This is a genomic window from Microbacterium sp. (assembly GCF_017305435.1).
Taxonomy (GTDB): Bacteria; Actinomycetota; Actinomycetes; order Actinomycetales; family Microbacteriaceae; genus Microbacterium.
In genome coordinates this window covers 287,174-343,947 of sequence record NZ_JAFKIP010000003.1, presented here as the reverse complement: position 1 = coordinate 343,947, position 56,774 = coordinate 287,174, and the positions used below count along the sequence as shown (strand labels likewise).

At 71.2% G+C, this 56,774-nt stretch carries 52 protein-coding genes and 3 tRNA genes (2 of these 55 running past the window's edge); 33 read left to right on the top strand and 22 right to left on the bottom strand.

Annotated features, from left to right (window positions below):
* Positions 1-614: the 5' portion of a zinc-binding alcohol dehydrogenase family protein gene (locus tag J0I43_RS04975; RefSeq protein WP_292859965.1), read on the bottom strand. The gene continues 325 nt to the left of window position 1, outside the view; only the first 614 of its 939 coding nucleotides appear in the window; it begins with the start codon at positions 612-614; the stop codon falls past the left edge of the window.
* A gap of 66 nt (positions 615-680) precedes the next feature.
* Between J0I43_RS04975 and J0I43_RS04970 the strand changes: the two genes are divergently transcribed.
* Complete coding sequence (locus J0I43_RS04970; protein ID WP_292859962.1) at positions 681-1,373, top strand: TetR/AcrR family transcriptional regulator C-terminal domain-containing protein; 693 nt, start codon at positions 681-683, stop codon at positions 1,371-1,373.
* 19 nt (positions 1,374-1,392) lie between these two features.
* Positions 1,393-3,774, top strand: coding sequence for an excinuclease ABC subunit UvrA (locus J0I43_RS04965; protein ID WP_292859959.1), 2,382 nt, complete (start codon positions 1,393-1,395; stop codon positions 3,772-3,774).
* A 21-nt stretch (positions 3,775-3,795) separates the two neighbouring features.
* Here J0I43_RS04965 and J0I43_RS04960 read toward each other — a convergent pair whose 3' ends face one another.
* Genes J0I43_RS04960 through J0I43_RS04950 form a run of 3 tightly spaced genes read right to left on the bottom strand, consistent with a single transcriptional unit; the run spans position 3,796 to position 7,211 of the window.
* A complete protein-coding gene (locus tag J0I43_RS04960; RefSeq protein WP_292859956.1) occupies positions 3,796-4,260 on the bottom strand; it encodes a dehydrogenase in 465 nt (154 codons plus the stop codon).
* A gap of 34 nt (positions 4,261-4,294) precedes the next feature.
* On the bottom strand, positions 4,295-6,193 hold the full coding sequence (locus J0I43_RS04955; RefSeq protein ID WP_292859953.1) for a sodium:proton antiporter: 1,899 nt from the start codon (positions 6,191-6,193) through the stop codon (positions 4,295-4,297).
* 7 nt (positions 6,194-6,200) lie between these two features.
* On the bottom strand, positions 6,201-7,211 hold the full coding sequence (locus J0I43_RS04950; protein ID WP_292859950.1) for a malate dehydrogenase: 1,011 nt from the start codon (positions 7,209-7,211) through the stop codon (positions 6,201-6,203).
* Between the two features lie 60 nt (positions 7,212-7,271).
* On the opposite strand from J0I43_RS04950, the gene J0I43_RS04945 reads away from it, so the two are divergent.
* The 3 genes from J0I43_RS04945 (at position 7,272) to J0I43_RS04935 (ending at position 11,083) form a co-directional block, all read left to right on the top strand.
* A complete protein-coding gene (locus tag J0I43_RS04945; RefSeq protein ID WP_292859946.1) occupies positions 7,272-8,147 on the top strand; it encodes a neutral zinc metallopeptidase in 876 nt (291 codons plus the stop codon).
* A complete protein-coding gene (pip, locus tag J0I43_RS04940) occupies positions 8,144-9,127 on the top strand; it encodes a prolyl aminopeptidase (RefSeq protein ID WP_292859943.1) in 984 nt (327 codons plus the stop codon). Before J0I43_RS04945 ends, pip begins: the two co-directional genes overlap by 4 nt.
* Before the next feature lie 378 nt (positions 9,128-9,505).
* Entirely contained in the window at positions 9,506-11,083 is a 1,578-nt protein-coding gene (locus J0I43_RS04935) for a DEAD/DEAH box helicase (protein WP_292859940.1), read from the top strand.
* 117 nt (positions 11,084-11,200) lie between these two features.
* On the opposite strand, the gene J0I43_RS04930 is transcribed toward J0I43_RS04935, so the two are convergent.
* The 6 genes from J0I43_RS04930 to J0I43_RS04905 all read right to left on the bottom strand — a co-directional run bounded on the left by J0I43_RS04930 (position 11,201) and on the right by J0I43_RS04905 (position 18,911).
* Entirely contained in the window at positions 11,201-12,898 is a 1,698-nt protein-coding gene (locus tag J0I43_RS04930) for a GMC family oxidoreductase (protein ID WP_292859937.1), read from the bottom strand.
* Entirely contained in the window at positions 12,895-14,565 is a 1,671-nt protein-coding gene (locus tag J0I43_RS04925; protein WP_292859934.1) for an aldehyde dehydrogenase family protein, read from the bottom strand. Before J0I43_RS04925 ends, J0I43_RS04930 begins: the two co-directional genes overlap by 4 nt.
* Before the next feature lie 111 nt (positions 14,566-14,676).
* Positions 14,677-16,164 (bottom strand): MFS transporter, encoded by a 1,488-nt coding sequence (locus tag J0I43_RS04920; RefSeq protein WP_292859931.1) that lies wholly within the window; start codon positions 16,162-16,164, stop codon positions 14,677-14,679.
* 46 nt (positions 16,165-16,210) lie between these two features.
* Positions 16,211-16,477, bottom strand: a complete 267-nt coding sequence (locus J0I43_RS04915) for a glutaredoxin domain-containing protein (RefSeq protein WP_292859928.1) — start codon at positions 16,475-16,477, stop codon at positions 16,211-16,213.
* Positions 16,474-17,607, bottom strand: a complete 1,134-nt coding sequence (locus J0I43_RS04910; protein WP_292859925.1) for a glycosyltransferase family 2 protein — start codon at positions 17,605-17,607, stop codon at positions 16,474-16,476. The genes J0I43_RS04915 and J0I43_RS04910 overlap by 4 nt, the downstream gene beginning before the upstream one ends.
* A 140-nt stretch (positions 17,608-17,747) precedes the next feature.
* Positions 17,748-18,911 carry a polysaccharide deacetylase family protein gene (locus J0I43_RS04905; protein WP_292859922.1) on the bottom strand — a complete coding sequence of 388 codons (1,164 nt, stop codon included), beginning with the start codon at positions 18,909-18,911 and terminating at the stop codon, positions 17,748-17,750.
* A 166-nt stretch (positions 18,912-19,077) separates the two neighbouring features.
* On the opposite strand from J0I43_RS04905, the gene J0I43_RS04900 reads away from it, so the two are divergent.
* Positions 19,078-19,572 (top strand): GNAT family N-acetyltransferase, encoded by a 495-nt coding sequence (locus J0I43_RS04900; RefSeq protein WP_292859919.1) that lies wholly within the window; start codon positions 19,078-19,080, stop codon positions 19,570-19,572.
* Between the two features lie 19 nt (positions 19,573-19,591).
* On the opposite strand, the gene J0I43_RS04895 is transcribed toward J0I43_RS04900, so the two are convergent.
* Together J0I43_RS04895 and J0I43_RS04890 are read right to left on the bottom strand one after the other, a co-directional pair.
* Positions 19,592-20,182 (bottom strand): class I SAM-dependent methyltransferase, encoded by a 591-nt coding sequence (locus tag J0I43_RS04895; RefSeq protein ID WP_292859917.1) that lies wholly within the window; start codon positions 20,180-20,182, stop codon positions 19,592-19,594.
* A gap of 56 nt (positions 20,183-20,238) precedes the next feature.
* Positions 20,239-20,502, bottom strand: a complete 264-nt coding sequence (locus J0I43_RS04890) for a PLD nuclease N-terminal domain-containing protein (protein WP_292859914.1) — start codon at positions 20,500-20,502, stop codon at positions 20,239-20,241.
* Here J0I43_RS04890 and J0I43_RS04885 point away from each other — a divergent pair.
* On the top strand, positions 20,476-21,123 hold the full coding sequence (locus J0I43_RS04885) for a histidine phosphatase family protein (RefSeq protein WP_292859911.1): 648 nt from the start codon (positions 20,476-20,478) through the stop codon (positions 21,121-21,123). The genes J0I43_RS04890 and J0I43_RS04885 overlap by 27 nt on opposite strands.
* Before the next feature lie 206 nt (positions 21,124-21,329).
* Here J0I43_RS04885 and J0I43_RS04880 read toward each other — a convergent pair.
* The 3 genes from J0I43_RS04880 to J0I43_RS04870 all read right to left on the bottom strand — a co-directional run bounded on the left by J0I43_RS04880 (position 21,330) and on the right by J0I43_RS04870 (position 21,644).
* A tRNA-Phe gene (locus J0I43_RS04880) sits at positions 21,330-21,402 on the bottom strand.
* 68 nt (positions 21,403-21,470) lie between these two features.
* Positions 21,471-21,544 (bottom strand) — tRNA-Asp (locus J0I43_RS04875).
* Between the two features lie 27 nt (positions 21,545-21,571).
* A tRNA-Glu gene (locus J0I43_RS04870) sits at positions 21,572-21,644 on the bottom strand.
* Positions 21,645-21,919: 275 nt separating this feature from the next.
* Here J0I43_RS04870 and J0I43_RS04865 point away from each other — a divergent pair.
* Positions 21,920-23,296: a peptidoglycan DD-metalloendopeptidase family protein gene (locus tag J0I43_RS04865; RefSeq protein ID WP_292860600.1), complete on the top strand. Its 1,377-nt coding sequence runs from the start codon at positions 21,920-21,922 to the stop codon at positions 23,294-23,296.
* Between the two features lie 64 nt (positions 23,297-23,360).
* On the opposite strand, the gene J0I43_RS04860 is transcribed toward J0I43_RS04865, so the two are convergent.
* The gene (locus tag J0I43_RS04860; RefSeq protein ID WP_292859908.1) at positions 23,361-23,894 is read right to left on the bottom strand and encodes an inorganic diphosphatase; all 534 of its coding nucleotides are present in this window, start codon (positions 23,892-23,894) and stop codon (positions 23,361-23,363) included.
* A gap of 182 nt (positions 23,895-24,076) precedes the next feature.
* On the opposite strand from J0I43_RS04860, the gene tilS reads away from it, so the two are divergent.
* Entirely contained in the window at positions 24,077-25,081 is a 1,005-nt protein-coding gene (tilS, locus tag J0I43_RS04855) for a tRNA lysidine(34) synthetase TilS (RefSeq protein ID WP_292859905.1), read from the top strand.
* A gap of 20 nt (positions 25,082-25,101) precedes the next feature.
* On the opposite strand, the gene J0I43_RS04850 is transcribed toward tilS, so the two are convergent.
* On the bottom strand, positions 25,102-25,647 hold the full coding sequence (locus J0I43_RS04850; protein WP_292859902.1) for a DUF937 domain-containing protein: 546 nt from the start codon (positions 25,645-25,647) through the stop codon (positions 25,102-25,104).
* 101 nt (positions 25,648-25,748) lie between these two features.
* Between J0I43_RS04850 and hpt the strand changes: the two genes are divergently transcribed.
* The 12 genes from hpt to J0I43_RS04790 all read left to right on the top strand — a co-directional run bounded on the left by hpt (position 25,749) and on the right by J0I43_RS04790 (position 36,483).
* A complete protein-coding gene (gene hpt, locus J0I43_RS04845; RefSeq protein ID WP_292859899.1) occupies positions 25,749-26,300 on the top strand; it encodes a hypoxanthine phosphoribosyltransferase in 552 nt (183 codons plus the stop codon).
* A 64-nt stretch (positions 26,301-26,364) separates the two neighbouring features.
* Positions 26,365-28,380, top strand: coding sequence for an ATP-dependent zinc metalloprotease FtsH (ftsH, locus tag J0I43_RS04840; RefSeq protein WP_292859896.1), 2,016 nt, complete (start codon positions 26,365-26,367; stop codon positions 28,378-28,380).
* Between the two features lie 26 nt (positions 28,381-28,406).
* A complete protein-coding gene (gene folE / locus J0I43_RS04835) occupies positions 28,407-29,006 on the top strand; it encodes a GTP cyclohydrolase I (RefSeq protein ID WP_292859893.1) in 600 nt (199 codons plus the stop codon).
* Position 29,007: 1 nt separating this feature from the next.
* Positions 29,008-29,820 carry a dihydropteroate synthase gene (gene folP, locus J0I43_RS04830; protein WP_292859890.1) on the top strand — a complete coding sequence of 271 codons (813 nt, stop codon included), beginning with the start codon at positions 29,008-29,010 and terminating at the stop codon, positions 29,818-29,820.
* 1 nt (position 29,821) lies between these two features.
* Positions 29,822-30,226, top strand: a complete 405-nt coding sequence (gene folB, locus J0I43_RS04825; protein ID WP_292859886.1) for a dihydroneopterin aldolase — start codon at positions 29,822-29,824, stop codon at positions 30,224-30,226.
* Entirely contained in the window at positions 30,223-30,795 is a 573-nt protein-coding gene (gene folK / locus J0I43_RS04820; protein WP_292859883.1) for a 2-amino-4-hydroxy-6-hydroxymethyldihydropteridine diphosphokinase, read from the top strand. The genes folB and folK overlap by 4 nt, the downstream gene beginning before the upstream one ends.
* Entirely contained in the window at positions 30,792-31,283 is a 492-nt protein-coding gene (locus J0I43_RS04815; protein WP_292859880.1) for a DUF3180 domain-containing protein, read from the top strand. Before folK ends, J0I43_RS04815 begins: the two co-directional genes overlap by 4 nt.
* Positions 31,228-31,836: a PH domain-containing protein gene (locus J0I43_RS04810; RefSeq protein WP_292859877.1), complete on the top strand. Its 609-nt coding sequence runs from the start codon at positions 31,228-31,230 to the stop codon at positions 31,834-31,836. Before J0I43_RS04815 ends, J0I43_RS04810 begins: the two co-directional genes overlap by 56 nt.
* Entirely contained in the window at positions 31,833-33,545 is a 1,713-nt protein-coding gene (locus J0I43_RS04805) for a PH domain-containing protein (protein ID WP_367267541.1), read from the top strand. Before J0I43_RS04810 ends, J0I43_RS04805 begins: the two co-directional genes overlap by 4 nt.
* Positions 33,542-34,249, top strand: coding sequence for a Rossmann-like and DUF2520 domain-containing protein (locus J0I43_RS04800; RefSeq protein WP_292859874.1), 708 nt, complete (start codon positions 33,542-33,544; stop codon positions 34,247-34,249). The genes J0I43_RS04805 and J0I43_RS04800 overlap by 4 nt, the downstream gene beginning before the upstream one ends.
* A gap of 10 nt (positions 34,250-34,259) precedes the next feature.
* Positions 34,260-35,813: a lysine--tRNA ligase gene (lysS, locus tag J0I43_RS04795; protein ID WP_292859871.1), complete on the top strand. Its 1,554-nt coding sequence runs from the start codon at positions 34,260-34,262 to the stop codon at positions 35,811-35,813.
* Between the two features lie 7 nt (positions 35,814-35,820).
* Complete coding sequence (locus J0I43_RS04790; RefSeq protein WP_292859868.1) at positions 35,821-36,483, top strand: LysE family transporter; 663 nt, start codon at positions 35,821-35,823, stop codon at positions 36,481-36,483.
* 14 nt (positions 36,484-36,497) lie between these two features.
* Here the strand turns inward: J0I43_RS04790 and J0I43_RS04785 are convergent, their stop codons facing one another.
* Positions 36,498-37,640, bottom strand: a complete 1,143-nt coding sequence (locus J0I43_RS04785) for a DUF4192 family protein (protein WP_292859865.1) — start codon at positions 37,638-37,640, stop codon at positions 36,498-36,500.
* A 106-nt stretch (positions 37,641-37,746) separates the two neighbouring features.
* Here J0I43_RS04785 and J0I43_RS04780 point away from each other — a divergent pair, with 106 nt between their 5' ends.
* From J0I43_RS04780 to J0I43_RS04740, 9 genes are all read left to right on the top strand, one after another.
* On the top strand, positions 37,747-37,938 hold the full coding sequence (locus J0I43_RS04780; RefSeq protein WP_292859862.1) for a hypothetical protein: 192 nt from the start codon (positions 37,747-37,749) through the stop codon (positions 37,936-37,938).
* Positions 37,939-38,045: 107 nt separating this feature from the next.
* Entirely contained in the window at positions 38,046-39,506 is a 1,461-nt protein-coding gene (gene cls, locus J0I43_RS04775) for a cardiolipin synthase (protein WP_292859859.1), read from the top strand.
* A gap of 83 nt (positions 39,507-39,589) precedes the next feature.
* Positions 39,590-40,324, top strand: a complete 735-nt coding sequence (locus J0I43_RS04770; protein WP_292859856.1) for a hypothetical protein — start codon at positions 39,590-39,592, stop codon at positions 40,322-40,324.
* A 255-nt stretch (positions 40,325-40,579) separates the two neighbouring features.
* Positions 40,580-41,995 (top strand): amidase, encoded by a 1,416-nt coding sequence (locus tag J0I43_RS04765; RefSeq protein ID WP_292860594.1) that lies wholly within the window; start codon positions 40,580-40,582, stop codon positions 41,993-41,995.
* Between the two features lie 77 nt (positions 41,996-42,072).
* Positions 42,073-43,260: a substrate-binding domain-containing protein gene (locus J0I43_RS04760; protein WP_292859853.1), complete on the top strand. Its 1,188-nt coding sequence runs from the start codon at positions 42,073-42,075 to the stop codon at positions 43,258-43,260.
* Positions 43,257-44,870: a sugar ABC transporter ATP-binding protein gene (locus tag J0I43_RS04755; protein ID WP_292859850.1), complete on the top strand. Its 1,614-nt coding sequence runs from the start codon at positions 43,257-43,259 to the stop codon at positions 44,868-44,870. The genes J0I43_RS04760 and J0I43_RS04755 overlap by 4 nt, the downstream gene beginning before the upstream one ends.
* The gene (locus J0I43_RS04750) at positions 44,870-45,868 is read left to right on the top strand and encodes an ABC transporter permease (protein WP_292859847.1); all 999 of its coding nucleotides are present in this window, start codon (positions 44,870-44,872) and stop codon (positions 45,866-45,868) included. The genes J0I43_RS04755 and J0I43_RS04750 overlap by 1 nt, the downstream gene beginning before the upstream one ends.
* An 11-nt stretch (positions 45,869-45,879) precedes the next feature.
* Complete coding sequence (locus J0I43_RS04745) at positions 45,880-46,854, top strand: AraC family transcriptional regulator (protein WP_292859844.1); 975 nt, start codon at positions 45,880-45,882, stop codon at positions 46,852-46,854.
* Positions 46,855-46,953: 99 nt separating this feature from the next.
* Complete coding sequence (locus tag J0I43_RS04740; RefSeq protein ID WP_292859841.1) at positions 46,954-49,479, top strand: ATP-dependent Clp protease ATP-binding subunit; 2,526 nt, start codon at positions 46,954-46,956, stop codon at positions 49,477-49,479.
* A 110-nt stretch (positions 49,480-49,589) separates the two neighbouring features.
* Here J0I43_RS04740 and J0I43_RS04735 read toward each other — a convergent pair whose 3' ends face one another.
* The 3 genes from J0I43_RS04735 to J0I43_RS04725 are packed head-to-tail and all read right to left on the bottom strand — an operon-like array spanning position 49,590 to position 53,496.
* On the bottom strand, positions 49,590-50,033 hold the full coding sequence (locus tag J0I43_RS04735) for a GNAT family N-acetyltransferase (protein ID WP_292859838.1): 444 nt from the start codon (positions 50,031-50,033) through the stop codon (positions 49,590-49,592).
* Complete coding sequence (locus J0I43_RS04730) at positions 50,030-50,965, bottom strand: transglutaminase family protein (protein ID WP_292859835.1); 936 nt, start codon at positions 50,963-50,965, stop codon at positions 50,030-50,032. The genes J0I43_RS04735 and J0I43_RS04730 overlap by 4 nt, the downstream gene beginning before the upstream one ends.
* Positions 50,962-53,496, bottom strand: coding sequence for a circularly permuted type 2 ATP-grasp protein (locus J0I43_RS04725; RefSeq protein ID WP_292859832.1), 2,535 nt, complete (start codon positions 53,494-53,496; stop codon positions 50,962-50,964). Before J0I43_RS04725 ends, J0I43_RS04730 begins: the two co-directional genes overlap by 4 nt.
* A 120-nt stretch (positions 53,497-53,616) precedes the next feature.
* Between J0I43_RS04725 and J0I43_RS04720 the strand changes: the two genes are divergently transcribed.
* The 3 genes from J0I43_RS04720 (at position 53,617) to J0I43_RS04710 (ending at position 55,502) form a co-directional block, all read left to right on the top strand.
* Entirely contained in the window at positions 53,617-54,117 is a 501-nt protein-coding gene (locus J0I43_RS04720) for an amino-acid N-acetyltransferase (RefSeq protein WP_292859829.1), read from the top strand.
* A gap of 26 nt (positions 54,118-54,143) precedes the next feature.
* Positions 54,144-54,836: a hypothetical protein gene (locus J0I43_RS04715; protein WP_292859826.1), complete on the top strand. Its 693-nt coding sequence runs from the start codon at positions 54,144-54,146 to the stop codon at positions 54,834-54,836.
* 264 nt (positions 54,837-55,100) lie between these two features.
* Entirely contained in the window at positions 55,101-55,502 is a 402-nt protein-coding gene (locus J0I43_RS04710; RefSeq protein ID WP_292859823.1) for a dehydrogenase, read from the top strand.
* A 19-nt stretch (positions 55,503-55,521) separates the two neighbouring features.
* On the opposite strand, the gene radA is transcribed toward J0I43_RS04710, so the two are convergent.
* On the bottom strand, positions 55,522-56,774 hold the 3' portion of the coding sequence (gene radA / locus J0I43_RS04705) for a DNA repair protein RadA (protein WP_292859819.1). 109 nt of this gene lie beyond the right edge of the window; only the last 1,253 of its 1,362 coding nucleotides appear in the window; its start codon lies beyond the right edge, outside the window — the gene reads right to left on this strand; the stop codon is at positions 55,522-55,524.

Below are 56,774 nucleotides of genomic sequence, written 5' to 3'. Positions count from 1 at the left end.
CACAGATAGTCGAGGACGACGTCGACGTCCCGACCGATCGCCGCGAGGTCCGCGTCGACGGTCGCGCTGCCGAGATCGATCAGCGTGTCGGCGCCGAGAGCGGGGAGGGTCGCAAGGCGCACGGCGTCGCGTCCGGCGGCGGCGACGTGCGAGGCGCCGAGGCGGCGGGCGATCTGAACGGCCAGACGCCCGGCGCTTCCCGTCGCACCCATGATCATGACGCGTGCGCCCGGGGTGAACTCGATGCGGCGGCGGAGCGCGATCCAGGACGACATCGCGGGATTCATCGCTGCGGCGATGCGCACCGGATCGATATCGGGAGGAAGGACGACGCTGCGGTGGGGATCGATGGCGACCTGCTCCGCCATCGCGCCGCTCTCCGTGACGAAGTAGCGGAGAGCGCCGTCGCCGTCGCGGGCGACGCCGTCGATGCCGGGGATCAACGGCAGATCCTCGGTGCTCGTGTAGTGCGATCCGTCGGCCTGCGACCGCACGCGAGGGTGCAGCGCGGAGGCGAGAACGCGAGCGATGTGCTCGCCCGGGCCGGGGGTGGGCACCGGCACCTCGGCGAGGTGAGGGGCTGTGTCGAAGGATGTGACGACGGCGGCGCGCATGACAATCTCCTTAACTAAGTTAAATGGCGTTCCCGATCATTCCTTAACGCCGTTAAGCTGTCAAGCATGGCGAAAGGCATCACCCGCGAACGGATCGTGGAGGCCGCCCTCGATGTGCTGGACGAGGGCGGCATCGAGGCGGTGACGCTGCGGGCCGTCGCAGCCCGCCTCGACGTGCGTGCGCCTGCGCTCTACTGGCACGTGCCCGGCAAGCAGCAGCTGCTCGACGAGATGGGCACAGAGATCCAGCGCCGCGTGCAGCGCTCGCTTGCGGCGCTCGACCCCGACACGACCTGGGTCGACGGGCTCCGCGCCTACGCCGGCATCCTGCGCCGCGAGTACCTCGCGCACCGCGACGGCGCGCGCACCTTCAGCGGCACACGCCTGACCGACCCCGAGGTGCTGCGCGCGCAGGAGCCGTGGCTCGAGCGGTGGTCGTCGGAGGGGCTCCCCGTAGCGGAGGCGATGGATGCCGCGGAGATCGTCACCTCGTACGTGGTCGGCTTCGTGATCGAGGAGCAGGAGCGTGCCCAGTCGGAGGCCGCCGATCCCGAGCGCTACTCTCTCGCCGTGCGGGATGCCGCGCTCGGCGGCGACGCCCCGCTCGTGGCCAGCGTCGCACACGATCGGGGCGAGGCCGGATCGCGCTTCGCGCGGCAGCTCGAGATCGTGCTCGACGGGCTCGCCGCCTCCTCCCGTCGAAACCCGCCGCCGCCGTCACCGCCGCCATCGCCGCCGCCATCCCCCGGCGGCGCATGACTCGCGGCAGACTGTGCGCATGGCATCCACACCCGAGACGCACAGCACCGCCCGCATCGCCGACGCGCACGAGGTGATCCGGGTCGTGGGCGCGCGGGAGAACAACCTGCAGGGGATCGACGTCGAGATCCCCAAACGCCGCCTCACCGTGTTCACCGGCGTGAGCGGTTCGGGCAAGTCGAGCCTCGTCTTCGGCACGATCGCGAACGAGTCGCAGCGCCTCATCAACGAGACCTATCCGACCTTCATCCAGCAGTTCATGGGCCAGCTGAGCCGCCCCGACGTCGATCGCCTCGAGAACATCAGCCCCGCGATCGTCGTCGATCAGGAGCGGATGGGCGCCAATGCCCGATCGACCGTCGGCACGGCGACCGACGTGCACGCCATGCTGCGACTGCTCTTCAGCCGCATCGGTCATCCGCACGTCGGCTCTCCGCAGGCCTTCTCGTTCAACGTCCCGTCCGTGTCCGGGGCGGGCGCCATCACGATCGCGACGGGCAAGGACAAGGGCAAGAAGGAGCGTCGGTCGTTCGAGATCACGGGCGGCATGTGCCCCGAGTGCGAGGGCCTCGGCCAGGTCAGCGACATCGACATCGACGAGCTGCTCGACCGCTCGCTGTCGCTCCGGGAGGGCGCCATCACGGTCCCCGGCTACACCCCGGACGGCTGGATGGTGAAGGGCTACTCCGAGTCCGGCTTCGTCGACGGCGACAAGCCGATCGCCGACTTCACCGAGCAGGAGCTGCACGACCTCCTCTACAAGCAGGCGACGAAAGTCAAGATCGCCGGCATCAACATGACCTACGAGGGCCTCGTCCCGAAGGTCACCAAGTCGATGCTGCAGAAGGATCGCGACAGCCTGCAGCCGCACGTGCGGGCCTTCGTCGACCGCGCCGTGAAGTTCATGCCGTGCTCGGCATGCGGCGGCACACGCCTCAACGAGGGCGCGCGCTCGTCGAAGATCGCCGGGGCCAGCATCGCGGATGCCGCGTCGATGCAGATCACGGATCTCGCCGCCTGGGTGCGCACCATCGACGATCCCAGCGTCGGGCCGCTCCTGCAGACCCTGCAGCAGACCCTCGACTCGTTCGTCGACATCGGGCTCGGGTATCTGTCGCTCGACCGCGCGAGCGGCACGCTCTCCGGCGGCGAGGCGCAGCGCACGAAGATGATCCGCCACCTCGGCTCCGCGCTCACCGACATGACGTACGTCTTCGACGAGCCGACGACGGGTCTGCATCCGCACGACATCCAGCGCATGAACGAGCTGCTCCTGCTCCTGCGCGACAAGGGCAACACCGTGCTCGTCGTCGAGCACAAGCCCGAGGTCATCGAGATCGCCGACCACGTGATCGATCTCGGGCCCGGCGCGGGGCGCCATGGCGGACTCATCACCTACGAGGGGGATGTCGCGGGCCTGCGCGCCTCCGGCACCGTGACCGGGCGCCACGTCGACCACCGGGCCGCGCTCAAGCCCGACACCCGCACGCGCCGCGGCGCGCTCGAGATCCGCGGCGCCAGCCTGCACAACCTCCGCAGTGTCGACGTCGACGTGCCCCTCGGCATCCTGACGGTCGTCACGGGAGTCGCGGGGTCGGGGAAGTCCTCGCTCATCCACGGCAGTCTCGCCGGTCGCGACGAGGTCGTCGTGGTCGATCAGGCGCCGATCAAGGGCTCGCGGCGGTCGAGCCCCGCGACGTATACAGGCGTCCTCGACGAGATCCGCAAGCTGTTCGCGAAGCAGAACGGCGTCAAGCCCGCCCTCTTCAGCGCGAACTCCGAGGGCGCTTGCCCCGCGTGCAAGGGGCTCGGCGTCATCATCACGAACCTCGGATTCACGCAGAGCGTCGAGACCCGGTGCGAGCTGTGCGAGGGCTCGGGTTTCAGCGACGCCGTCCTCGAGTACACGGTCGAGGGCCGCACGATCGCCGACGTGCTCGCGATGTCGGTGGAAGACGCGATCGCGTTCTGCGCGGATGCCGGGCTGAAGGGCACGGCCGCGGCGACCCTCGCCCGCATGAACGACGTGGGCATCGGCTACATCACGCTCGGCCAGGCGCTGAACACCCTCTCCGGTGGCGAGCGGCAGCGCCTCAAGCTGGCCATCTCGATGGCGAAGAAGGGCGCGATCTACATCCTCGACGAGCCGACGACAGGCCTCCATCTCGCCGACGTGGCCGGCCTGCTCGCACTGCTCGACGCACTGGTGGATGCCGGCAACTCGGTCATCGCGATCGAGCACCACCAGGCGGTCATGGCGCACGCCGACTGGATCATCGACGTGGGGCCGGGAGCGGGCCGCGAGGGCGGATCGGTCGTGTTCGAGGGGACACCGGCCGAGCTCGTCGCGCGCGGCGACACCCTCACGGCTCAGCACCTCGCCCGCTACGTCGGAGCGTAGGTCGCCGGGCGACCGACGGCGTCAGGCCCGCGAGTGCCCCAGGACCTTCACGATGATGCCGCGACGGCGCAGCTCACCGATCGCGTGGCTCTCCTCGTCGACGGTTCGGCCCAGGGCGTGCTTGTCGGCGACGACGACGACATCGCCCTCGACGAGGCGTCCGAACAGCCGCGTGAGGCGTTCCGACCACGTCTCGCCCGTCTCGGGGGCGGGGTGGCGGAAGCCCTCGATCGGCACGCCGAAATCGGCCAGCGCATCGCGCTGCGCGATCACGGAGGGCAGGTCGTCGCGGGCGACGACGAGCCCGACGAGGCGTGAGCCTGCCGGGCGGGCCGCCCACCAGTCCGTTCCCGAGACGATGACCGGCACGGCGGAGGTCACGGCGGGGAGGGCGACGGACTCGGCGTAGTCCGCGGGCGCGCGGCCGTCACGAGGCGCTGCGTCCGCGGTCGCGTCCGGGGTGGCGTCGGGGTGGGGGGTGCTCACGGCATCCATTCTGGCTCACCGCGCCGCGTCGTCGTCACTCTTCCTCCTCCTCGCGGCGCAGCTGGATGCTCAGCTGATCGGCGTCGAGCTGTGCGAGCGCGTGGCGCAGCGTCGCCGATGAGTACGACCCTTCGCGCGAGACCGTCACGAGGCGGTCGCGCATCGCCTCGATCATCGCAACCCGCAGATCGATGAAGCCGGCGGCGCTGATGTCGGGGTCCTCCGGGGGCGGCGCGGCCATCCGGTCGGCGAGCTTCTCGAGAACGTCGGGCGGATACGGCTCGCCCGTGGCGTCGGCGAGGCCGGGCGTGCGCAGGGCGTCGAGCGCCGCGGCGCGCAGCTCGGCCTCGAGCCGCTCACGCTCCTCGGCGGCGGCGGGCCCGTCGGCGACGGATGCCGGCATCTTCAGCATGCGGATGACGGCGGGCAGCGTGAGCCCCTGCAGCATGAGGCTGACGAGGGCGACGAGGAATGCGACGAGGATGAGGAGCTCGCGAGCGGGCGTGCCCTCCTCGAGGGTCTGCGCCGCGGCGAGGGTCACGACGCCGCGCATGCCCGCCCAGACGATGACCGTGCCGTCCTTCCAGCCCAGCGGGGATGCCTGGTAGTAGTCGAGGTCGTTCATCGCGCGGCTCACCCGCGTGCGCATCGACTCCACGCGCTGCTCGACCGCGCCGGGGTTGCGCGACCCCGGCCCGGCCACGGTGAGGACGGCCTTGCGCACTCCGCGTCGCCACCGCCACTGCCACGGCCGTCGGGTCGCGCCGAGCCGCGGACCGCCGCCGTGGACGTCGTCCGCGATCGCGGCACGTGCCTCGCCCTGCGCGGCGGACGTCCGCGCGGCCGGATCGAAGGCAGCGGGATCCAACGCAGCGGAACCGAACGCGGCCGGATCGAACGCATCGAGGCGATCGCTGAGGGATTGCAGCCGGTCGCGCTGCACGGCGCGGGCGCGTCGGCCGAGGAGGGCGACGAGACCCGACACGTAGAGCGCGCGCACCGCGAGCACGATGGCGAGCGCGGCGAGGGCGAGTGTGATCGCGACGCCGAGCCCGTTGTGCTTCTGGAAGTTGGCGCCGACGATGTCGCGCAGCTCGAGCCCCATGATGAGGAAGACCGCGCCCTCGAGCAGCAGCTCGACGGTGTGCCAGTTCAGCTCATCCGACACGCGCTGCTCGGGCGTCGACCAGCGCGCCGCGCCCTGCCCTGTCGTGATGCCCGCCGCGACCGCCGCCACGAGCCCCGATCCGCCCAGATGCTCCGTGGGCAGGTAGGCGATGAACGGCACGATGAAGCCGATCGCGGTGTTCGCGACGGTGTCGCCGATCCACCGCCGCAGGCGCAGGTGGAGGAGCCCGACGGCGACGCCGATCACGACGGCGATGAGGACGCCCCACGCGAAGGCGCCGATCGTGCCCCACAGCGAGAACCCGGCGGCGGACGCCGCGACGGCGCTGCGCAGCAGCACGAGGGCGGTCGCATCGTTGAGCAGGCTCTCGCCCTCGAGCATCGTGATGACGCGCGGCGCGATGCCGAGCTTCTTCGCGATCGAGGTGGCCACGGCATCCGTCGGGCTGAGGATCGCGCCGAGCGCGACCGCCAGCGGGAAGTCGAGCTCGGGGATCGCGAGCCAGAACAGGAGTCCCAGCGCGAGCGACGAGATGACGACGAGGAGGACCGCGAGCCCGGCGATCGGGACGGCGTCGCGGCGGAACTCGACCGCCGGCAGCCGCACCGCCGCGGCGTACAGGAGAGGCGGGAGGATGCCCGCGAGGATGAGCTCGGGCGGCACCGAGAAGGACGGCAGCAGGAGCGAGGCGACGAGGCCGATCGCGACGAGGATCAGCGGGCCGGCGACCCCGAGCCGGCGCGCGAGCACCGTCGAGACCGCGATGACGGCGACGCCCGCGATGAGCCAGGTGAGGTCCTGCACCGCCGGCTCAGATCAACCCGAGTGCCCGGACGGCGTCGCGTTCGGCGATGAGCTCCGCGACCGACGCGTCGATGCGCGCGCGGGCGCGGCCGTCGATGTCGAGGCCCGGGACGATGCGGTATCCCGACCCGTCGCTCGTGACGGGGAATGACGAGTACAGTCCCTCGGCGACCCCGTACTCTCCGCGGGAGAGCACGGCCGCCGACGTCCATGCGCCATCCGCTCCCGTGCCGAGCACGCTGTCGCGGATGTGGGCGATGGCCGCGTTCGCGGCGGATGCCGCCGACGACGATCCGCGCACCGAGATGATCTCCGCCCCGCGCTTGGCGACGCGCGGCACGAACTCGTCGTCGAGCCACGCGGTCGCCGCGTCCGCCCCGCCGAAGCGCTCGGCGAGCACGGCACGCGCCGGACGCTCGTCGATCGTCGCGTGGTCGACGTCGGGGAACTGCGTCGCGGAGTGGTTGCCCCAGATCGTGACCCCGCGGATGTCGGCGACCGGTGCGCCCGTCGCCGCCGCCAATTGCGCGAGCGCGCGGTCGTGGTCGAGGCGGGTGAGGGCGCTGAAGCGATCGCCCGGGATGTCGGGGGCGGATGCCGCGGCGATGAGCGCGTTCGTGTTCGCGGGGTTGCCCACCACGACGACGCGGACGTCAGCGGCCGCGACCTCGTTCAGCGCCGCACCCTGCGGGCCGAAGATGCCCGCGTTGGCGGCCAGGAGGTCGGCGCGCTCCATCCCCGCCGACCGCGGCCGCGCACCGACGAGCATCGCGATGTTCGCGCCGTCGAACCCGACGCGCGGGTCGTCGGTGATCTCGACGTCCTGCAGCAGCGGGAACGCGCAGTCCTGCAGTTCGAGCGCTGCGCCCTCCGCGGACTTCAAGCCCTGCGGGATCTCCAGCAGCCGCAGCCGCACCGGTCGGTCAGTGCCGAGCATGGCGCCGGACGCGATGCGGAAGAGGAGGGCGTAGCCGATCTGGCCGCCTGCGCCGGTGACGGTGACTGTCGTGGCATCCATGCCCTGAGCTTACGGGCGTCGAGCCCACGGCTGCGCGATGCCAGGCGGTACGGTGAGGCCATGACGTTCAACAGCAACGCCGATGTGAGCGGGAGCGGCGCGAAGCGGCGCGGTCCCGGCGGCGGCGTGATCGCGGGAGGTGTCGGCGGTCTCGGCGCGATCGCGGTGATCCTGCTCCAGATCTTCACGGGCGGCGACTTCTCGAGCCTCCTCGGCGGGGGTGGCGGGCTGCAGGCGGGCCCGGGAACCGAGTCGGAGATCCAGAACTGCGAGACGGGCGCCGACGCCAATGCGAGCGTCGACTGCCGCCTCGCGGCCGGGTCGAAGGTCATCAACGAGTACTGGGCGACGCAGGTCCAGGGGTACCGCCCGCCGCAGCTCATCATCGTGGACGGATCGACGCCGACCTCGTGCGGCACGGCATCCAACGCCACCGGCCCCTTCTACTGCCCGCCCGAGGAGACCGTCTACATCGACCCGACCTTCTTCGACGTGCTCGAGCAGCAGTTCGGCGACCAGGCCGGGGAGCTCGCCCAGCTGTACGTCCTCGCGCACGAGTACGGCCACCACATCCAGCAGATCACGGGGATCTTCGATCGGTACCCGAACAACGGGACGGGTCCCGAGAGCAACGGGGTGCGGACGGAGCTGCAGGCCGACTGCTACGCGGGAGCCTGGGTCGCGGATGCCTCGGGGCCGACCGACGCGCACGGCGTCGCCTACCTCCAACGGCCGACCGAGGCGCAGATCCGTGACGCGCTGGATGCCGCGGCCGCCGTCGGCGACGACCACATCCAGCAGCAGTCGTCCGGCGTCGTGAACCCGGAGAGCTGGACGCACGGCTCGAGCGCGCAGCGTCAGCGGTGGTTCGCGACGGGCTACCAGGGCGGACCGCTGTCGTGCAACACGTTCGACGTCTCGGGGCGCGACCTGTGACGCCCGCCGGCGACCACCTCGACGACATCCTGTACCCGCCGATCGAGCCGTACGAGACCGGGTTCCTGCTCGTCGGCGACGGGCAGCGCGTGTACTGGGAGCAGTCCGGCAACCCCGACGGCAAGCCGGTCGTGTTCCTGCACGGCGGGCCCGGCGGCGGCACGTCGCCCTGGCAGCGGCGCTTCTTCGACCCCGACCGCTACCGGATCGTGCTGTTCGACCAGCGCGGCTGCGGCAGGTCCACGCCGCACATGAGTGCACCGGATGCCGACGCCCGCTACAACACGACGTGGCACCTCGTCGCCGACATCGAACTGCTCAGGCGGAACCTCGGCATCGAACGCTGGCAGGTCTTCGGCGGCTCCTGGGGATCGGCGCTCGCCCTCGCCTACGCCGAGTGCCACCCGGGGTCCGTCACCGAGATCGTGCTGCGCGGCGTCTTCACCCTCCGCCGCCACGAGCTCGAATGGTTCTACGAGGGCGGCGCATCGGCGCTCTACCCCGACCTCTGGGAGTCTTACCTCGCGCCCATCCCCGTCCTCGAGCGCTCGCGCATGATCGAGGCGTACCACCGGCGGCTGACCGACCCGGACCCCGCTGTGCACCAGCCCGCCGCGCACGCGTGGACGGCATGGGAGGCATCCACCCTCACGCTCGAGCCCGACGAGGGTCTCGTCGACTCGATGACCGAACCCGCGCACGCGCTCGCGTTCGCGCGCATCGAGAACCACTACTTCCTGAACGGCGGATGGTTCCGCGAGGGGCAGCTGATCGAGGACGTCGGAGCGATCCGCGGCATCCCGGCGGTCATCGTCCAGGGGCGCTACGACGTGTGCACGCCGATCATGACCGCGTGGGACCTGCACCGTGCGTGGCCCGAAGCGGACCTCGTCGTCGTGCCGGATGCCGGGCACTCGGCCACCGAGCCGGGCATTGCCCGCGCCCTCCGCGCCGCGACCGACCGCTTCGCCTCGGAGTAACCCCGCCCGTGTCCCACTCCGGGCGGGGGTGTCCCACTCCGGGCGGGGGTGTCCCACTCCGGGCGGGGGTGTCCCACTCCGGGCAGGGGTTGTCCCACTTGCGGCAGAGCATGTCCCACAAACGGCTGGTCTGGCCCTCCAAAAGCAACCGCTTTTGGGACATGGGATGCCGCTCTCGCGGGCGACGCCGGCCGCCTCACCCCTCGACTGCTAGAGTGGAAGCACTTGCAGCGCCGATCCTGGCGCTCTCGCGTCGTAGAACGCTTCCCTCGCCGCCCGGCCCCGACCGGATGATCGGCTGACATTCTTCGTACGGCGACCCTGTGCGCATATCCCGCAGAGGCCACCGATCCGGGCAGCACGCCCAGAAACATCCCTATGTCTGACATCACTTTCCGCACGCTCGGCGTGCCCGCCCCCCTGGTCGACGTCCTCGCGAAGGACGGCAAGACCTCCGCCTTCCCGATCCAGGTCGACACCCTGCCCGACACCCTCGCCGGCCGCGACGTGCTCGGCCGCGGCAAGACCGGCTCGGGCAAGACCCTCGCCTTCTCGATCCCGCTCGCCGCACGCCTCGGCGGAGCGCTCGCCGGCGGCTCCCGTCGCGCCGGTCGCATCCTCGGTCTCGTCCTCGCGCCGACGCGCGAGCTTGCGACGCAGATCAACGCGACGCTCGAGCCGCTCGCAGCCGCCTACGGCATGAAGACCACGACGATCTTCGGCGGCGTCAACCAGAACCGCCAGGTCGCGGCCCTGAAGGACGGCGTCGACATCGTCGTCGCCTGCCCCGGCCGCCTCGAGGATCTCATGAAGCAGGGCTTCGTGAAGTTGGATGCCGTGGAGATCACCGTCATCGACGAGGCCGACCACATGGCCGACCTCGGCTTCCTGCCGTCCGTCACGCGCATCCTCGCGGCGACGCCGACGAGTGGGCAGCGCATGCTGTTCTCCGCGACGCTCGACAACGGCGTGGACAAGCTCGTGAACCGGTTCCTCGAGAACGAGGTGCTGCACTCGGTCGACGAGGCGCACTCGCCCGTCGCCGCGATGACGCACCACGTGTTCCACGTCGCCGGCGCCGACGAGAAGAAGGAGCTCGTGCGCACGCTGGCGTCGGGCACGGGCCGCCGCATCCTCTTCATGCGCACGAAGCACCACGCCAAGAAGCTCGCGCAGGCGCTGACCGCGCAGGGGATCCCCTCGGTCGACCTGCACGGGAACCTGTCGCAGCCGGCGCGTGACCGCAACCTCGCGGCCTTCGCCTCGGGCGCCGCGAAGGTGCTCGTCGCGACGGATGTCGCCGCGCGCGGCGTGCACGTCGACGACGTCGAGCTCGTCATCCACGTCGACCCGCCCATGGAGCACAAGGCGTACCTGCACCGTTCCGGCCGCACGGCCCGCGCGGGTGCCGAGGGCTCGGTCGTGACCGTCGTCATGCCCGGCCAGGAGAAGGACGTCAAGGACCTGCTGCGGAAGGCCGCGATCACGGCGACCCCGGTGCGGGTCAGCGCGACGTCGCCCGAGGTGACCGAGCTCGTCGGCGAGGTCGCCCCGTACGTCAAGCCCGAGCCCAAGGTCGAGCAGCCGCGACGCGGCGAGGGCGGCGGCCGCAGCCAGGGTGCCAACGCGCAGCGCAAGCGCGCCGCGCGCGAGGCCGGCCAGGGCGGCTCCGGCCGCGGCCAGGCGGCGGGCGGTCAGCCCCGCAAGGACCGGTCGGGTCGCCCCGCCGCCGAGCGGACGGGTCGCGCGTCCCAGACCGCGGCCGCGCGGACCGAGGCGCCGCGGGCGCAGCGCCCCGCCCGTGACCACGGCGCAGCGTCGCAGGCGGCCCCGACGACGGGCAACCCCCGCACCTCGGGTCGCCGCGCCTCCCACACGGGCGGTGCGGCCGGCGGCAAGCTCATGGTCGGCTCGGTCGTGCGACAGAACGGCGCTCAGCGCCGCTCGGGTCGCTGACCCGTCGCAGCGCACTCACGAGAACTCCTCCGAACCGGCCGTGCCGGCGACCCGCCCCGCTGAATAACGCGGGACGGGGCGCCCGTCCCGCGCGGATCGGAGGAGTTTTCGCGCAGCTCAGGCCTGCCGTGCCCCGCGGATGAGGTCGGCCGCGCGCTCGCCGATCACGATCGCGGGTGCGTTGGTGTGGCCGCGGATGACCGTCGGCATGATCGAGGCATCCGCGACGCGAAGCCCCTGCACGCCGCGCACCCGCAGCTCCGGGTCGACGACCGATGTCTCGTCATCGCCCATCCGGGCCGTTCCGACGGGGTGGTAGAGGGTGTGCGAATAGCGGCGCAGGGATGCCTCGGCCCGCTCGGTGGGCGTCATCGTCTCGCCGCCTTCCGGCTGGACCCATCCGCCGGTCGTGACCGCCCCGAGCGCGTCGGTCGCGATGAGCCGTTCGCATTCGGCGAGGCCCGCGAGCATCGTCGCGGCGTCGACGCCCTCCGGGTCGCTGAGGTACGCGGGGTCGATGACCGCGGCATCCGTCGGATCTGCCGACGCCAGCCGGATCGTGCCGCGGCTGCGCGGTTGCAGCAGGATCGCGCCGACCGTCACGCCCTCGGCCGGCAAGGGGACGAGCCCCTCGCCGACGTAGGGGGCGGCCGCGAAGATTATCTCGATGTCGGGCAGGCCCTCGGCCGCCCCGGTCTCGTCGGCGACCGACGTGCGCACGAACCCGTACGCCTCGGCGACGTTCGACGTGAGCATGCCGCGCCGCCGGGTGAGGTAGCGGGCGAGCTCGGCGGGCTTCTCGGCGCCGTAGAGCGTGCCGTCGGATGCCGCGGGCGCGAGCCCGGCGACGAGGTGGTCCTGGAGGTTCTCGCCGACGTCGGGGGCGTCGACGAGCACCTCGATGCCGTGGGATGCCAGGTGGCCGGCCGGTCCGATGCCGCTCAGCATGAGCAGCTGCGGCGTGTTGATCGCGCCGCCCGCGAGGATGACTTCGCGCCGCGCGCGGGCGTGGCGGGTGATCCCGGCGATATCGACGTAGACGCCGGTCGCTCGGGGCAGCTCACCGGGGTCGGTGGAGAAGGTCACGCGCCGTACGAGGGCGTCGGTCACCACGCGGAGGCTCCCCCTGCCGCGCCTGCCGCGCCGGCGGAGCTCAGGGCGCCCGAGTGCGGGGCGCAGGTACGCGTCGGCGGTCGACGCCCGCGCACCGCGGTGCTGCGAGACCATCGTCTCGGAGAAGCCCTGTCCGTGCGGCAGGTTCGCCTCCGTCACGGGGTGGCCGAGTTCGCGGGCGGCGTTCAGGAACGCTGCGGTGTGCGGGCGGGGGTCGCGCTGGCGCGACACCGCCTGCGGGCCGCCGCGGCCGAGCGAGGGGTCTGCGGCATCCTCGGTGTCCTCCACGCGGAGGAAGTACGGCGCGAGCGCCGTCCACGACCAGCTCTCGCCCGCGACGGCGGCCCAGGCGTCGTAGTCGGCGGCGAATCCGCGCACCCACATCATCGCGTTGAGCGAGGACGAGCCGCCGAGCGTCTTGCCGCGCGGCCAGTAGATCGTGCGCCCCTCGAGGGCGGGCTGGGGGACGGTGTCGTAGTTCCAGTCGTACCGCCCGCGGAAGAGCTTCGAGAACGCGGCGGGCACATGCAGCTCGAGCGCCCGGTCGGCGGGTCCCGCCTCGAGCAGCAGCACCGACACGTCGGGGTCTTCGCTCAGCCGTGCCGCGAGGGCGCTCCCCGCCGACCCCGCTCCGACGATGACGTAGTCGGCCGTCCAGTCGCGCAGGTCCCGGCGCCGGCCGCCCAGCCCGCGACGGCTCACGCGCCGAAGGCCTTCACCAGCACGACCGACATCGCAGCCCAGTTCCCGTCGATGCGGAACCGCGTGAAACCCTCGCACACGGCCGCGCCGGTGCGTGACGTCACGAACCAGGGCGGCTTCGGCAGCACCGACAGCCCGTACCCGCGCACCGCCGAGGTCGCCGACCGCGGGAACGGGCGGAAGGGTCCGCGCACGACGGTGCGTTCGACGCGGTCGAGGAGGAACGCGTTGTGCACGATGCCGATGCCGCTCGGGGCGTCGTCGAGCGTGCCGCCCGGGTAGGCACCCCACGTCGCGGTCGGCGTGAGGAAGCCGAATGCCGTCCAGGCGTTGATCGCGACCGTGCCGTAGTGCAGGTCGGCGATCGCCCGCTCGAAGCCGGCGCCGAGCACGGACTGCGACGCGGGGTCGATCAGCACGTTCGCACCGAGCGTGCCGGTGAGTCGGTCGTTCGCGTGGGCGATCGCGCCGTCGAGGAACTCCTGCCCCGTCCCCGGGAGCGCGACGACGCCGAGCACGGGCGAGAAGTACTCCGTCGTCTCGACGGCGTTCGCGTCGGCGGGGGAGGCCTCGACCAGTGCGCGCGTGCCGTCGCCGCACCACGTGGCGTCGGGGTAGGCCGCGCGCGCGGCATCCAGCTTGTCGGAGCTGTGCGGGTACCAGACCGGGCGCGCGGGTGCGCGGTCGTACGCGGCGCGCAGCTCGGCGAGGAACTCCTCGCGCTGCGGCCAGTCGCGGCTGAGGAGGACGACCTGCCCCGCGATGCAGTTGTGGCCGCTGTTGTGCAGGCGCATCGTCACGACGTGCTCGGCCTGGTAGCGGAGGTCCGCGCGCGACCACTCGCCGGGGACGACGATGATCGGGGAGACTCCACCGAGTTCTGCGGTGATCGGCACGGACAGACCGGGAACGATCGCACGGAACGTCGCCTCGGACCCGGTGATGTGCACGTGCGAGATGTCGGGATGCCGCGTGAGGTACGCGCCCACGTCGCCGCCGCCCGAGACGATCCGCAGGAATCCGGGTTCGATGAGCGGCGCGAGCGCGCGCTGGAAGACCGGTACGAGCGCGTCCTGCGTGGGGTTCACCTTGAGGATCGCGACGCGGTTGAACGCCATCAGCTCGTACAGCACGTCGAGGTACGGGATCGAGGTGATGTTGCCCGCGCCGAGGACGAGCCCGACGCCTCCCGATGCCGTGGGATGCCGCTGCCCGAGCCCCGCCGCGCTCCGCGCCTCGGCGGGCGTCACGCCCGGCTCCAGCCACACCTCGGTCTCGTAGCCCGACAGCAGGAGGCGATCGGTCGCGGTGAGGGGCGAGGTGTGCACGACCGTCCGCCCGCCCGGGGCGGTGCCGGTCTTCACTCCGGCGAGGGGCGACCGTCCGTCCGCGAGCGCGCCGAGCGTGTCGGCGTAGGCGTCGACCGCGACGAGCGCCGCGTACGGCCCCGACAGCCATTCCTCTCCGCGCAGCGGATGGCCGGGGGCAAGGCCCTTCGTTGTGGATGCCGCGTCCGCCCACTCCTCCGCGACGGCGGCGGTCGTGGCGCGCACGCGACGCAGCAGTGCGCGGCGCTGCGACAGCGTGAGCAGACTCCAGGTGCGTGCGCCGGTCTGCAGCTGCGTGATCGCCTCGTCGAGCGGCGCGTGCTCCGTCGTCGTGGTCACTTCCCTCTCCTTCGAATGGATGCCAGCCGGAACGGGTGCCAGGTGGAATGAATGCCAGGGCGGGTGCCGGGCGGACTTTCGGGAGACCGCCCGACACCCGCTGTGCACAGCCTACGGCTGAAGTGGCACTCGGTTCCCGTGAGATTGCTCCTCGATGTCATCGCGGCGCAGTCGATAGCGGGCGAGGGGCACGAGGCTCGCCACGACGAGCGCCGCGGGCAGGACGCTGAAACTCAGGACGATGCCCGCGATCGCGGCATCCGGCTGGGTCACGCTCGCCCCCGCCACGCGCTCGACGTAGCCGGTCGCGGCGAGAACGATCGCGAGCACCGTCGCGCCGAGCGCGAAGCCGGTCGTCTCGCCGGCGGTCCAGACACCGCCGAACGCTCCGGCCCGGCCGGGGCCGTGGGTGCGCGCGTCGTGGCTGATGACGTCGGGAAGCATCGCCATCGGCAGCGACTGCATGCCCGCGTACGCAACGCCCGCCGCGGCGACCGACACGTAGATCCAGCCGCCGGGGGCCCATAGCGCGGCGACCGTCGAGAGGGCCGCGGCGGCGAACAGGATGCCGGCGGCGGCGAACGAGCGCTCCTTGCCCGCTCGCCGGGCGAGGGCGCCCCACGCGGGGGCCGCGACCAGAGCGGGAGCGATCAGGGCGACGAAGAGCAGCGTCACGGCATCCTCCGAACGCAGCACCCACGTCGCGAGGTATTGCGCTCCGGCGAGCATGAGGCCCGTCGCGAGCGCCTGCAGCACGAACGTCAGCAGCAGCGCGCGGAACGGCTGACTGCGCCGGAGCGTGTCGAACGCGGAGCGGAAGTTGTCGCGGATGCCGCCGGCCGGCGACGAGGCGTCGGGGCCGACCCGGTGCGCGGGGGCGACGCCCGCGGCATCCGCGATGAGTTCCGCCTCCTCCGCCGTGCTCGTGCCGCCGGCGGCCATCGCCGAACGGGTGCGCAGGCCCCGGCGGGCGACGGAGGCGGCGATCAGCATGCCGATGCCGATCGCGACGCCCGAGACGACGCCCATGACGAGGTACCCGGTCGTCGGATCGCCCGTCGCCTTGCGCAGCAGCGGTCCGCCCGCGCCGAACAGGAGGATCGCGAAGGTGAGGACGACGACGCGCCACGTCAGCAGACGCGTGCGCTCGTCGTACCGGTCGGTGAGCTCTGCGGGGAGGGCGATGTACGGCACCTGGAAGAGGCTGAACGCCGTCGCGGTGAGGAGGAACGCGACGAGCACCCAGGCGGCGCCGATCGCGGGCGCGAGGCCGGGCGGCACCGCGAAGGTGAGGGCGAAGAGCACCGGCAGGCTCACCCCGCCGATCACCATGAGACGTCGCCGTGACCCGTGCCGGCGCAGGTCCTCGTCGGTGAGCGCACCGACGACGGGGTCGATGACGACGTCCCACACCTTTGCCGCGGTGACGATGATGCCGGCCATCAGAGCTGCGACGCCGAGACTGTCGGTCAGGTAGTACGTCAGGACGAGGCCCGGAAGCGTCGCGAAGCCGCCCGTGCCGATCGAACCGGCGGCATACGTCGCGATCGTACCGCGGCGCAGGCGCGCGTCACCGCGCCGGGGTGCGTCATTGCCCATGCCGCTCACCCTAATGGGCGCGACGGGCGGTCCCAGGGGAGTGGGGTCAGATCAGCGCGAGCTCGCGCAGCTTGGCCGCCACGTCGTCGTTCGACGGCTCGACGTGATGCGTCGCATCGGGGTAGACGACGACAGGGATGTTCGTGCGGCCCGAGATCTCACGCGCCACCTCGGCGGCGGAGGGGTCGGCTTCGAGGTCGACGTAGGTGTACGCGACACCGAGGTCGTCGAGCTGCGCCTTGGTGCGGCGGCAGTCGCGGCACCACTCGGCGCCGAACATCGTGATCGTCGAGGCGGGGGAGTCGGAGGTCATGATTCCAGCGTACGGCCGCTCGCCTGGGGGATGGCCGGTTTCGCGACGGTCTGTGCCACGCGCTTCTTCGGCGCGTAGACGAACAGGGCGTGGTAGACGAACCGCACCACGAACGCGGCGGCGAGAGTGATCGCCGCAGCGAGCACGCTCGGGATGTGCGCGCTCTGGACGAGCAGCGCGAGCACCGGGATCCGCACGATCGCCTCGGCGCCGTTGAACGTGAACGACTTGATGAACCGCAGCCACATCTGGCCGGACTCGGCGCGCATGTCCGCGAAGACGAGGTACTCCAGCAGCAGGAAGTTGCCGATGATCGTCACGACGCTCGCGATGATCGCGGCGGGCAGGTAGTCCATGCCGAGACGGATGAGGCCCCACATGATGACGAGGTTCGCGATCGCTCCGACACCGCCGACGAGGGCGAACGCCGACATGCGGCCGAAGCGGAGCATCGCGAGCTGCGTGAGGAACCGCATACCCTGCGCGAAGCTCGCCTTCGACTCGCCCGCGTAGCGCGAGGCGAACGCGAACGGCACTTCGCCGATGCGGAGCTGGCGGCGCGCGAGGATCTCGAGCAGGATCTTGAATCCGCGCGGGCGGAGGTCGCCGATCTCGACGGCGTCGCGGTCGACGAGGAAGAAGCCCGTCATCGGGTCGGTCGTCCCGTGGAGCTTCCGGGGGAACATCGACTTGGTGAGGAGCGTCGACGCGCGCGAGACGGCGGTGCGGGTGGCGTTCGCGAGGCCCCCGGCTGTGCCGCCGGCGACGTAGCGGGATGCCACGACGATGTCGACGTCGCCGACGGCGGCGCGGTCGAGCATGCGGGGGATGTCCTCCGGCGGGTGCTGCAGGTCGCCGTCCATGACGAGGCACCAGCGGGAGTCCGCGGCGTGGAAGCCGTCGACGACGGCGCCGCCGAGGCCGGCGGTCGGCTGGTCGCGGTGGATGAGGCGCACGGGGAAGTCCGCGGCATCCGCCGCCTGCCGGATGAGGTCGGGGGTGTCGTCGGTCGAGTCGTCGACGAAGAGGATCTCGAATGACCGGCCGCGCAGCGACGCGCCGACGCGGCGGACGAGCTCTGCCACATTGGGACCTTCGTTGAAGGTCGGAACGATGACGGTGAGATCCATGGGGGCTGCTCGCGTTTCGCCGGCGGAGGGGGACTCCTCAGCGTAGCGAGGGCCACCTGCGGCTGTCCCGAGTGTGGTCTGTCAGTTCCCTATGTGCTAGCGATGCGTCATCACCCGGTCATCGCTCGTCCACCTGGCCGTCAGCCGATGAGCTTCTTCACGTCGGGCACGCCCATTCCGTAGTTGATGCGGATGCACGGCAGCGTCATCTTGTCGGCGCCGACTGTCACGTACCCCTGCTCGATCGTGCGCGCCATGTCGAAGCCCGCCATCCGCAGGCCTTCGTGCGAGCGTTCGTCGTTGTGACCGAACGGGTAGGCCATGATCTCGTGCGAGGCGGCGACGCTCACCCCGATCCCCTGCAGCGCGGCGGCGGAGGCCTCCATGTCGGCCGCGATCTCCTCGGGCGAGAGGTTCACCATCTGGCCTTTGCCGTTGGCGCCCGCGGTATGCATGTTGTTGGTGTGCGAGCGGGACAGGACGAAGCGGTTCTGCTGCGCGGCCCCGTCGCCCGTGATGTCGAACGACGTCACCATGAGCTGCAGCTGCTCGTTGATGGGCGAGGCCATCGTGAGCCACGTGGGGTCGGCGTCGTCGTCGGTGATGATGACGGAGTGGTCGGGCAGGTACAGGGCGCCGTCGATGAAGGCGCTCAGCTCGTCCCACGTCGGGAGGTAGAACGCCGAGTCCTTGATGTACTGCATCGTGGCCCGGTAGTCCTCGATGTAGGAGTAGTTGCCGCGCAGCCAGCCGTCCTCGCCGCCGGGCTTGTCGGTGAACTGGTGGTACATCATGATCGGGATGCGCGCGCCCACCGCGGCCGCGGCGGCCGCGGTCGTCCAGGCGCCGTAGAGCGTCTTCTGCTGGTCGGTGCAGCTCACGAGGTCCGAACCGTTGACCCTGACCGCCGGGTTCGACGCGCCGGTGGCCGGATCGGCGGATGCCGCGGCAGCGGACGCCGCGTCGGCGTACCACCCGGCGAAGGCGCGCCCGTCGGCGCGGGGGATCGGCAGCCGATCGTACAGGCGGTCCTGGATCTGCAGCTGCGGGTCGATCGTCGTCCCGTCGAGCTGGAAGGAGACGGCGCAGGCGCCGGGCTTGTCGGCGTTGTCCTTCAGGAGCTGTTCGGCTGCCGTCAGCGGGGTGGGCGTCGGGGTCGGGGTCTCGACCTGTGCGGGGGTCTGCGTCGCGGCATCCGTCGTCGTCCCCGTGCCGCAGGCCGACATCGTCGCGGCGGAGAGGACGAGTGCCCCCACCATGACTGTGCGCATCCACGGCTCGAGCTGCCCGCGACGTGTGCCCATGTTCTGTCCCCCGGTCCGCGGCGCACGCGCGCCGCGGCTCATCATAGGGGCCGGATGCGGCGAAATGCCGTCAGGCCGGGTGATCCTCGCGATTCGTTGATGCAGGATGTCTGGTCGGGTGCCGTGGACCGGGTTCGGCGGGGTCGGTGCGTGGCACCATCGGTCCATGGTCTTCACGATCCGAGAGCCGCAACGGGCCGATGCGCCGACGATCGCCGACCTCCACGTCGCGACGTGGAAAGAGGCATACGCGCACCTGCTTCCCGCCGAGTACTTCTCTGACGACTACGTCGAGAAGCGGCACCGTATGTGGCATCACGTGCTGTCCGAACCGCGGGACGACATGACGATCCGTCTGGCCGAGGTCGATGGGGAAGCCGTCGGGTTCGCGTGGACCGGCCCCGGGGAGGGGCGGGAGGGTGAGGAGCCGCCGCGTGATCGGCTGCTGTACGCCCTCTACGTGCGGGCATCCGAATATGGGACGGGCGTGGGGCAGGCTCTGCTCGACGAGGTGCTCGGGTCGGAGTCGGCGATGCTGTGGGTCGCGAAGGAGAACCCGCGCGCGACGGCGTTCTACCGGCGCAACGGCTTCCGCTTCGACGGGGTCGAGCAGACCGATCCGCACGCGCCTCTCATCACCGACGCGCGGATGGTGAGGTAGCCGGGCTGCGTTCGGACGGTCACTGCGTGCGGCGCTCGGCGAGGATGGCGCCGACGTCGCGGTGGCCGCGTTCCGTGCGCCGGTGCGTCTCGATGATATCGAAGCCGGCGGCATCCAGGACGGCGCTCAGAGCGGTCGCCGGCCAGCGATAGGCGCGGATGACGGCGTGGTCGAAAGGCTCGATCTCCGTGCCGTGGAAGAAGCCGAGGAGCAGTGTGCCGCCGGGGCGCAGAACGCGCGCGAACTCGGCCAGCGGAACGGGGATCCGTGACGGCTCGTGATGGATGGTCGAGAACCAGGCCAGGATGCCGCCGAGGGAACCATCGCGCTCATCGATCGCGTCGATGTCTCCGATGTCGATGGTGGTGTCGGGATAGGTGGCACGGGCGTGTGCGACGAACTCCGGGGCGATGTCGATGCCGCGCACATCGAGTCCGAGCCCGCGGAGGTAGTCGGTCCAGTGGCCCGGCCCACAGCCGGCATCGAGCACGCGACCAGCGGCCGTGCGCGCCCACGTGTCAACGAGTTGCCGGTCGCTCGGATGCACGGCATCCATCGACCCGAGGGCATCGGCGTACTCGGCGGCGCGGGTGGAGTACGCGGACGCCACGCCCGGTGTCGAAGGAGGCTGCACAGGGACAGTCTCGTCGATGCAGCAGCCCCGACTCAGATCCGCTCGATGCCGGCGTGCCCCTGCGCCCGTCGACCGAACACGAACCACGCGATCGAACCGACGAACGGGAACAACAGGGCGACCAGAATCCAGATCGCCTTCTCGGCGCCCGACGCCTTCGAGGCACCGATGCTGACCAGCGCGCCGACCCACAACGCGAGCGAACCGATCACCAGAATCAAGATGAGCACGTGCGGCAGCGCCAGACGGCGCCCAGTACGGTCGGAATCATGAGCACCTTCTTCCTTGCCCGCCACGGCGAGACTGTCTGGCACGCCGACCACCGCTACGCGGGGGTGTCGGATGTCGCGCTCACCCGGCATGGTCTCGGGCAGGCGGCGGCGCTCGGCGCCTGGGCTGCGGATGCCGCGCTCGACACGATCGTCGCCTCGCCGCTGTCGCGTGCGTCGCGATCGGCCGCGCCCGCCGCCGAGACGACGGGTATCGATGTCCGCGTGGATGCGCGGCTGGTCGAGATCGACTTCGGGGTGGGTGAGGGGCTCACTCCCGAGGAGCTCGCTGAGCGCCACCCGGCCGAGTGGGACGCCTTCCGGCGGGCCCCGGCATCCGTGCCCCTGCCGGAGGGGGAGAGTGGGCGCGACGGCATCCGCCGTGCGCTCCCCGTCTTCGACGAGCTGACCCGCGAGAAACCCGACGGACGAGTGCTGATCGTGGCGCACGCGACTCTGCTGCGGCTGCTGATTTGCGAGTTCGCCGGCATCGACCCCGACGGCTATCGCGACCTGTTCCCTGTGCTTGGCAACTGCACCGTCACGACGCTCGTGTACCCCTGGACGCCCGAGGGACCGGTCGGTCCCGGGCGCCCCAAGGCGCGCCTGCTCGGCTTTGACGTGCCGCCCTCGCGCGCCGGGGCCTGACTGTCAGCGGGGGCGGGGTAAAGGTGGCGCGTATAGCCGCTTCCGCGCTCTGGAAGTGGCAATATGCGCCACCTTTCGTCGCCGGCACGGCATCGGCGACCTGATCGGTGCCGCCCTCGGAGAAGCCCCTCACCTGGGCAAAGCAAAACCCCCGCCATGTAGAAGCTAGGCGAGGGTTTCTGGGACCGTTGTAACGACGGTCCGTGTGGCTCCGACGGGCGTCGATCCCGTGACCTCACGATTTTCAGTCGTGCGCTCTACCAACTGAGCTACAGAGCCGCATGGCATCCGAAGAGCCATGTCGTAGACGAAAGGCCCTCTGCTAACAAAGGGCCCGTCGCTATGAGCGACCCTGACGGGACTTGAACCCGCGACCTCCGCCGTGACAGGGCGGCACGCTAACCAACTGCGCTACAGGGCCATGCGTATTCAATTGTGTGTCGGAGAGTGACCCCAACGGGATTCGAACCCGTGCTACCGCCGTGAAAGGGCGGCGTCCTAGGCCGCTAAACGATGGGGCCGAGCGAACCCTGCGGCTCACGCTTACCGAGGGTCAAGCATACGAGATCCTCGGTCAAATCGGAAATCGAGGGCGTGGGCTCCGCCGCCCGGGCGCGTCGAGAGCGAGGATGGCGGAGAGTGTGGATGCCGCGACGAAGCGTGAGAACCCTGGGCAGACGCCGCGAATGTTGTTAGTGTGACTGGTGTTGTGCGTGTGATTTCTACACCCGAACGCGCGCACGCGGCATCCGCGCAGCACGAACGCGACAAGCAGACCGAGAGGGCGGGCACGGTGATGAACGAGGCCGGATCGGCGGAGGACTGCGGCTGCGCGCCGAGCCCCCGCGAACTGCGTACCCTCAAGAACCCGGTCTCGCGTCGCATGGCCATCGGCTTCGGTGGGCTCGGCGTCCTCGGGATCGGTGCTCTCGCACTCGGCCTCGGCCCGGCGGCCTTCGCGGCCGACTACCCGTCGTGGGACGACGTCCAGAACGCGAAGAACAACGAGGCCGCCAAGGCGTCTGAGATCACCCGGATCGAAGGCCTCATCGCCGCGCTCCAGGCGGATGTCGCCGCCAAGCAGGCCGAGGCGCAGCGGCTGGCCGACGAATACGTCGCCGCCCAGATCGCTTACGAGACCGCCGTCGACAAGGCGAACGCGCTGCAGTCCCAGGCGGACGCCGAGTCCGCGCGTGCGACGGCGACCGCGCAGAAGCTCGGACGCCTCGCCGCCCAGCAGTACCGCAACGGCGGCGACGACGCCGCACTCGAGCTCTTCTTCTCCGGCTCGGCAGCGAGCGCCGACGACCTCCTCGCCAAGCTCGGCACGATGGACCGCGTCGTCGCGGCGAACAAAGGCGTCTACGCGGATGCCGTCAGCGCCCGCAACAACGCGCAGAACCTCAGCAACCTCGCGCAGGCCGCCCGCGACGAGCGCGATCGCCTGCAGCAGGAAGCCCAGCAGAAGATGGTCGCCGCCCAGGACGCAGCGCAGGCCGCACAGGCCGCCCTCGACGCGCAGACGCAGAACCTCGGCACCCTCCAGGCGCAGCTCGCCGCCCTCAAGGACGAGACGGCCAAGACCGTCGCCGACTACGAGGCCGGTGTCGAAGCCGCCCGCCAGGCCGAGATCGCCCGTCAGGCCGCTCTCGCCGAAGAGCGCCGCAGAGCCGCCGAAGAAGCCGCGAACAACGCCAACAACGGTGGCGGAGGAGGCGGTGGCGGTGGTGGCGGCGGAGGTCAAGCCGGCACGGGCGGATGGGTCCGCCCGGCATCCGGCTACATCTCCTCCTGGTTCGGCGCCCGAGGCTCCGTCTGCGGAGCGAACGGCTGCACGAGCAGCGGCCACCGCGGCATCGACTTCGCCACGGGCTGCTGGTCGCCGATCTACGCCGCGGCATCCGGCACGGTCATCTTCGCCGCCTACACCAGCGACTGGGGCAACTACATCAAGATCGACAACGGCGGCGGCATCGTCACCGGGTACGCCCACATCGTGAACGGCGGATTCAACGTCGGCTACGGCCAGTGGGTCAACGCCGGTGACGTCATCGCGTACGTCGGGGCGACCGGACTCGCCGACGGCTGCCACCTCCACTTCGAGGTGTACCAGTGGGGCACGCGCATCGACCCGGCGCCCGTCCTCCTCGACCACGGCATCAACGTCTACTGACGTCCGACGCCCCCGAACGCAGAAGAGCGGATGCCGAGGCATCCGCTCTTCCCGGCTGAACCGGTCAGATGGTCTTCGGCGCGTGCCCCTCGCCCTGCGTGGCGGTCTGCGCGCCCTCGTCCTGGAAGCGCTGGAAGGCCTCGGCGACGAGGCGCTCGGCCTCGGCGGCATCCGCCCACTGGTCGACCTTGACCCACTTGTTCGGCTCGAGGTCCTTGTAGTGCTCGAAGAAGTGGCCGATCTCGCCCTTGGTCCACTCGTCGAGGTCGTCGACGTCCTGGACGTGGTCCCAGCGCGGGTCCTTCGCAAGCACGGCCACGACCTTGTCGTCACCGCCGGCTTCGTCGAGCATCTTCAGCACGGCGACGGGGCGCACCTTGGCCATGACGCCCGGGTAGAGATCGCGGTCGAGCAGCAGCAGCACGTCGAGCGGGTCGCCGTCCTCGCCGAGCGTGTCCTCGAAGAAGCCGTAGTTGGCGGGGTAGCCCATCGGGGTGAACAGGACGCGATCGAGGAACACCCGGCCGGTGCCGTGGTCGACCTCGTACTTGACGCGGCTACCGCGCGGGATCTCGATGACGGCGTCGTATGCGCCCATGCTGGTGCTCCTTCGGAAGGTCTGGGATGGCCGGGTCCAGCCTAGTCGCGCGGGCCCGGCGTACCGTATTCAGTCTGCCCGCGCTCGGGGCGTCGCTCGACGCCCGTCATTCCGGGGTTCAGCCGCTCGCGCGCACGCGGGGAGACTGAATTGCGAACGGGGCAGGGGGATAGCGTGGGGGTGTGGATGCACCTGACCCGCGCCCGAGCCTCGACCCCGCCACCGCCGAGATCCGCCGTGCCGTGCGCGGAGCGCTCGCTACGGTCGACGGGCCGATCCTCGTGGGCCTTTCCGGCGGGGCCGACTCCCTCGCGCTCGCCGCGGCGGTCGCGTTCGAGGCCCCGAAGGCGGGTCTCGCCGCACGCGCCGTCGTCATCGACCACGGCCTGCAGCCCGGGTCGGACACCGTCGCCGCCCGCGCCGTCGCCGCGGCGCACCAGCTGGGGCTGGACGCGCACGCCGTGCGCGTCCAGGTCGCGCCGCCCACGGAGGGCGGCGGGCCGGAGGCCGCCGCCCGCGATGCCCGCCGCGCCGCGCTCCTGGACGCCGCCCGCGACGCGGGCGCCGTCGCGCTCCTTCTCGCTCACACGCTCGACGATCAGGCCGAGACCGTGCTGATCGGCCTCGCCCGCGGGTCGGGCGCGGCGAGCCTCGGCGGCATGGAACCCGACCGCATCGAGGAAGGCACCCGCATCCTCCGCCCCCTGCTCGGGGTGCACCGCGCGATCACCCGCGCCGCATGCGCCGCGCAGGGGCTCCCCGTCTGGGAGGATCCGCACAACCTCGACCGCCGCTTCCTGCGCGTCCGCATCCGTCAGGACGTCATGCCGGTCCTCGAGGCGGAACTCGGCCCCGGCATCGCCGACGCCCTCGCCCGGACGAGCGACCAGCTGCGCGAGGATGCCGCGGCCTTCGCCGACATGATCGACGAGACCATCGAGGACATCGTCGAGCACGTCGAAGCGGGCATCGCGATCTCGGTGCCGGCACTCGCCGCCAACCCTCCGGCCCTCCGCCACCGCATCATCCGGCACGTCGTGGCCAGCGAGTTCGGAGTCTCGTTGACGCGCAGTCAGACCCTCGAGGTGGCGCGTCTGGTCACCGACTGGCGCGGACAGGGCCCCATCGACCTGCCCGGATGCCGCGCGCAGCGCATCGGCGCGCGCCTCGCCTTCACCGCGTCCTGACGACTGTGGGCGTGCGGCCCCTACTTGTTGTTGCCGCCGAGGAGGCCCCCGAGCAGTCCGCCGATGTCGAAGCCGCCCCCGGCCTTGGGCGATGCCCCGCCGCCCAGCAGCCCGCCGATGAGGTCGCCGATCCCGCCGCCGGACCCCTGAGCGTCCTGCGCCGCGCCCGACTGCTGGGACTTCTGTCCGGAAGCCAGCATGCCCATCACGACCGGCGCGAGCATCGGCAGGAGCTTTCCGAAGTCGATCCCGGCGGTCTGGGTGTCCTGCGTGAGCGTCTGCGCGACCTCCTGCTCCTTGCCGCCGAAGACGTGCTGCAGGATCTTCTGACCGTCGGCGGTGTCGACATCGTCGACGGATGCCGGGACCGTCGCATCGGCGTGCTTGCCGAGGGCGGCTTCGATCGCCGCCGAGCCGCCGGCCGTCGCCGCGTTCTGCTGCAGACCGCTCAGGATCGCGCCGCCGCCCTGCGTCACCGCTTCCTTCGCGGTCGCCGGGTCGACGCCGAGCTTCGACGCGATCTCGTCGATCGGCAGTGCAGCGAGAATGTCATCGAGTCCAGCCATGGCCGGCTCCCTCCGCTCGTGCCGGGCACCATCGCCCGAACAGCGCCAGCCTATTGCCGCCCGCTCCGTCGGCGGCAGTGCCGAATGCCTAGAATCGATGCATGCGCGCCGCCGAGATCTCGGATCAGCTGACCACCGTCCTCGTCACGGAGGAGCAGATCCACGCGAAGCTCGATGAGCTGGCCCGCGAGGTCGAGCGCGACTACGCCGGCAAGGACCTCCTCCTCGTCGGCGTGCTCAAGGGCGCGGTCATGGTCATGGCCGACTTCGCACGTCGCCTCGCACGCGACGTCACGATGGACTGGATGGCGGTCTCCTCCTACGGCGCCGGCACCAAGTCGAGCGGTGTCGTCCAGATCCGCAAGGACCTCGACACCGACCTCACCGGCAGGCACGTGCTCATCGTCGAGGACATCATCGACTCCGGTCTGACCTTGAGCTGGCTGCTCGAGAACTTCGCGGCCCGCGGCGCGGCATCCATCGAGATCCTCGCGCTCCTGCGCAAGCCGGAGGCGGCCAAGGTCGAGATCGATTCCCGCTACGTCGGCTTCGACATCCCGACCGAGTTCGTCGTCGGGTACGGCCTCGACTACGACGAGCGCTACCGCAACCTCCGGGACGTCGCGGTGCTCGCCCCGCACGTCTACGCCTGACCCATTCCGCCGTGGGCGAATGCACAGTCACGCCATAGTGAGCGCGGGGTAGCCTGAGCGGACCATGGATTTCAAGAAGCTCACGCGCAACCCGTTCGTGTACGTGCTGCTCATCGGCGCCCTGCTCGTCCTCGGCGTCTCGCTCATCACGTCGCTGACCGGCGCCAAGCAGGTGACGACCCAGGAGGGCCTGACGCTCCTCAAGGGAGGCTCCGTCACCGAGGTGACGACCACCGACGGCGACCAGCGCGTGGACCTGACGCTCTCCAAGCCCTTCGAGGGCGCGACGCAGGTGCAGTTCTACTACGTGGGCGCGCGTGCCGGTGAGGTCGTCTCGGCGATCGAGGCCGCGAACCCCTCCGACGGCTTCAACGACGTCGTGCCGCGCACGACCTTCTTCGAGAGCATGATCTCGCTCCTGCTGCCGCTGCTGCTGCTGGGCCTGCTGTTCTGGTTCTTCTTCTCCGCCGCGCAGGGCGGCAACAGCAAGGTCATGCAGTTCGGCAAATCGCGCGCGAAGCTCGTGACGAAGGAGACACCGACGGTCACCTTCGACGACGTCGCCGGCGCCGACGAGGCGATCGAAGAGATGCAGGAGATCAAGGACTTCCTGAAGGACCCGGCGAAGTTCCAGGCCGTGGGCGCCCGCATCCCGAAGGGCGTGCTGCTGTACGGCCCTCCCGGAACGGGCAAGACCCTGCTCGCGCGCGCCGTCGCCGGCGAGGCGGGCGTGCCGTTCTACTCGATCTCGGGCTCCGACTTCGTGGAGATGTTCGTCGGCGTCGGCGCGAGCCGCGTGCGCGACCTCTTCACGCAGGCCAAGGAGAACGCCCCCGCGATCATCTTCATCGACGAGATCGACGCCGTCGGGCGCCACCGCGGCGCGGGCATGGGCGGCGGTCACGACGAGCGCGAGCAGACGCTCAACCAGATGCTCGTCGAGATGGACGGGTTCGACCCGAAGGTCTCGGTGCTCGTCATCGCCGCGACGAACCGCCCCGACATCCTCGACCCCGCGCTCCTGCGCCCGGGCCGCTTCGACCGCCAGATCGGTGTCGACGCCCCTGACCTCAAGGGCCGCCAGAAGATCCTCGAGGTGCACGGCCGCGGCAAGCCGCTGTCGCCCTCCGTCGACCTCTCCGTCGTCGCGCGCAAGACGCCCGGCTTCACGGGCGCCGACCTCGCGAACGTCCTCAACGAGGCGGCCCTCCTGACGGCGCGCTCGAATGCGCAGCTCATCGACATGCGCGCCCTCGACGAGGCGATCGACCGTGTCATCGCGGGCCCGCAGCGTCGCACGCGCGTCATGAGGGACAAGGAGAAGCTCATCACGGCCTACCACGAGGGCGGCCACGCCCTCGCCGCCGCGGCGATGAACAACACCGACCCTGTGACGAAGGTCACGATCCTCCCGCGCGGCAAGGCGCTCGGCTACACGATGGTGCTGCCCCTCGAGGACAAGTACTCCGTCACCCGCAACGAACTGCAGGATCAGCTCACGTACGCGATGGGCGGCCGCGTCGCGGAGGAGATCGTCTTCCACGACCCGACGACCGGGGCCTCCAACGACATCGAGAAGGCGACCTCGATCGCCCGCAAGATGGTGACCGAGTACGGCATGACGACCGAGGTCGGCCCCGTCAAGCTCGGCCAGTCGTCCGGTGAGGTGTTCATGGGCCGCGACATGGGCCACGGCCGCGACTTCTCGGAGCGCATCGCCGAGCGCGTCGATCAGCAGGTACGCCTGCTCATCGAGCAGGCCCACAACGAGGCCTACCAGGTGATCAACGACAACCGCGACGTGCTCGACCGCCTCGCGCTGGCGCTCCTCGAGAAGGAGACGCTCGACCACCTCGAGCTCGCCGAGATCTTCACCGATGTCAAGAAGCTGCCGCCGCGCCCGCAGTGGCTCTCCAGCCAGGAGCGCCCCGTGTCGTCGCTGCCGCCCGTCGAGGTGCCGCGTCGGCAGGATGCCGGGCTCGCGGCATCCACGTCGGCCGAAGCCGCCTCGGCTCGGGCCGCGACGGACGCGGCTCCGGCCCACCGCCCGGCCGGTCAGGCCCGCCCGGCGACCGCCTGAGGGCCCGACCGCCTAGGCTCGGAAAAGTGCCTGTCGATCGAGAACGCGTCGCCGCCGCGGTGCGCGAGATCCTCGCGGCGATCGGAGAGGATCCCCATCGCCCGGGGCTGAAGGCGACCCCGCAGCGCGTCGCCGACGCGTACGCGGAGTTCTTCGCCGGCGTCGGCGAGGATGCCGCGGCCCCCCTCGCGCACACGATCTCGGTCTCGCGCGGGCCCGCCCCCGACACGCTCCCGTCGGGTGCCGTCCTGCTGCGCGACATCCGGTTCCGCTCGGTCTGCGAGCACCATCTGCTGCCGTTCGCCGGGCGCGCGCACATCGCGTATCTGCCGGGCGAGCAGGTCGTCGGGCTCGGGGCGCTGCCGAAGGTCGTCGAGATCCTCGCCGCGCGCCCCCAGGTGCAGGAGCGGCTCGGCGAGCAGATCGCCGACACGATCGCCGGCGCTCTCGATGCGCGCGGGGTCGTGGTCGTCCTCGACGCACGCCACGAATGCGTCACGATGCGCGGCGGCCGCCAGCCGGATGCTGCGACGGTCACGATCGCGGCCCGCGGCGATCTCGCGGAGCCCGCCGCCCGCGCCGAGATCATGATGCTGGTGGCCGGCGTGAGTGAAGCGGGGCGCTGAGATGACCCTCGTGATGGGCATCGTCAACGTCACTCCGGACTCCTTCAGCGACGGGGGACGCTACCTCGACGCGGAGGCCGCGATCGCCCACGGGCGGGCGCTCCGCGCGGCCGGAGCGGACCTCCTCGACGTCGGCGGCGAGTCGACCCGGCCGGGCGCGCAGCGCATCGATCCCCTTCGCGAAAGCGAACGGGTCCTGCCCGTCATCGCGGCGCTCGCCGGCGACGGCGCGATCGTGAGCGTCGACACGATGAACGCCTCGACGGCGATCGCCGCGGTGGATGCCGGGGCGCGCATCGTCAACGACGTGTCGGGCGGGCTCGCAGACCCCGGGATGCTCGCCGCTGTCGCGGCATCCGGCGCCGATGTCGTGCTGCAGCACTGGCGGGGCCCTTCGGACGACATGTACGCCCAGGCGGAGTACGGCGATGTCGAGGCCGAGCTCGCCGCCGAGCTCGAGGAGCGCATGGCTGCCGCCGGTCGGGCGGGGATCTCGCCCGACCGGGTGATCCTCGATCCGGGCATCGGGTTCGGCAAGCGCGGCGACCAGAACTGGCAGACGCTCCGCGGCCTCGAGAGGATCGTCGCGATCGGGCCGCGCGTGCTCGTCGGCACGAGCCGCAAGAGGTTCCTCGCCGAGCTGCTCGCGACCGGCGTGCCGGCAGAGGTCACCGAGGCCCGTCGCGACCTCGCGACCGCGGTGACGAGTGTGCTCGCGGCCCGCGCCGGAGCATGGGCGGTGCGCGTGCACGACGTCGCTGCGACGCGCGACGCGCTCGCCGTCGCGCGGGCGTGGGAACGGGGAGGAGCCTGAGATGGACGTTCTGGACGAGATCACACTCACCGGCGTGCGCGCCTTCGGCTACCACGGCGTCTACCCCGACGAGCGCCGGGAGGGTCAGGAGTTCGTCGTCGACGCGACGATGTACCTGAGTACGGCGCGCGCGGCGGCATCCGACGACGTCGCCGACACGATCCACTACGGCGAGGTCGCCGAACGCATCGTCGCGCTCGTCGCGGGGGAGCCCGTCAACCTCCTCGAGACGCTCGCGGCACGCCTCGCCGATGACCTGCTCGCCCGCGACGCGGTGCGCAGGGTGACGATCACGGTGCACAAGCCGCAGGCGCCCATCGCGGTGCCCTTCGGCGACGTCGCGGTGACGATCCGCCGCGCGCGCACCGACGCCGCTCCGAGCGTCCGGACGGGAGAGGGCCGATGAACCGCCGACTCGCGCAGGGCTACCAGGGCGATGCGCACGCGTCGACGCGCCCCGAGACCGTCGCCGTCGTCGCCCTGGGGGCGAACCTCGGCGATCGCGCCGCGACGATCGACGAGGCGCTCCGCGATCTCGGACGGATGCCGCTGACGACCGAGGTGCGCGCTGCGGCGCCCGTCGAGTCCGTCGCGGTGAAGCCCGACGGCCCGGATGCCGAGGCCCCCGCCTACCTCAACACGGTCGCCCTCGTGACGACGCGCCTCGCGCCGAGCGTGCTGCTCTCCTACCTGCATGCGATCGAGGCGCGGCACGGCCGTGAGCGGCGCGAGCGCTGGGGTGATCGCACGCTCGATCTCGACCTCATCGCGTACGGCGACGTGCGCAGCGCCGACCCCGCGCTCCTGCTGCCGCATCCGCGCGCCGCCGAGCGCGACTTCGTGCTGGGCCCGTGGCTCGTCGTCGACCCGGATGCCGTGCTGCCGGGCGCTGGCCGCGTGGACGAGCTGCTGGCGGCGCTGCGAGGCCGCGGGGCAGCCGGCGACGCGAACGAGCAGACGGGAGGGCGAGCGTGAAGCGCACCGGCACGGGCGTGCTCGTCGTCGCGGCTGTCGTCGGCGCCGTCGTCGGCTTCCTCGTCGATCAGCTGCTCACGGGCGCCGGACGGGCGACCTTCACGCCGTCGCTCCTCCTCCCCGTGCTCCTCATCCTCCTCGGGGCCGCCGACATCGCCCTCGCCCTGCCGATCCGCCGCTCGGTCACGGGCGCCGATCCGCGACCGGTCGACCCGTTCCGCGCCGTGCGTGTCGCGATGCTCGCGAAGGCCTCGAGCATCGTGGGCGCCGTCATCGGGGGCATCGCGGTGGGCCTTCTCGTATTCCTGCTCACGCGGCCGGTGACCCCCGTAGGCTCGGTGGTGACGGTCGCGGCGACCCTCGTCGCCGCCGCGGTGCTGCTCGTGGCGGCCCTCGTCGCCGAGCATCTGTGCACCATCCGGAAGGACGACGATGACGAACAGCCCGGCCCCCCAGAGCCCGGACTCGGACTCTCCCATCACGACTGATCCGGTCGGATCCGCTCTCGACATCGACACCTACGACGCGCTCCTCGAGCCGCGCGGCGCCGCGCGACTGCCGCTGCGGCTCGCGGTCGGCGACGGGGTGTGGCACCAGATCTCGCGCCGGTATGTCACGGTGCAGCTGATCTCGACGGGTGCCTTCCTCGCGCTCGTCGTCGCCGTCGCACTCGTCCTCGCGCTCGTCCTGCACCAGACGTGGGTGTGGATCCCCGCCGGCGTCGTGATCCTCATCACCGTGTGGACCCTCGTCATCCTGCCGCGCCAGGCGCGCGCGTACGGCTACCAGCTGCGGGCCGACGATCTCGTGTTCCGCCGCGGCATCCTGTGGCAGCGGATGGTCGCCGTCCCCTACGGGCGGATGCAGCTCGTCGACATCACGCACGGGCCGCTCGACCGCGGCTTCGGCATCGCGCAGCTCAAGCTCGTCACGGCGGCCGCCGCGACCGGCGTCACGATCCCGGGGCTCAGCCAGGAGGCCGCGGAGAGCCTCCGGGACACCCTCATCGCCGTCGCCGAGACCCGTCGGACGGGGCTGTGAGCGACCCGGCGACGCCCGTCGGCGCGGGGGAGGCAGCCGCGCCTGCCGAGCCGGCTGCTCCGCTTTCGCCCCGCGCCGTCGCCGACGTCCGCTCGCCGCTGAGCGACGGCGAGTGGCATCGACTGCATCCGCTGACGCCCGTCCTGCGCGGCGGGCTCTTCCTCATCGTCGTCACCGGGTTCGTCATCGCGAACCTCCGCGATCGCATCGTCGCGTGGCTCCTTCCCGGATTCGACGACTGGGAGAGCTACCAGCAGGACCCGGTCGACTACGTCGTCACGAACAACCTGCTCCTCGTCGCGGGGCTCGTCGTCCTCGGCATCCTGCTCCTCCTCTTCGGCATCTTCTGGCTGTCGTGGCGCTTCCACACCTTCCGCATCACGGGCGACGACGTCGAGGTGCGCTCGGGGGTGTTCTTCCGCACGCACCGCCGTGCGCCGCTCGACCGCGTGCAGGGCGTCAACCTGACGCGCCCGATGGTCGCTCGTCTGCTGGGAGCCGCCAAGCTCGAGGTCGTCGGCGCGGGGGCGGATGCCGGGGTCAAGCTCGAGTACCTCTCCACCGCCAACGCGGAGGCAGTCCGCGCAGACATCCTGCGCCTCGCGTCGGGCCGTCGGCTGGCCGAGGCCCGCGCCGCCGAAGCGCGTGCGGGCGGCGCCACCGGCCGCACCCGGGCCGCCGCCGGTGTCGTGACGGCGGGGCTGTCGGGCCTCATCGACGGCGTGGATGCCGCGGACGACCTCGAACCGGCATCCGTCGTGCACATCCCGCCGGGGCGGCTCATCGCCGCGCATCTGCTCTCCGGCTCGACGCTGTGGCTCCTCGCGCTGATCATCGCGCTGATCGTCGGAGCGATCGTGGGGACGCCGTGGGTGCTGTTCGCGATCGTGCCTTCGCTGCTCGGTTTCGGGGCGTACTGGTTCCGGCGGATCACCCGGTCGCTGCGCTACTCGATCGCACCGACGCACGCGGGCGTGCGCGTCACGTTCGGCCTCTTCACGACGGTCACCGAGACGCTGCCACCCGGGCGCGTGCACGCCGTCGAGGTCTACCAGCCGGTGCTGTGGCGGCGGTTCGGCTGGTGGGCGATCCGCGTCAACCGGCTGTCCGGTCGGTCGGCGAACGACGCGCAGTCCCTGCAGCTCGCCGAGGTGCTGCCGGTCGGCACCCCCGCCGACGTCGAGCGCGTGCTGCGCCTCCTCCTGCCCGGGCTCTCGGACGAGGAGGTGGCGGGGCTGTTCGCACACGGGCTCCTCGGGTCTTCGCGGCGGAGCGATGACCCGTTCGCGACGACGCCGCGCCGCGCGCGCTGGCTGCGTCCGCTGTCGTGGCGGCGCAACGGCGCCCTGCTCGCTCCGCAGGCGCTCCTCCTCCGGCACGGTGTGCTGCGGCGGGCGCTCGTGATCCTGCCGCTCGCGCGCCTGCAGTCGGTGCGGATCAGTCAGGGCCCGGTCGATCGCCCGTTGCGGCTCGCCAATCTCACGGGGCATACGGTCCTCGGCCCCGTGTCGGGCACGCTCGGCGTGATCGATCGCGACGCCGCGCTGGCCGTCTGGGAGCGCACGGCGGATGCCGTCGTCGCGGCCTCCGCGGCCGACCGCTCGCACCGGTGGAGCGCGGTGGATGCCGAGGTGCCGTCCGGCCCCGCCGACTCCGGCCCGGCCGGCTCTGGTTCGGCCGACGAGCACGCACGGGAGGAGCTCTCGTGAGTCAGGCGAGCCGTCTCGGCGTCGGGCTCGTCGGTGCGGGCCGTGTGGGCCCCGTGATCGGCGCGGCGCTCGCGGGTGCGGGGCACGCCCTCACCGGGATCACCGCCGGCTCCGACCCCGATCGCGTCGAGGCCGTCCTTCCCGGAGTGCCCGTCCTCGCCGCCGACGAGATCGTCCGCCGCAGCGAGCTCGTGATCCTCGCCGTCCCGACGGCCGAGCTCGCGGGACTCGTGGCGGGTCTCGCCGAGCTCGGTGCATGGCAGCCGGGCCAGCTCGTGCTGCACACGTCCGCGGCGCACGGCACCGGGGTGCTCGCGCCGGCGGCATCCCGCGGCGCCATCCCGCTCGCCGTGCACCCGGCGATCACCTTCACGGGGACCTCGATCGATCTGCGGCAGCTGCGTGACGCCTTCGCCGCCGTCACCGCACCTCCCGCCGTGCTGCCGATCGCGCAGGCGCTCGCCGTCGAGCTCGGCTGCGAGCCGGTCGTCGTCGCCGAAGGCGATCGTGCCGTGTACGGCGAGGCGATCGCGACGGCGACCGAGTTCTCGGCATCCATCGTCGGCCAGGCGGCGCGGCTCTTGCGGGATGCGGGGGTGAGCGCGCCGGGGCGGTTCCTGACGCCGCTCGTGCACTCGACGGTCGACCGCGCGCTCGTCGAGGCGGGCGACGGGGCGCCGGAGGACGGCCTGGCACCTCGGTAGAATCGGGGCTATGACCGACGCCCCCGCCGTAGCGGACCCGACCGCCGACCTGCTCGCCGACGACGTCAGTGAGCAGAAGGCCGTGCGTCTCGTCAAGCGCGAGCGGCTGCTCGCCGAGCGGGTGGATACCGCGGGTGGCGCCTACCCCGTGAGCGTGCCCGTCACCGACACGATCGCGGCTCTGCGCGAGCGTTACGCCGACCTCGAGGCGGGCGCCGAGACCGGGGTGACGGCGTCGGTCGCGGGGCGCATCGTCTTCAGCCGCAACACCGGCAAGCTGTGCTTCGCGTCGCTGCAGTCGGGTGACGGTGCGCGCATCCAGGCGATGGTCTCGCTCGCCGAGGTGGGTGAGGAGTCGCTGCAGGCGTGGAAGGAGCTCGTCGACCTCGGCGACCACGTGTCGGTGACGGGCCAGGTGATCTCGAGCCGCCGCGGCGAGCTGTCGATCATGGTCTCGTCGTGGGCGATCGCCTCGAAGGCTCTGCTGCCGCTGCCGAATCTGCACTCCGAGCTGTCGGAGGAGACGCGCGTGCGCTCTCGGTTCCTCGATCTGATCGTGCGCGATCAGGCCCGCGAGACGGTCATCGCCCGCTCCAAGGTCAACGCGTCGCTGCGTCGCACGTTCGAAGGCCACGGGTTCCTCGAGGTGGAGACGCCCATGCTGCAGGTGCAGCACGGCGGGGCGGCGGCGCGGCCGTTCGTCACGCGGTCGAACGCGTTCGACGCCGACCTGTACCTGCGCATCGCTCCCGAGCTCTTCCTCAAGCGCGCCGTCGTGGGCGGCATCGACCGGGTCTTCGAGATCAACCGCAACTTCCGCAACGAGGGGGCCGACTCGACGCACAGCCCCGAGTTCGCGATGCTCGAGGCGTACGAGGCGTACAGCGACTATCACGGCATCGCCGACCTGACGCAGGAGCTCATCCAGAACGCGGCGATCGCCGTCGCCGGTTCGACGACCGTCACGTGGGCGGACGGCACGGCGTTCGATCTCGGCGGTCAGTGGGACCGCATCTCGATGTACGAGTCGCTGTCCGCGGCTGCAAGTCGCGCAATTGGCGGCGCTGCGCCGCTTCGCATCACGCCGGAGACCTCGCTTGCGGACTTGCAGGCGCTCGCCGCCGAGGTCGGGGTCGAGGTGCCCGAGAAGGTCGCGACGCACGGCAAGTACGTCGAAGAGCTGTGGGAGCACTTCGTCAAGGGCGGCCTCGAGCGCCCCACGTTCGTGATGGACTTCCCGCTGGACACCTCGCCGCTCGTGCGTGAGCACCGGACGATCCCGGGCGTCGTGGAGAAGTGGGACCTCTATGTGCGCGGCTTCGAGCTCGCAACGGGGTACTCCGAGCTCGTCGACCCCGTCATCCAGCGTGAGCGCTTCGTCGAGCAGGCGAAGCTCGCGGCGCGCGGCGATGACGAGGCGATGCGCGTCGACGAGGAGTTCCTGCGCGCGCTCGAGCACGGCATGCCCCCCACGGGCGGCATGGGCATGGGGATCGACCGGCTGCTCATGGCGATCACGGGCCTCGGCATCCGCGAGACCATCCTCTTCCCGCTCGTGAAGTAGCCCCGCGGTGGCGTTCTCGCTGTGGCTGACGCTGCTCGTCGCGTGTGTCGTGATCAGCTTCACGCCGGGGGCCGGCGCGATCAACACCATGGGCAACGCCCTCAACCACGGGTTCCGCCGCGCGATCTGGGGGATCCTCGGCCAGCAGGCCGCCCTCATCGTGCACATCGCCGTCGTCGCGCTCGGCGTCGGCGTGCTCGTCGCGTCGTCGCCCGTGCTCTTCAACGTCATCCGGTACGCCGGCGCGGCGTACCTCGCGTATCTCGGTCTGCGCCTGATCCTGCGGCGCCCCGCGCGCGAGGCGGAGGGCGTCGAAGCCTGGGACGACGGGAATGCCGGGGATGCCGAGGGGACGGCCGCTCCGACGGAGTCGCGCTGGTCGATGTTCCGTCGCGGCCTGTGGGTGAACCTGCTGAACCCGAAGGCCATCGTGTTCTTCCTCGCGTTCCTGCCGCAGTTCATCCGGCCCGCCGACCCGCTGCTGCCGCAGTACGCGACGGTCGCCGTGACCGCTGTCGCCGTCGACATCGCCGTCATGTGGGGCTTCTTCGCCGTCGCCGCGCACGGCTTCCGGCGGTTCACGCGCACCGCGCGCGGGCAGCGCACGATCGACGTGATCTTCGGCATCCTCTTCCTCGCCGTGGCTCTCCTCCTCGCTCTCCTGCACTGACGCGCTCGCGTCCCTCACCCCGCGCGGAACGCCCATTCGGGCAGGTGCCCGGCCTGCACGAAGGAGTGGACGATGTCGGCCAGGCCGTGGTGCGGGTCGATCGCGAGCGCGCTCCGTGCGTAGCGGTGCGCGTGCGACGACCGGCCGAGCGCCCACGAGAGCCACGCGCACACGGCGAGCGGACCGGGCCGGTGCTTCTTCGGCAGCAGCGCAGCGACCTCGCGCACGACCGCGAGCGCCGACTCCAGCCGCGCGCGGTCGGGTCGCGGCGCGTCCCCCCACATGACGAGCGCCAGGTCGACGGGATACTCCTCGCCGTCTTCCCAGCGGCGCTGCGCGTCGGAGGCGATGTCGCCGCCCGACTGATCGGTGGCCCACTGCACGAGCGCGATGTCGCGCAGGCCCGGTCGGCCGAGGCACCAGCCGAGCATCGCCGCGCGCATGGGCGACTCCGCCGGGCGCCAGGCGAGCGCATGCTCGAAGAGGGCCGGCAGGTCGTCGAGTTCGCACGCCGCCTCGAGTGCGCCGGGATCGATCCGGGGCGCCGCCCGCCCCATCGACGGGATGCCGCAGATCACCTCGAGCGCCGTCGTCAGCGACCGCATCGCGAGCCCCACCGCGCGTCGCGCCGGCTGCCCGACACGCGGCAGCACCGCTCCGGCGCTCTGGTCGCCCGTCGAGGCGCGCCGTCCGGAGCCGGCCAGCACCTCGGCATCCGCGTCGCGCGCACGCAGGTCGGCCAGGGCCCGACCGCCCGCAGGCAGGTCGGGGTCGTCGTGCGATCCCCAGCCGTCGGATGCCACGGTCAGCGCATCGAGCAGCCGCAGACCGCTCGCATCGGCGTGGAAGCTGACCGCGTCCATGACGGCGGCGCCGGGGAGCTGCGTCCCGCCCCCGATCGCGGCATCCGTGTACACGATCGCGACGAGCGCGTCGGCCTCGTCGACGCGGCAGATCATGCCGATCGCCGTCGATGCCACGGCGTCGACGCCGGGTTCGTCGGCGTCTTCCGGCGGCAGGTCGAGGCGCATCGCCCCGAGGCTGCGCCCCCGCGACATGGGGACGAGGACGAGGCTCTGCGTCGGCGTGAAGCCGCACAGTCCCGGGACGAGGGAGAGGAAGTGGGCCGCATCGGCGGCTTTGACGGTGATCGACATGGCACGAGGGTGCTCGCGCCGAGGAGCGCGTGGGAGCGGCGATGCCGGATCCGTGGACAGATCCGCGAAATCGCCGATTGTGGATAACTTCCGTACGATGGATGCCATGGACTCCTACTGGGCCGCCGTCATCTGGTCGCTGCTGCCGACCGTCGTCGTGCTCGGGCTGTTCATCTTCGTGCTGCGCTCGATCCTGCGGATGGATCGCACGGAGCGGCGCGCGTACTCGAAGATCGAGGCCGAGGAGCGCGCCAAGCGCGGACTCGCCCCGCAGGACGGCGACCAGCGCGCCGCGTGACCCTCACGCCCCACGCCGTGCGTGACGTGGGAGTCCGACCCGCCCGCTACGCTGAACCGACCGAATAACCCGGACGAACAGCCCGGACCCGACGACGGGGAGCACGCGTGGAACAAACGGGGTGGGCACTCGTCTGGGTGATCCTCGTCTTCGTCACCGACGTGACCGTGCGCATCCTCGCCGTCATCTTCGTGCCGCGGAACCGTCGCCCCACGGCGGCGATGGCGTGGCTGCTCGCGATCTACTTCATCCCGATCGTCGGCGTGCTGCTCTTCCTCCTGATCGGCAACCCGCGCCTGCCGCGCAAGCGCCGCCGCAAGCAGGAGGTCATCAACGAGAGCATCCGGACGATGAGTCACGGGCTCGACCTCGGGACGCTCCGCCCGAACGCTCCCGAGTGGTTCCGCGCGACGGTGCGGCTGAACCGCAATCTCGGCGCCATGCCCATCTCGGGCGACAACGGTGCGACGCTCATCTCGGGCTATCAGGACTCGATCGACGCCATGGCGTCCGCCATCCGTGAAGCGACCGAGTACGTCCACGTCGAGTTCTACATCCTGCAGGCGGATGCCACGACCGACGGGTTCTTCGCCGCGATGGAGGAGGCGGCCGCGCGCGGAGTGAAGGTGCGCGTGCTGCTCGACCACTGGGCCAACCGCGGCAAACCGTTCTACAAGCAGACGCTGAAGCGGCTGACCGACATGGGTGCCGACTGGCATCTGATGCTGCCCGTGCAGCCGTTCCGGGGCGCGTACACGCGCCCCGATCTGCGCAATCACCGCAAGCTCCTCGTCGTCGACGGAAACGTCGCGTTCACGGGGTCGCAGAACGTGACCGACTCGACGTACAACCTGAAGAAGAACATCCGGCGCGGCCTGCACTGGGTCGACATGATGACGCGCGTGGACGGGCCGGTCGTGGCATCCATCAACGCCGTCTTCCTCAGCGACTGGTACAGCGAGACCGACGAGATCGTCGATGACATCGAGCTGTTCCACGTACGGCCGGGAACGGGCGATCTCGACTGTCAGATCATCCCCTCGGGGCCGGGCTTCGAGTATCAGAACAACCTCAAGCTCTTCATGTCGCTGCTGTTCGCAGCGCAGAAGAAGCTCATCATCGTCTCGCCCTACTTCGTGCCCGATGAGGGGCTGCTCCTCGCGATCCAGACGGCCTGTCAGCGCGGCGTGCACGTCGAGCTGTTCGTCTCCGAGGAGGGCGACCAGGCGATGGTCTATCACGCACAGCGCAGCTACTACGAGGCGCTGCTGCGCGGCGGCGTGAAGATCTTCATGTACCGGAAGCCCTTCATCCTGCACTCGAAGTCGATGTCGGTCGACGACGACGTCGCCGTCATCGGCTCGAGCAATATGGACATGCGCTCTTTCGGTCTGAACCTCGAGATCTCGCTGCTCGTGCGCGGTGAGGAGTATGTGCAGCAGCTGCGCCGTGTCGAGGACGAGTACCGCGCCCTCAGCCGGGAGCTCACGCTCGAGGAGTGGATGAGGCAGCCGCTGCGCTCGACCGTGCTCGACAACCTCGCGCGGCTGACGTCCTCGCTGCAGTGAGACGATCCGGTCCGCCGCGACACTGTTGGACTGGATGCCGCTCGACGTGGCGTCCGCGCACTCGATTACGCAAGGATGACACCATGACCACGGCACGCCGCACTTCGTCCCTTCTCGCCCTGCTCGGCGCGGGAGCCCTGCTCCTGGCCGGATGCGCCTCGGGGGCGGCGACTCCCGCTTCGAGCGGCAGTGCGAGCGAGACGCCGATCGGCGGCGAGATCCGCACCGAGGCCGGATGGCTCGACGGCGGGCGCTTCATCGGCATCGTGACCGACGGCTCCTCGACCTGCATCCCCACGGCGACGGATGCCACGGTCCAGGCCGACGGCACCCTCGCCGTCACTCTCGACAACGGCCCCGCCGACAAGGCCTGCACCGCGGACATGGCACCGCGCGTGAGCCTCGTGGCCGTGCCCGAGGGCGTCGACCCCACGAAGGATCTCGACATCGTCATCACGATGGCGCAGGGTGGCCGAGGAGACACCGACCTCGACGGCCTCGACCCGTCGCAGGTGAAGACGGGCGAGACCGATTATCTGCCGTCCGCCGGGTGGGTGGATGACGACCAGATCGCGATCCTGACGTGGGGCTCGTCCTCGTGTGCACCGGTCGTGAGCGCTGTCACGGCGGACGGCCCCAAGAACGTCGCGGTGACCTTCGCCGATCTCGGCGACAAGCCCTGCACGATGGACATGGCGCCGCGCGCGACGCTCGTGTCGGTCGTGGGTCTCGGCGTCGACGACGACGGCACGACGGTGACGCTCTCGGGCGGCGACGCTCAGTTCGCGACGCCCGTCGCGGTCGCCGTCATCGGCTGACGCCCGGGATTCGTCGGCGCAGATCGTCGTCACGATCACGATCGTCGGCGCAGATCGTCGCCATCTCAGTGAATAGCGACGATCTGCGCCGACGTTTTGCGCGTGCGCGCAGAGCGCATCCAGGTCCGCGCGCGACCGGCACGTGCGTGCGGTGGTCCACTTCAGGTCCGCCCCGATCAACTTTCGCCCCTCTTCTGCTGCGCATCATCGTTACGGCACCACTGCCGGTGCCGGTGACGAAGGAGTTGCGTGGCGATGATGCACGAGTCCGCGGTCGAGCTGTCGCGCCGCATCCGAACGGGTGAGCTGACGGCGACCGAGCTGATGACGGAGGCGATCCGCGCCGCCGACGCGGTCGACCCCCAGATCAACGCGCTCATCTGGCGCGACGACGAGGCGTCCCTCCGGGATGCCGCGGCCGCCGACGCCGAGCTCGCCGCGGGCATCGGGGTGGGGCCCTTCCACGGCATCCCCCTGCCGATCAAGGAGCTCACGTGGGTCGCCGGCCAGCCGGGGACGTTCGGTTCGCGCGGAGTCAGCGATGCCCCGCGCCCGGTCAGCGATCTCGTCGTGGATCGGTTCCGTGACGCGGGCTTCGTGCTCTTCGGCCGCAGCAACTCTCCCGAGGCCGGCCCCATGTCGGTCACGGAGAACTCCCGGTTCGGGGTCACCCGCAACCCGTGGAACGTCGACCGCTCCCCGGCGGGCTCCTCCGGCGGCGCGGCGGCCGCGGTGGCGGCGGGGATCGTCCCGGTCGCCCACGCGACGGACGGCGGCGGGTCGATCCGCATGCCCGCATCGGCGACGGGGCTCGTCGGCCTGAAGCCCTCCCGCGGACGCGTCCCGGCGCGCGTTCCCATGTGGGAGCACTCGATCGTGGAAGGCGTCATCACGAGGCACATCGAGGACACGGCGGCCATCCTGGACGCGATCTCGGCTCCCGATCCCACTCTTCCCTACGCCGCGCCGCGCCCGCCGCGCCCGTTCGCCGACGAGGTCGGCCTCGATGGCCCGCGCCTGCGCATCGGTCTCCTCCTCGACGCGCCGAGCGGAGTGCCGGTCGACCCGGAGTGCCGGGCCGCCGCCGAGGACCTGGCACGCGCCCTCGAGCACCTGGGTCACACGGTCGAACCCGTCCGTCCCCTCCTGCACTCCTGGGAGGCGGTGCTCGGCTTCGTCGACGTCATCATCAACTCCTGGCTGTGGACCACGCCGTACGAGGATGCCGAGCTCGCCGAGCCCTACATCCGCGCCCGGAGGGAGCGCGCCCGCGCCCACACCGGCGGTGATTACGCGCTCGCCGCGATGCGCCTCTACAGCGAGAACGTCGACATCCTCGCCCAGTGGGGGCGCGACTTCGACGTCCTCCTGACGCCGACCATGGCGACCACCCCGCCCCCGGTCGGTGTCGTGCTCGCCGAGGCGAACGCGGCGTTCGACGGGCCCCGGCTCACGGAGAACCAGATGATCGCGTTCACCGCGTTCGCCAACATCACCGGGCAGCCCGCGATCTCCCTCCCCGTGCGCATGAGCGCGGCCGGCCTGCCGGTGGGTGCCCAGCTGATCGGGCGACCCTTCGGCGAGGGAGAGCTGATCCGCCTCGCGGCGTCGGTCCAGGAGCACTTCGGCTGGACTCGCCGCCATCCCGCCGTCGCCGGCGTCGCCGGCTGACCATCCCTCGCACGACATCCCTGCACAGACCCGAACACACCGCACGAACACACCGCACACCCGAAGGAGAACCTCCCATGTCCACCCGTTCCCGCGCAGCGTGGCGCGGCCTGCTGATCGCCGGCATCGCCGCCGGCGCGCTGCTGCTGAGCGCCTGTTCCTCGCCCGCCACCGCCCCCACCGTCGCCTCCAGTGACGCCGCCGGCGGCGGCGTTCCGGCCGACGTCAGCGCCGCCGTCGCGGCCGCCTACGAAGGCACCTCCGGCCCTCTTCCCGACTCCTCGCCCGTCGTCTCACCGGGGCACCGGCTCTGGATCGTCTCGGCGTTCCAGCAGGTCCCGGGGCTCGCCTACCTCTCCGCCCAGCTGGGTGACGCGTCGACCGCACTGGGATGGAGCTCCAGCGTCTGCGACGGTCAGAACAACGCGAACGGTGCGTGGGCGACCTGCATCCGTCAGGGTGTCGCGTCGGGTGCCGACACGATCGTCCTCGTGAGCGTCGACTGCGCCCCCGTGGCACAGGCGCTCGCCGAGGCGAAGGCCGCGAAGATCGCGATCGCCGGGATCTCCTCCTTCGACTGCTCCGACCCGAGCCAGGGCGGCGGTGAGGCGATGTTCGACACCCAGCTGCAGTACGGCGAGGGCATCGACGGCATCGCGGACTTCTTCGAGCAGAGCGGCAAGCTCCGCGCGGACTACGTCATCGAGAAGACCGGCGGGGCGGCCAAGGTGCTGCACGTCGAGTTCAAGGGCGTTGCGATCGGCGACTACATCTCGAAGGGCTTCACGGAGGAGCTCGCCGCCAAGTGCCCGGGCTGCGAGGTGGTGGGGACCGTCTCCATCACGCCCGCCGACATCGCCCAGATGCGCCAGAAGTTCGAGACCGGAATGCTGCAGGCCTCCGACGCGAACACGATCGTCGTCGACCTCGGCTTCATGCTCGCCGGAGGCATCCAGCAATCCCTCGTCGCCAGCAATGCGGGCGATGGTCGCGTCATCCTGGGCGGCGAGTGCACGCAGGACGAGATCGGCTACCTGCACGACGGGGGCGGCATCCAGGCCTGCATCGCGATCTCGAACGGGCGCGCCGCATGGTCGCTCGCCGATCAGCTGAACCGCTTCTTCAACGGCGAGGATGCCGTGAGCGACGGCATCGGCTGGACCCTCTTGGATGCGGCATCGCCCAACCTGCCGGCGGCCGGCCAGAACTACGACGGACCGCTCGACTACCGCGCGGGATACCAGGCGCTCTGGAAGCTCCCGTGACCGACGACGCATCCGGTGCCGGCGGGGGTCTTCCCGCCGGCGCCGCCGGCATCACCGACATTGCCGTTCGCCACGGCCGCCCCGGCGACGTGGTCCTCTGCGGCGAACGGCTGTCGAAGACGTACGCGACCCGCGTCGTGCACGAGGTCGATCTGGAGCTGTCGACCGGGCGGCTGCACGTTCTCGCCGGCGGCAACGGCTCGGGCAAGTCGACGCTGCTGAAGATGCTCGCAGGTGTCGTGACGGCGGATGCCGGGGGTACGGTCGTGCTCGGCGGACGCCGCATCGCGGCCGAGTCCTACTCGCCCCGCGCGGCCCGGGCGGGCGGACTCCGCTTCGTCCATCAGGACCTCGGGCTCGTGGATCAGCTCAGCATCGCCGAGAACTTCGCGCTCGAGGGCGGCTATCCGCGTCGGCTGCCGGGATGGATCGATGACCACCGTCTGCTCGAGCGCACGAGCGAGGATCTGCGCCGCGCGGGGCTCGCCTTCGACCCGCGTCTCCCCGTCGCCGCCCTCCGCCCCAGCGATCGCACGCTCGTCGCGATCGCGCGGGCACTGCGCGATGACCCGGATGCCGAGGCATCCGACGCGCCGTTGACGCTCATCCTCGATGAGCCGACCGCGAGCCTGCCGATCACCGAGGTCGACCGGCTGCTCGATCGGCTCGACACCCTTCGTGCCGCCGGGCACGGGATCGCGCTCGTCACCCACCGCCTCAGCGAGGTGATGCGGATCGCGGACGACGTGACCGTGCTCCGCGACGGACGCGTCGTCGGCACCGGGCCTCTCGGCGACTTCGACGAAGACCGCATCCTCGCTCTCATCGCCGGCCACGTCCCCGAGCGGCTGACCCGGCAGGAGCGCGACACGACCAGCGCGCCCGTCGTCCTCGGCGTCCGGGGACTGACCGCCGGAGCGCTCCGGGGGATCGACCTCGACGTGCACCGCGGCGAGATCGTCGGGGTCGCGGGGCTGGTCGGGTCCGGGCGCACCACACTGCTGCGCGCTCTGTTCGGCGATCTGCCGGCGGCGGGAGAGGTCTCGCTCGACGGCGCGCCTATCCGCATCCGCACCGCGGGGGATGCCGTGGCCCACCGCTTCGCCCTCGTGCCCGAAGACCGCACGCGCGAGGCCGCGTACCTCGACGCCTCCGTCTGGGAGAACCTGTCGGCCGCGAGCCTGGCGCAGTACCGCACGAGGCTCGGCGTCTCGGCGCGCCGCGAACGCCGAGCGGCTCCCGCGCTGATCTCCCGGTTCCGCGTGCGCACGCCGTCGGTGGAAGCACCCCTCGCGGCGCTCTCCGGCGGCAATCAGCAGAAGGTGGTCCTGGCCCGCTGGCTGCAGACCGAACCGCGAGTGCTGCTGCTGGACGAACCGACCCAGGGCGTCGACGCGGTCGCGCGCGACGACATCCATCGCACGGTGCGCGACACCGTGGACCGGGGCGCCTGCGCGGTCGTCGTCTCCAGCGACGTGGAGGAGCTCGAGCAGCTCTGCGATCGCGTCATCGTCCTGCACGGCGGCCGGCTCGTGCAGACCATCACCGGCACCCGCGTGCGCAGAGACATCCTGACCGCCGCCATCCAGCAAGAGAACCGAGTCGCCTGATGACCACCTCCGCCTTGCCGTCGCCCCTCCCTCGTTTCGCGCTCGGGGCCGTCGTCGAACGATTCGGCCTGCTGATCCTCGTCATCGCGATGGTCGTGCTGTTCTCGGCGCTGCCCACCTCCGGCCCCGCGTTCCGCAGCGTCCTGAACGTGCAGACCCTCGTCGCGAACCAGGGCGTCGGGCTCGTGGTGGCGATCGCGCTGCTGTTCCCCCTCGCCGCCGGCTACTTCGACTTCTCGGTCGGAGCGGTCGCCTCCGCGAGCTGTCTCGTCACCGCCGCCTGCACCGCCACTTACGGGCTGCCGCTGTGGGTCGGGATCCTCCTCGCCCTCGTCTTCGGCGTCGGAGTCGGGGCCGGCCTCGGGTGGATGGTCGCGTACCTGGAGGTGAACCCGTTCATCTCGACGCTCGGGGCGGCCACCCTCCTCGGCGGAGCGATCTTCGCGTACACGGGCGGCCTCCAGATCACGAGCGGCATCCCCCGCGAGCTCACGGCGGTCGGCTCGGGGCAGGTGTGGGGCGTGCCGACGATCGCACTGGTCGCCGCGCTCATCGCCCTCGTGGCCTGGTGGCTCATGTCCCGCACGATCTTCGGCCGCCGGCTGTACGCGGTCGGCGCGAACCCGCGTGCGACCCAGCTTCTCGGCGTCGACGTGCGTCGAATCCAGTTCCTCTCGTTCGTCGCCTCCGGAACGGTCGCCGCACTGGCCGGCGTGCTGCTGCTGGCGCGGCAGGGCGCGGCGACGTCCGACAGCGGCATGACGATGCTCTTTCCCGCGCTGACGGCGGTGCTCCTCGGCACGATCGTCATCCACGTGGGACGGCCCTCCGTCCCCGGGACGATCATCGGGTTGCTCTTCGTCGCGGTGCTCGTCAGCGGCCTCACGCTCGTGGGCGCGCCCGCGTGGGTCGGCCAGGTGTTCAATGGTGCGGCGCTCCTGATCGCGGTAGCCTTCGCGAGACTCGCGCGAGCGCGTGGAAGGGCCGCGCGGCGCTGAAGGAGGCTGCGGTGAGCACGGCGGATGCAGGGGGCGTCGCCCGTTCCGAGCGGCTGCTGTTCGGCTGGCTCCAGTCCGGCGGCGAGAGCTTCGACCGCGCCGTCGACACCAGCGACGCGATCATCGTCTCGACCCTCGACGGGAGCGAGCCGCAGATGGGCCCCCGTCAGCAGCTCGGCATGCTGGAGATCGCCATGATCACCTCGCAGGGCGTCGACGTCGAGCCCTTGCCCACCGCGCGTCAGTGGCGGGGCGTCGTGCTGGGCTATCTCGTGGCCGGCTCCCTGCGGGTGTCCCAGGAAGGTCGCGCGGTGGACCTCGAGGCGGGTGACTTCGTGCTCTACACGAGCGCTCAGCGCTACCGCATCACGTCGCCGGGGTATCACGAGTACCTCGTCGTCCGCATCCCCACCTCGTCGATCGCCCTTCGGTACAGCATGTTCACCGACGTGGTCGCCACCGACCTCTCCGACGTTCCGTCCGCCCCTTTCCTGCGTGCCGCGCTCGCGAGTCTCGCCACCCCCGGATTCCGGCCGAGTCTCGCGGCGGGGGCGCACATCGCCGACGCGCTCGTCGCCGCGGCCCATGCCGTCGTCGCGGACGCGCGCCGCCCGGGATCGGCGACGGTCATGTCGCTGTTCCACACGTTCCTGCTGTGGATCGAGGAGCACCTCACCGAAGACGAGGTCTCGGCGGATGCGATCGCCGGAGCCCACTTCCTGTCCACGCGCTATGTGCGACGCGTGTTCGCCGCACACGGCGCAACCGTGTCGGCCGTGGTCCGGCAGCGCCGACTGGAGCACATCCGCACCGAGCTCCTCGATCCCCAGCAGGTGCGGGTGCCGATCGGCGAGATCGCCTCACGGTGGGGCATGCGGGATGCCGCGGTGTTCAGCCGGACCTTCACGCAGCAGTTCGGGGTGTCCCCGCGCCGCTACCGCGCGCTGCATCTGCATCAGGGCGAAGTGCGGCTCGCGTCGGCGTGAGCAGGGCATCACGCCGACGGCGAACACGGGCATACCGGCATCCATCGCTCGTTAGCCTCTACGTAGATGCCAGAAGTCTCGGCATCCGGAGGAGCTGACATGTTCGAGAGATTCACCGACCGCGCCCGTCGCGTCGTCGTCCTCGCCCAAGAAGAGGCGAAGATGCTCAACCACAACTACATCGGGACCGAGCACATCCTGCTGGGCCTGATCCACGAGGGCGAGGGTGTCGCGGCCAAGGCGCTGGAGAGCCTCGGGATCTCTCTCGACGCCGTGCGCGAGCAGGTCCAGGACATCATCGGCCAGGGCCAGCAGCAGCCGACCGGCCACATCCCCTTCACGCCGCGCGCCAAGAAGGTGCTCGAGCTGTCGCTGCGCGAAGCGCTGCAGCTCGGCCACAACTACATCGGCACCGAGCACATCCTCCTCGGCCTCATCCGCGAGGGCGAGGGCGTCGCCGCTCAGGTGCTCGTCAAGCTCGGCGCCGACCTCAACAAGGTGCGTCAGCAGGTCATCCAGCTGCTCTCGGGCTACCAGGGCAAGGAGCCCGCGGGCGTCGCGGCCGGTGCCGGTGAGCAGAACCAGCAGTCCGCCCAGGGGGGCTCTGCAGTGCTCGACCAGTTCGGCCGCAACCTCACGCAGGCCGCGCGCGACAACAAGCTCGACCCCGTGATCGGACGCGAGAAGGAGATCGAGCGCGTCATGCAGATCCTGTCGCGCCGTTCGAAGAACAACCCCGTTCTCATCGGTGAGCCGGGCGTCGGCAAGACCGCCGTCGTCGAGGGCCTCGCGCAGGCGATCGTCAAGAACGACGTCCCCGAGACGCTGAAGGACAAGCAGGTCTACTCGCTCGACCTCGGCTCGCTCATCGCCGGCTCCCGCTACCGCGGTGACTTCGAGGAGCGCCTGAAGAAGGTCACGAAGGAGATCCGCACGCGCGGTGACATCATCGTCTTCATCGACGAGATCCACACCCTCGTGGGTGCGGGCGCCGCCGAGGGCGCGATCGACGCGGCATCCATCTTGAAGCCGCTCCTCGCCCGCGGCGAGCTGCAGACGATCGGCGCGACGACCCTCGATGAGTACCGCAAGCACTTCGAGAAGGATGCCGCGCTGGAGCGCCGATTCCAGCCGATCCAGGTCGCCGAGCCGTCGCTGCCCCACGCGATCAACATCCTGAAGGGCCTGCGCGACCGCTACGAGGCGCACCACAAGGTGCAGATCACCGATGGCGCGATCGTCGCCGCCGCGAACCTCGCCGACCGCTACATCAGCGACCGGTTCCTGCCCGACAAGGCCATCGACCTGATCGACGAGGCCGGCGCGCGCCTGCGCCTGTCGATCCTCTCGAGCCCGCCCGAGCTGCGGGAGTTCGACGAGAAGATCGCCAAGGTCCGCGAGGACAAGGAGCTCGCCTCCGAGGAGCAGGACTTCGAGAAGGCCGCGAGCCTGCGCGACGAGGAGAAGTCCCTCCTCGCCGAGCGCCTGCGCCTGGAGAAGCAATGGCGAAGCGGCGACGTCGCGACCCACGCGGTCGTCGACGAGGGCCTGATCGCCGAGGTGCTCGCGCAGGCGACCGGCATCCCCGTCTTCAAGCTCACCGAGGAGGAGACCAGCCGTCTCGTCTTCATGGAGAAGGCGCTGCACCAGCGCGTCATCGGGCAGGAGGAGGCCATCGCGGCTCTCTCCCGCACGATCCGCCGTCAGCGCGCCGGGCTCAAGGACCCGAAGCGGCCCTCGGGCTCGTTCATCTTCGCGGGCCCCACGGGCGTCGGCAAGACCGAGCTCGCCAAGGCGCTCGCCGAGTTCCTCTTCGACGACGAGGGCGCGCTGATCTCCCTCGACATGTCGGAGTTCGGCGAGAAGCACACCGTTTCGCGGCTGTTCGGCGCCCCTCCCGGGTTCGTCGGCTTCGAAGAGGGCGGCCAGCTCACCGAGAAGGTGCGCCGCAAGCCGTTCTCGGTGGTGCTCTTCGACGAGATCGAGAAGGCCCACCCCGACATCTTCAACTCGCTGCTGCAGATCCTCGAAGAGGGTCGCCTGACCGACGGTCAGGGCCGCGTCATCGACTTCAAGAACACCGTCATCATCATGACGACCAACCTCGGTTCGCAGGCCATCGCCGGCGGCCCGGTCGGGTTCCAGGTCGAGGGCAACGCGCAGACGACGTACGAGCGGATGAAGGGCAAGGTCGACGAGGAGCTCAAGCGCCACTTCAAGCCCGAGTTCCTCAACCGCGTCGACGACGTCATCGTCTTCCCGCAGCTGAACAAGGACGAGCTCCGTCAGATCGTGGGCCTGTTCACGAAGCGTCTGAGCGAGCGTCTGCTGGACCGCGACATGACGGTCGAGCTGACGGACGCCGCGAAGGACCGCCTGATCGAGATCGGGTTCGACCCGACGCTCGGTGCCCGGCCCCTCCGCCGTGCGATGCAGCGCGAGGTCGAGGACCAGCTGTCCGAGCGGATCCTGCACGGCGAGCTCAACCCCGGCGACCACGTCAAGGTGGATGCCGAGGGCGGCAAGTTCCTCTTCGAGCACGGCCCGCGCGGTGAGCGCGTCGCCGTCGGCGTGGGAGCGGCCGGCGAGATCGAGGCCACGCCCGACATCGTCGCGGGCGGCTGATACCGGTCTGACGGAGAGGGGGCGGATGCTGCGGCATCCGCCCCCTCTCCGCGTCCCGAAAGCAGGCTGAACGGTGCGGTCAGGGTCCTTCGGGCACTCGGGCGGCGGTTTCAGCCTGCTTTCGGAACGCTCGCGCGACGCACGAGGTAGGCGTCGACGTCGTCCTCGGAGTCGAGGACGAAGCCCTGCCGCTCGTACAGGCGTCGAGCGGGGCTGCCCTGCAGAACGTTGATCCGCACGGTTCCGGACTGCTCGCCCAGCACCCGTCCCAGCACGGCGCCGCCGATGCCTCGACCCTGAGTGGCCGGGGCGAGATAGAAGTGCTCGATCCAGACACCATCGGCGGCCGGTCGGGCCGCAATGCTCCCTGCGTCGGCCCCGTCGATGACGATGATCCATGTGACGCGAGCGTCGAACGCGTCGAGGAATCGCTGCCGCACCCGCACAGGATCGAAGACTCCCAGGCGTTCGAGGTCCGGCCGCATCACCTCGGCTCGCAGTTCGGCGATCCACTCGGCATCCGCCGCCGTGCTCGCGCGCAGCGACCAGCTCACGCGTGCTCGCCCCGCGGCGCGACGTCGACCTGCACGCGTAGGGTCGAGCGCTTCGCCTTCGTGAAGATGATGCCCTTCACAGGGGAGACGTCGCCGTAGTCGCGTCCCCACGCGACCGTGACGTAGCGGTCGTTCGCCCACTGGTTGTTCGTCGGGTCGATCGCGAGCCACTGGCCCTCATCCGCGGCGTCGCCGGCGGCATCCACGTCTCCCGCGTCTCCCACGCGCGGCAGCCACACCGCCAGCCAGGCGTGCGAGGCATCCGCCCCGAAGACGCGCTCCTTGCCCGGTGCCGGCTCGGTCGCGAGATACCCGGAAACGTACCGTGCCGCGACGCCGTTGCCGCGGAGGCACGCGAGGGCGACATGCGCGAAGTCCTGGCAGACGCCCGCGCGCTTCCGCATCGCGTCGGCCACCGTCGATGTCACCGTCGTCGCGGTCTTGTCGTAGGTGAAGTCGCGGAAGATCCGTTGCATGAGGTCGGTCGCGGCCTCACCGAGGGGCCGGCCCGGCGTGAGCGACTCCGCGCCGTACGCCGTCGCCTCCGGCACGTGTCGCGCGCGCGTCGACTCGAGCGCGTACTCCGTCGCGCGCCAGGCACCCGGCACCTCCGGGTGCAGCAGCGGACGCGCGTGCTCCCACGGCTGTGCGAGAGCGGCCTGATCGTAGACGGGGTCATCCACCACCACCTCGCTCGACGAGGTGATCGTGAGCTCGGCGTGCGGATCGGTGACGTGGAAGTAGGTCGACGAGTTGCCGAAGTAGTCGCGGTCGGCCGAGAGGTCGCCCGGCTCGGGCGACACGATGACATCGGATGCCTCGACGCGCTGCCAGGGCAGGGGCCGCGGCACGAGGTGGAACTGCCCGACGCTGTCCTGGACGGGCTTGCTGTACGTGTACGCCGTGCGATGCCACACCCGGTAGGCCCTCATGCGCGGCTCTCCATCACTTCGATGAGCGACAGCTCCGAGAGGGGCACGGCGGGCGGCCCGCTCTCGAAGTGCAGATGGCGCACCGCGTCGGAGAGGCGCTCGAGCTGCTCCGTCACCTGCGCGAGGAAGTCGACGAGCACGTCCCGGCGGCCCTGGGTCGCGGCGCCGAGCGAGGACACATCGGCGGCCGCGAGCTCGGTCTCGAGGTGGTCGAGGAGGCGCTCCGCGCGCGTCGAGCCCGTCGAAGCCGGCATCGCGGCCAGGTGCGTGCGCAGCTCGTCGAGCGCGAAGCGCAGGGAGCGCGGGTTGCTGCGATCGAGCAGGAGGAGATCGAGGACGTCCGCCGCGCGCACCGATCCGCGATAGCGCCGGCGGTACGTGACGACGCTCTCGGAGGCGATCAGCACCGCCTCCAGGACGTTCCGCGCCGCACGCCCCTCGCGCCGCTCCGCGAAACCCGCCGTGAGAAGTTCGCACAGCTGCAGGCCCCGCTCGAGGTAGCGGCCCGCCTCGATCATGTGCCACCCGGTGTCGCGGATCATGTTCGCCGTCACGCCGTAGAGCGACAGCATCGCGGCGAGCATGCGCCCGCCCGATTCGGCCGTCCGGTGCGGGTGGGCGGAGCTGCGCAGCGCCCGCGTCGCCCGATCGATGTTCGCGAACACGCGCCACGTGTCACCCGACAGCTGATCGCGGACGCCCTCCATCGCCTCCCGCAGCCGGGCGACGCCGTGCGCCGCCGACCCCGGACGCGCGGCGTCGAGAAGGAGCGAGCGGAACTCCGCCTCGGGCTCGAGCGATCGCATGCCGGCGAGGCGCGCGAGGGCGTCCAGCAGCACGCGCGGACTCTCGGCGATGACGCCCGCCGCGTACGCGCCCGGCTGGTCGAGCTCGGCCTGCGCCGCGAGCAGCAGCCGCAGCAGGTCTTCCGTGCGTTCGGCGTACCGGCCGGTCCAGAACAGGTCGGCGTGGGCTCGGGGCGCGAGCGGGGGGGTCGAACGCGCCGTCGGCAGCGGGGCGATCTCGGTGAGATTCTGGTCGGGGTCCGTCTCGGCGCTCTTGAGCACCCACACGTCCTTCGCGCGCGGCGGCGCGTCGGGGTGCGCGCGCACGCTCGCGAGCCCGCCGACGAGCGGACGGTAGGCGGAACCGTAGCGGAGCGTGAAGGCGCGCAGCGTAAGCGGCTGCGATGCCGCGCGCGGCTGAGCGCCCGAGGCATCCCACACCGGCGTCTGCGAGAGGGGCAGCTGATCCTGGCCGACATAGCGGTGCGGTGCCGCGGCGATGCGCGCGGCGAGTTCGTCGATCGGCGTCGCGGTGACGGACCGGCGGGGTTCGTCGATCGCGCGGACGAGGAGTGTCGGATCGCCCGCCGCCAGACGGTCCAGGACCAGGGCGCGGGATGCCGCGTCGCCGCACCACCACGTCGGCGCGGACGGCAGTCGCAGCTGTTCGCCGAGCAGCAGCTCGCACGCGTCGGCGAGGTAGGGCATGAGCGCGGGGTTCTCGAGAACGCCCGCACCGAGCCCGTTGACGAGGCGCACGGTGCCGCGGCGGACCGCCTCGGTGAGCCCCGCGACGCCGAGGCGCGAGTCGCCGCGCAGCTCGAGCGGATCGCACCAGGCGGCATCCACCCGCCGGATGATGACGTCGATCCGATCGGTGGGCCGCTTGTCGGGCCAGCGCGCGGGCTTCATCCACACGTACCCGTCGCGCACGACGAGGTCGCTGCCCTGGACCAGCGGGAAGCCGAGCGCGTTCGCGAGGAACGCCTGATCGAACGCCGTCTCGCTCAGCGTGCCGGGGGAGAGGACGACGACGCGCGGGTCGTCGACGGTGTCGGCGACCGAGGTCAGCAGCGCCGCGCGCAGCGCCGCGAAGTACGGGTCGATGTGGTGGAGGGTGCTCTCCTGGAAGAGATCGGGGAGCACCTGTGAGATCACGCGCCGGTTCTCGGCGGCGAATCCGAGCCCGGAGGGCGCCTGCACGCGGTCGGCCAGCACGCGCCATTCGCCGTGCCCGTCGCGGCCGAGGTCGACGGCGGAGAGGAGCAGCGGATGCCGGTCGATCGCGCTCGTGCGGGCGAGGGGGCGGAGGAATCCGCTGTGCCCGAAGATCACCGCCGACGGCACGATGCGCTCGCGCAGGAGGCGCTGCTCGCCGTAGACGTCCACCAGGATCGCGTTCAGCAGTTCTGCGCGCTGGGCGAGTCCGATCTCCAGCGGCGCCCACGACGGCGCGTCGAGGACGAGCGGCATCGGATCGAGCTGCCAGGGCTGCGCCCCGCCGTCCGTGTCCGGATCGGCGCGGACGTACGAGACGCCGTCGTCGGCGAGGAAGCGCGTGATCTCGCCGTCGACGCGGAGCAGATCGTCGGCGGTGAGGGCGAGGGCGTGCTCGGCGAGCGCCTTCCATCCCGACCGCAGCGCGCCGCCCTCGTCGACGACCTCGTCGTAGCGCTGCTCGCCGGAACCCGCGAACGCGAGGGTCGGCTGCGACACGGATGCCGCGTAGTCGCGCAGCACGCTCACGGCGCCTCCCCTCGGCGAGAGCTGCGACGCGTCCGTGGCGGGTGCGCGGACGTCGCCGGCTCAGGCTCCAGCGTAGGGGTCGCGAGGGTGGGGACGGCGCAACGGCAATACAGTGGGTGCGTGACCGCCTTCACCGTCCGCGCCGCGCGCACCTCCGACGTGCGCGGCATCCTGGGCCTTCTCGATCCGTGGGTGCAGCGACGGATCCTCCTCGGCAAGGACGTCGTCACCGTCTACGAGGCCGTGCAGGAGTTCGTCGTCGCGGAGTCGGACGGCGAGCTCATCGGCTGCGGCGCGCTGCACGTCATGTGGGAGGACCTCGGTGAGATCCGCACGCTCATCGTCGCCGACGGCTGGCTCCATCACGGCGTGGGCGGCGCGGTCGTCGCGCACCTCGAGGAGAAGGCGCGCGCGCTCGGCCTGTCGCGGCTGTTCTGTCTGACGTTCGAAGTCGACTTCTTCTCTCGACGCGGCTTCGCGCCGATCGGCGAGCAGGTCGTCGACCCCGACGTGTACTCCCAACTGCTGCGCTCACCCGACGAGGGTGTCGCGGAGTTCCTCGACCTGGCGCATGTCAAACCGAACACGCTCGGCAACACCCGCATGCTCAAGCAGCTCTGACGGCGCGGGCCGCATAGCCTGGACGGGTGAGCACCCGTCGACCGACCGAGGCCGTGCGCCGTCGCCCGTCCGCCGCCGTGTATCGGCGACGACGCCTCGTCGCGGTGCTGATCGTCCTCGCGATCGTCATCGCCGTCGTCCTCGCGATCTGGCAGCCCTGGAAGGGCGCCGCCGGCGGGACGGGCGCGACCCCCGCGCCGACGGGGACCACGGCCAGCATCTCGCCGACCCCCTCGGCGACGACGCCCGCGGGTGAGGCGACGACCGCGCCCGCGGCCGACCCGGCACCCTCGGCATCCGGCACCGACCCCGCGATCCCCGCCTGCACGACGTCGGACATCTCGGTGCTGGCCGTCACCGACAAGGATTCGTACGGCGCGGGGGAGCAGCCCCAGCTCTCGATCTCGCTGTCCAACACCTCGAGCACGCCGTGCCTGATCAATGTCGGGACGGCGACGCAGGCGTTCGTCATCACGAGCGGGACGGACACGTGGTGGCGGTCGACCGACTGCCAGAGCGAGTCGAGCGACCAGGTGGTGCAGCTCGCCGCGGGGCAGACCGTCGGCAGCGTCACGCCGCTCGTATGGGATCGGACGCGCTCCTCGGTGGACACCTGCGATTCGACGTCGCGCCCCTCCGCCGCCGCCGGGTATTACCACCTGCAGGTGTCGATCGGCGGGATCGTCGGCGCGGACACCAAGATGTTCGAGCTCCAGTGATGCCGCGTCGGCGCCCGCACACGACATTCTGAGAGCATTCTCATCCGCCGTGACCCGCGAGCGGGCGACAGTCTGAATGCGGGTGCGTACGCTGGATGTAGCTCCTCGGCGGATTCCCCGCTGTCCCCAGCAGTGGTACCCGATGCCGCTCCCCAACGGCTCGATCTCATGGACGTCTGCTGAGTGAGCGTGGCCCTCTCGATCCTCCCAGTCCCCAATGTGGCGATCGAGAGGGCCCTCTCTTTTGCTTCTAGGCTGGATGCCATGGCCGGCAAGAAGCGCGCGAAACCGCCCCTGGAGTTCCGCAACACGCAGCTGGCCGACGCCCTGCAGACGCAGGACATGGCCGCGCTCGCCTTCGCGCTGCGGCACGGGCCGACGGTCGTGCCGCTCCTGCGCCCCGGTCAGCGCGACGACCCCCGCGACGGCGGCGAGGTCTGGACCTATCGCGACCCGAACACGGGTGATGTCGCGCTGCTGCTGTTCAGCGACGCGACCCACAAGCCCGCCGCTCTCCCGCCGGCGGTCGGCCTGCAGTCGCCCGGGTGGCTGCGAGCGTTCCTGGGCGTCCACGAGGCCGAGATCACCACGGTGTTCTTCGACATCGCGGGGCCGCATCCGATGCAGGCATCCCCGGCGGACCTCATCGCGGCGCTCGACGCCTGACCCGGCGGCGCTGCCCGCCTCAGAACGAGGGCTCGTCGCCGCGCGGGATCGGATGCAGGCGGGCGAGGTCGCGCAGCGCGCCGCGCAGGTCGGTGGATGCCGTGTCGACGACCGACCGGTAGCCGAGGCGCGCCGCCTCGGCGCGCCTCTGGTCGTGCTGCGTCACGGCGCGCACCTCGCCGGCGAGGCTCAGCTCGCCGATCGCGACGAGCTTCGCGGGGTTCGGTCGGTTCGAGACCGCGCTCGCGACGGCGAGGGCGATCGCGAGATCGGCGGCCGGCTCGACGAGGCGGACGCCGCCGACGGTCGAGACGTACACGTCCTGATCGGACACGCGGATGTTCGCACGCTTCTCGAGCACGGCGAGGATCATCGCGACGCGCGCGCCGTCCACGCCGCTCACGACACGACGCGGGTTCGGTCCCGACCCCGGCAGGGTCAGCGCCTGCACTTCGACAGGCAGGGCGCGCCGCCCCTCGAGCGCGACGGTGACGCACGTGCCCGGTTCGCGCGAACCGTGGCCGAGGAACAGCGCGCTCGGGTCGGGCACCTCGGCGATGCCGTGCTGCGTCTGCTCGAAGCAGCCGACCTCGTCGGTCGCGCCGAACCGGTTCTTCAGGGCCCGCACGAACCGCAGCGACGTCTGTCTGTCGCCCTCGAAGTGGCAGACGACGTCGACGAGGTGCTCGAGGATGCGGGGACCCGCGACCTGGCCGTCCTTCGTGACGTGGCCGACGAGGATGACGGGGAGGTTCCGCTCCTTCGCGACGCGGATGAGGGTGGATGCCACTTCGCGCACCTGGCTCGGGTGGCCGGCCGATCCGTCCACGAGGCTGGACGCGACCGTCTGCACCGAGTCGACGACGAGGAGCTCAGGGGCGGTCTCGTCGACGTGGCCGAGCACGGTCGCGAGGTCGGTCTCGCTCGCGAGATAGAGCTCGTCGTGCAGCGCGCCCGTCCGCTCGGCCCGCAGGCGCACCTGGCCGAGCGACTCCTCCGCGCTCACGTACAGCACCCGTCGGCCGGCCGCGGCCGTGCGCGCGGCGACCTCGAGCAGCAGCGTCGACTTGCCGACGCCCGGCTCGCCCGAGAGCAGGATCGCGGCGCCGGGGACGATGCCCCCGCCGAGCACGCGATCGAACTCGCCGACGCCGGTCGTGCGGCGCGGCGTCTCGCGCGTGTCGATCTCGGTGATGGGGCGTGCCGAGCGGGTCGGTGCGAGCGCGGCCACGGATGCCGCGGCGATGCCGGTCGGTGTCGCCGCTTCGACGA

Excerpts from the sequence above, each read along its gene's own strand:
- J0I43_RS04970 (WP_292859962.1), top strand. The coding sequence starts at position 681 with ATGGCGAAAGGCATCACCCGCGAACGGATCGTGGAGGCCGCCCTCGAT.
- J0I43_RS04965 (WP_292859959.1), top strand. The coding sequence starts at position 1,393 with ATGGCATCCACACCCGAGACGCACAGCACCGCCCGCATCGCCGACGCG.
- J0I43_RS04950 (WP_292859950.1), bottom strand. The coding sequence starts at position 7,211 with ATGGATGCCACGACAGTCACCGTCACCGGCGCAGGCGGCCAGATCGGC.
- J0I43_RS04945 (WP_292859946.1), top strand. The coding sequence starts at position 7,272 with ATGACGTTCAACAGCAACGCCGATGTGAGCGGGAGCGGCGCGAAGCGG.
- J0I43_RS04935 (WP_292859940.1), top strand. The coding sequence starts at position 9,506 with ATGTCTGACATCACTTTCCGCACGCTCGGCGTGCCCGCCCCCCTGGTC.
- J0I43_RS04920 (WP_292859931.1), bottom strand. The coding sequence starts at position 16,164 with ATGGGCAATGACGCACCCCGGCGCGGTGACGCGCGCCTGCGCCGCGGT.
- J0I43_RS04915 (WP_292859928.1), bottom strand. The coding sequence starts at position 16,477 with ATGACCTCCGACTCCCCCGCCTCGACGATCACGATGTTCGGCGCCGAG.
- J0I43_RS04910 (WP_292859925.1), bottom strand. The coding sequence starts at position 17,607 with ATGGATCTCACCGTCATCGTTCCGACCTTCAACGAAGGTCCCAATGTG.
- J0I43_RS04905 (WP_292859922.1), bottom strand. The coding sequence starts at position 18,911 with ATGGGCACACGTCGCGGGCAGCTCGAGCCGTGGATGCGCACAGTCATG.
- J0I43_RS04900 (WP_292859919.1), top strand. The coding sequence starts at position 19,078 with ATGGTCTTCACGATCCGAGAGCCGCAACGGGCCGATGCGCCGACGATC.
- J0I43_RS04885 (WP_292859911.1), top strand. The coding sequence starts at position 20,476 with ATGAGCACCTTCTTCCTTGCCCGCCACGGCGAGACTGTCTGGCACGCC.
- J0I43_RS04865 (WP_292860600.1), top strand. The coding sequence starts at position 21,920 with ATGAACGAGGCCGGATCGGCGGAGGACTGCGGCTGCGCGCCGAGCCCC.
- J0I43_RS04860 (WP_292859908.1), bottom strand. The coding sequence starts at position 23,894 with ATGGGCGCATACGACGCCGTCATCGAGATCCCGCGCGGTAGCCGCGTC.
- J0I43_RS04850 (WP_292859902.1), bottom strand. The coding sequence starts at position 25,647 with ATGGCTGGACTCGATGACATTCTCGCTGCACTGCCGATCGACGAGATC.
- hpt (WP_292859899.1), top strand. The coding sequence starts at position 25,749 with ATGCGCGCCGCCGAGATCTCGGATCAGCTGACCACCGTCCTCGTCACG.
- ftsH (WP_292859896.1), top strand. The coding sequence starts at position 26,365 with ATGGATTTCAAGAAGCTCACGCGCAACCCGTTCGTGTACGTGCTGCTC.
- folP (WP_292859890.1), top strand. The coding sequence starts at position 29,008 with ATGACCCTCGTGATGGGCATCGTCAACGTCACTCCGGACTCCTTCAGC.
- folB (WP_292859886.1), top strand. The coding sequence starts at position 29,822 with ATGGACGTTCTGGACGAGATCACACTCACCGGCGTGCGCGCCTTCGGC.
- folK (WP_292859883.1), top strand. The coding sequence starts at position 30,223 with ATGAACCGCCGACTCGCGCAGGGCTACCAGGGCGATGCGCACGCGTCG.
- J0I43_RS04810 (WP_292859877.1), top strand. The coding sequence starts at position 31,228 with ATGACGAACAGCCCGGCCCCCCAGAGCCCGGACTCGGACTCTCCCATC.
- lysS (WP_292859871.1), top strand. The coding sequence starts at position 34,260 with ATGACCGACGCCCCCGCCGTAGCGGACCCGACCGCCGACCTGCTCGCC.
- J0I43_RS04785 (WP_292859865.1), bottom strand. The coding sequence starts at position 37,640 with ATGTCGATCACCGTCAAAGCCGCCGATGCGGCCCACTTCCTCTCCCTC.
- J0I43_RS04780 (WP_292859862.1), top strand. The coding sequence starts at position 37,747 with ATGGACTCCTACTGGGCCGCCGTCATCTGGTCGCTGCTGCCGACCGTC.
- J0I43_RS04770 (WP_292859856.1), top strand. The coding sequence starts at position 39,590 with ATGACCACGGCACGCCGCACTTCGTCCCTTCTCGCCCTGCTCGGCGCG.
- J0I43_RS04765 (WP_292860594.1), top strand. The coding sequence starts at position 40,580 with ATGATGCACGAGTCCGCGGTCGAGCTGTCGCGCCGCATCCGAACGGGT.
- J0I43_RS04760 (WP_292859853.1), top strand. The coding sequence starts at position 42,073 with ATGTCCACCCGTTCCCGCGCAGCGTGGCGCGGCCTGCTGATCGCCGGC.
- J0I43_RS04750 (WP_292859847.1), top strand. The coding sequence starts at position 44,870 with ATGACCACCTCCGCCTTGCCGTCGCCCCTCCCTCGTTTCGCGCTCGGG.
- J0I43_RS04740 (WP_292859841.1), top strand. The coding sequence starts at position 46,954 with ATGTTCGAGAGATTCACCGACCGCGCCCGTCGCGTCGTCGTCCTCGCC.
- J0I43_RS04730 (WP_292859835.1), bottom strand. The coding sequence starts at position 50,965 with ATGAGGGCCTACCGGGTGTGGCATCGCACGGCGTACACGTACAGCAAG.
- J0I43_RS04710 (WP_292859823.1), top strand. The coding sequence starts at position 55,101 with ATGGCCGGCAAGAAGCGCGCGAAACCGCCCCTGGAGTTCCGCAACACG.